Annotated in this window: 52 protein-coding genes and 1 tRNA gene (2 of these 53 running past the window's edge); 24 read left to right on the forward strand and 29 right to left on the reverse strand. The window is 65.2% G+C overall.

The window, feature by feature from the left end; genetic code table 11:
- The 6 genes from DMX06_RS07360 to DMX06_RS07385 all read right to left on the reverse strand — a co-directional run.
- Positions 1-313 carry the 5' portion of an HlyD family efflux transporter periplasmic adaptor subunit gene (locus DMX06_RS07360; RefSeq protein ID WP_110735947.1) on the reverse strand. The gene continues 632 nt to the left of window position 1, outside the view, so 313 of the gene's 945 nt are visible here — the first part of the coding sequence; the start codon lies at positions 311-313; its stop codon lies off the left edge, out of view.
- A 9-nt stretch (positions 314-322) separates the two neighbouring features.
- Complete coding sequence (locus tag DMX06_RS07365; RefSeq protein WP_110735900.1) at positions 323-529, reverse strand: DUF1656 domain-containing protein; 207 nt, start codon at positions 527-529, stop codon at positions 323-325.
- Positions 519-2675 carry an FUSC family protein gene (locus DMX06_RS07370; RefSeq protein ID WP_110735901.1) on the reverse strand — a complete coding sequence of 719 codons (2157 nt, stop codon included), beginning with the start codon at positions 2673-2675 and terminating at the stop codon, positions 519-521. The genes DMX06_RS07365 and DMX06_RS07370 overlap by 11 nt, the downstream gene beginning before the upstream one ends.
- A gap of 60 nt (positions 2676-2735) precedes the next feature.
- On the reverse strand, positions 2736-3356 hold the full coding sequence (gene ycaC, locus DMX06_RS07375; RefSeq protein WP_110735902.1) for an isochorismate family cysteine hydrolase YcaC: 621 nt from the start codon (positions 3354-3356) through the stop codon (positions 2736-2738).
- Between the two features lie 36 nt (positions 3357-3392).
- On the reverse strand, positions 3393-4082 hold the full coding sequence (locus DMX06_RS07380) for a hydrolase (protein WP_110735903.1): 690 nt from the start codon (positions 4080-4082) through the stop codon (positions 3393-3395).
- A gap of 260 nt (positions 4083-4342) precedes the next feature.
- The gene (locus tag DMX06_RS07385; protein ID WP_110735904.1) at positions 4343-5332 is read right to left on the reverse strand and encodes a Fic family protein; all 990 of its coding nucleotides are present in this window, start codon (positions 5330-5332) and stop codon (positions 4343-4345) included.
- A gap of 220 nt (positions 5333-5552) precedes the next feature.
- Here DMX06_RS07385 and DMX06_RS07390 point away from each other — a divergent pair, with 220 nt between their 5' ends.
- From DMX06_RS07390 to DMX06_RS07400, 3 genes are all read left to right on the forward strand, one after another.
- Positions 5553-5942, forward strand: coding sequence for a YybH family protein (locus DMX06_RS07390; RefSeq protein ID WP_110735905.1), 390 nt, complete (start codon positions 5553-5555; stop codon positions 5940-5942).
- Positions 5943-6027: 85 nt separating this feature from the next.
- Positions 6028-7527: a purine-cytosine permease family protein gene (locus tag DMX06_RS07395; RefSeq protein WP_110735906.1), complete on the forward strand. Its 1500-nt coding sequence runs from the start codon at positions 6028-6030 to the stop codon at positions 7525-7527.
- Between the two features lie 13 nt (positions 7528-7540).
- The gene (locus DMX06_RS07400; protein WP_110735907.1) at positions 7541-8971 is read left to right on the forward strand and encodes an aldehyde dehydrogenase family protein; all 1431 of its coding nucleotides are present in this window, start codon (positions 7541-7543) and stop codon (positions 8969-8971) included.
- 519 nt (positions 8972-9490) lie between these two features.
- On the opposite strand, the gene DMX06_RS26280 is transcribed toward DMX06_RS07400, so the two are convergent.
- On the reverse strand, positions 9491-9682 hold the full coding sequence (locus DMX06_RS26280; RefSeq protein WP_181427794.1) for a hypothetical protein: 192 nt from the start codon (positions 9680-9682) through the stop codon (positions 9491-9493).
- Between the two features lie 429 nt (positions 9683-10111).
- Here DMX06_RS26280 and DMX06_RS07410 point away from each other — a divergent pair, with 429 nt between their 5' ends.
- Positions 10112-10369: a hypothetical protein gene (locus DMX06_RS07410; protein ID WP_110735909.1), complete on the forward strand. Its 258-nt coding sequence runs from the start codon at positions 10112-10114 to the stop codon at positions 10367-10369.
- A 256-nt stretch (positions 10370-10625) separates the two neighbouring features.
- Positions 10626-11843: a DUF3422 domain-containing protein gene (locus DMX06_RS07415; RefSeq protein WP_110735910.1), complete on the forward strand. Its 1218-nt coding sequence runs from the start codon at positions 10626-10628 to the stop codon at positions 11841-11843.
- Positions 11844-12018: 175 nt separating this feature from the next.
- On the opposite strand, the gene DMX06_RS07420 is transcribed toward DMX06_RS07415, so the two are convergent.
- From DMX06_RS07420 to DMX06_RS07430, 3 genes are all read right to left on the reverse strand, one after another.
- Positions 12019-14421 (reverse strand): DUF3772 domain-containing protein, encoded by a 2403-nt coding sequence (locus DMX06_RS07420; RefSeq protein ID WP_110735911.1) that lies wholly within the window; start codon positions 14419-14421, stop codon positions 12019-12021.
- Positions 14422-14475: 54 nt separating this feature from the next.
- Positions 14476-15534: a bifunctional DNA-binding transcriptional regulator/O6-methylguanine-DNA methyltransferase Ada gene (gene ada, locus DMX06_RS07425; protein ID WP_110735912.1), complete on the reverse strand. Its 1059-nt coding sequence runs from the start codon at positions 15532-15534 to the stop codon at positions 14476-14478.
- Between the two features lie 113 nt (positions 15535-15647).
- On the reverse strand, positions 15648-16274 hold the full coding sequence (locus tag DMX06_RS07430) for a DNA-3-methyladenine glycosylase family protein (RefSeq protein ID WP_110735948.1): 627 nt from the start codon (positions 16272-16274) through the stop codon (positions 15648-15650).
- Positions 16275-16442: 168 nt separating this feature from the next.
- Between DMX06_RS07430 and DMX06_RS07435 the strand changes: the two genes are divergently transcribed.
- The 3 genes from DMX06_RS07435 to DMX06_RS07445 all read left to right on the forward strand — a co-directional run bounded on the left by DMX06_RS07435 (position 16443) and on the right by DMX06_RS07445 (position 20471).
- Positions 16443-16958, forward strand: coding sequence for a sigma-70 family RNA polymerase sigma factor (locus DMX06_RS07435; protein WP_110735913.1), 516 nt, complete (start codon positions 16443-16445; stop codon positions 16956-16958).
- Positions 16951-17901 (forward strand): FecR domain-containing protein, encoded by a 951-nt coding sequence (locus DMX06_RS07440; protein ID WP_110735914.1) that lies wholly within the window; start codon positions 16951-16953, stop codon positions 17899-17901. Before DMX06_RS07435 ends, DMX06_RS07440 begins: the two co-directional genes overlap by 8 nt.
- 95 nt (positions 17902-17996) lie before the next feature.
- Positions 17997-20471, forward strand: a complete 2475-nt coding sequence (locus tag DMX06_RS07445) for a TonB-dependent siderophore receptor (protein ID WP_110735915.1) — start codon at positions 17997-17999, stop codon at positions 20469-20471.
- Between the two features lie 43 nt (positions 20472-20514).
- On the opposite strand, the gene DMX06_RS07450 is transcribed toward DMX06_RS07445, so the two are convergent.
- The 3 genes from DMX06_RS07450 to DMX06_RS07460 form a co-directional block, all read right to left on the reverse strand.
- A complete protein-coding gene (locus DMX06_RS07450; protein ID WP_110735916.1) occupies positions 20515-21675 on the reverse strand; it encodes an MFS transporter in 1161 nt (386 codons plus the stop codon).
- 544 nt (positions 21676-22219) lie between these two features.
- Positions 22220-23104: an RHS repeat-associated core domain-containing protein gene (locus DMX06_RS07455; RefSeq protein ID WP_110735917.1), complete on the reverse strand. Its 885-nt coding sequence runs from the start codon at positions 23102-23104 to the stop codon at positions 22220-22222.
- A gap of 112 nt (positions 23105-23216) precedes the next feature.
- Entirely contained in the window at positions 23217-24431 is a 1215-nt protein-coding gene (locus tag DMX06_RS07460) for an MFS transporter (protein ID WP_110735918.1), read from the reverse strand.
- A 192-nt stretch (positions 24432-24623) separates the two neighbouring features.
- Here DMX06_RS07460 and DMX06_RS07465 point away from each other — a divergent pair, with 192 nt between their 5' ends.
- Both DMX06_RS07465 and DMX06_RS07470 read left to right on the forward strand, forming a co-directional pair.
- Positions 24624-25556, forward strand: a complete 933-nt coding sequence (locus DMX06_RS07465; protein ID WP_258378812.1) for a FecR family protein — start codon at positions 24624-24626, stop codon at positions 25554-25556.
- Between the two features lie 96 nt (positions 25557-25652).
- Positions 25653-25729: transfer RNA gene (locus tag DMX06_RS07470), tRNA-Met, on the forward strand.
- A gap of 54 nt (positions 25730-25783) precedes the next feature.
- Here the strand turns inward: DMX06_RS07470 and DMX06_RS07475 are convergent.
- Positions 25784-26398, reverse strand: a complete 615-nt coding sequence (locus DMX06_RS07475) for a LysE family translocator (RefSeq protein ID WP_110735920.1) — start codon at positions 26396-26398, stop codon at positions 25784-25786.
- A gap of 219 nt (positions 26399-26617) precedes the next feature.
- Between DMX06_RS07475 and DMX06_RS07480 the strand changes: the two genes are divergently transcribed.
- Positions 26618-27523, forward strand: coding sequence for a LysR substrate-binding domain-containing protein (locus tag DMX06_RS07480; RefSeq protein WP_110735921.1), 906 nt, complete (start codon positions 26618-26620; stop codon positions 27521-27523).
- Here DMX06_RS07480 and DMX06_RS07485 read toward each other — a convergent pair.
- Positions 27463-28047 (reverse strand): D-Ala-D-Ala carboxypeptidase family metallohydrolase, encoded by a 585-nt coding sequence (locus tag DMX06_RS07485; protein ID WP_181427795.1) that lies wholly within the window; start codon positions 28045-28047, stop codon positions 27463-27465. The genes DMX06_RS07480 and DMX06_RS07485 overlap by 61 nt on opposite strands.
- A gap of 65 nt (positions 28048-28112) precedes the next feature.
- On the opposite strand from DMX06_RS07485, the gene DMX06_RS07490 reads away from it, so the two are divergent.
- Both DMX06_RS07490 and DMX06_RS07495 read left to right on the forward strand, forming a co-directional pair.
- Positions 28113-29282, forward strand: coding sequence for a hypothetical protein (locus DMX06_RS07490; protein WP_110735922.1), 1170 nt, complete (start codon positions 28113-28115; stop codon positions 29280-29282).
- 249 nt (positions 29283-29531) lie between these two features.
- The gene (locus DMX06_RS07495; protein ID WP_110735923.1) at positions 29532-29930 is read left to right on the forward strand and encodes a hypothetical protein; all 399 of its coding nucleotides are present in this window, start codon (positions 29532-29534) and stop codon (positions 29928-29930) included.
- A 215-nt stretch (positions 29931-30145) separates the two neighbouring features.
- On the opposite strand, the gene rimI is transcribed toward DMX06_RS07495, so the two are convergent.
- Entirely contained in the window at positions 30146-30601 is a 456-nt protein-coding gene (gene rimI / locus DMX06_RS07500) for a ribosomal protein S18-alanine N-acetyltransferase (protein ID WP_110735924.1), read from the reverse strand.
- A complete protein-coding gene (locus tag DMX06_RS07505; RefSeq protein WP_110735925.1) occupies positions 30598-31389 on the reverse strand; it encodes an energy transducer TonB in 792 nt (263 codons plus the stop codon). Before DMX06_RS07505 ends, rimI begins: the two co-directional genes overlap by 4 nt.
- 231 nt (positions 31390-31620) lie before the next feature.
- On the opposite strand from DMX06_RS07505, the gene mksB reads away from it, so the two are divergent.
- Genes mksB through mksF form a run of 3 tightly spaced genes read left to right on the forward strand, consistent with a single transcriptional unit; the run spans position 31621 to position 36435 of the window.
- On the forward strand, positions 31621-32910 hold the full coding sequence (gene mksB, locus DMX06_RS07510) for an Mks condensin complex protein MksB (RefSeq protein WP_110735926.1): 1290 nt from the start codon (positions 31621-31623) through the stop codon (positions 32908-32910).
- Positions 32900-33607 carry an Mks condensin complex protein MksE gene (gene mksE, locus DMX06_RS07515; RefSeq protein WP_011532174.1) on the forward strand — a complete coding sequence of 236 codons (708 nt, stop codon included), beginning with the start codon at positions 32900-32902 and terminating at the stop codon, positions 33605-33607. The genes mksB and mksE overlap by 11 nt, the downstream gene beginning before the upstream one ends.
- On the forward strand, positions 33604-36435 hold the full coding sequence (gene mksF, locus DMX06_RS07520; RefSeq protein WP_110735927.1) for an Mks condensin complex protein MksF: 2832 nt from the start codon (positions 33604-33606) through the stop codon (positions 36433-36435). Before mksE ends, mksF begins: the two co-directional genes overlap by 4 nt.
- A 129-nt stretch (positions 36436-36564) precedes the next feature.
- Here the strand turns inward: mksF and DMX06_RS07530 are convergent, their stop codons facing one another.
- The 5 genes from DMX06_RS07530 to rplU all read right to left on the reverse strand — a co-directional run bounded on the left by DMX06_RS07530 (position 36565) and on the right by rplU (position 40261).
- Positions 36565-37011 (reverse strand): CreA family protein, encoded by a 447-nt coding sequence (locus tag DMX06_RS07530; RefSeq protein ID WP_110735929.1) that lies wholly within the window; start codon positions 37009-37011, stop codon positions 36565-36567.
- A 23-nt stretch (positions 37012-37034) separates the two neighbouring features.
- Positions 37035-38153 (reverse strand): glutamate 5-kinase, encoded by a 1119-nt coding sequence (gene proB, locus DMX06_RS07535; RefSeq protein ID WP_110735930.1) that lies wholly within the window; start codon positions 38151-38153, stop codon positions 37035-37037.
- Between the two features lie 87 nt (positions 38154-38240).
- Positions 38241-39464, reverse strand: coding sequence for an Obg family GTPase CgtA (gene cgtA / locus DMX06_RS07540; protein ID WP_110735931.1), 1224 nt, complete (start codon positions 39462-39464; stop codon positions 38241-38243).
- A gap of 187 nt (positions 39465-39651) precedes the next feature.
- On the reverse strand, positions 39652-39909 hold the full coding sequence (gene rpmA, locus DMX06_RS07545; protein WP_003247464.1) for a 50S ribosomal protein L27: 258 nt from the start codon (positions 39907-39909) through the stop codon (positions 39652-39654).
- A gap of 37 nt (positions 39910-39946) precedes the next feature.
- Positions 39947-40261 carry a 50S ribosomal protein L21 gene (gene rplU / locus DMX06_RS07550; protein WP_003247466.1) on the reverse strand — a complete coding sequence of 105 codons (315 nt, stop codon included), beginning with the start codon at positions 40259-40261 and terminating at the stop codon, positions 39947-39949.
- 244 nt (positions 40262-40505) lie between these two features.
- Here rplU and DMX06_RS07555 point away from each other — a divergent pair, with 244 nt between their 5' ends.
- From DMX06_RS07555 to DMX06_RS07565, 3 genes are all read left to right on the forward strand, one after another.
- Positions 40506-41474 carry a polyprenyl synthetase family protein gene (locus DMX06_RS07555; protein ID WP_110735932.1) on the forward strand — a complete coding sequence of 323 codons (969 nt, stop codon included), beginning with the start codon at positions 40506-40508 and terminating at the stop codon, positions 41472-41474.
- Positions 41475-41629: 155 nt separating this feature from the next.
- Positions 41630-41971 carry a zinc ribbon domain-containing protein YjdM gene (locus DMX06_RS07560; protein ID WP_028691178.1) on the forward strand — a complete coding sequence of 114 codons (342 nt, stop codon included), beginning with the start codon at positions 41630-41632 and terminating at the stop codon, positions 41969-41971.
- Between the two features lie 151 nt (positions 41972-42122).
- Positions 42123-42368, forward strand: a complete 246-nt coding sequence (locus tag DMX06_RS07565) for a PA4570 family protein (RefSeq protein WP_028691179.1) — start codon at positions 42123-42125, stop codon at positions 42366-42368.
- A 79-nt stretch (positions 42369-42447) separates the two neighbouring features.
- On the opposite strand, the gene DMX06_RS07570 is transcribed toward DMX06_RS07565, so the two are convergent.
- From DMX06_RS07570 to DMX06_RS07590, 5 genes are all read right to left on the reverse strand, one after another.
- On the reverse strand, positions 42448-43065 hold the full coding sequence (locus DMX06_RS07570; protein ID WP_062364710.1) for an FKBP-type peptidyl-prolyl cis-trans isomerase: 618 nt from the start codon (positions 43063-43065) through the stop codon (positions 42448-42450).
- 85 nt (positions 43066-43150) lie between these two features.
- On the reverse strand, positions 43151-43456 hold the full coding sequence (locus DMX06_RS07575) for a DUF6482 family protein (protein ID WP_110735933.1): 306 nt from the start codon (positions 43454-43456) through the stop codon (positions 43151-43153).
- A gap of 166 nt (positions 43457-43622) precedes the next feature.
- On the reverse strand, positions 43623-44111 hold the full coding sequence (locus DMX06_RS07580; RefSeq protein ID WP_023631146.1) for a TIGR00645 family protein: 489 nt from the start codon (positions 44109-44111) through the stop codon (positions 43623-43625).
- Between the two features lie 265 nt (positions 44112-44376).
- Positions 44377-44715: a PA4575 family protein gene (locus DMX06_RS07585; RefSeq protein WP_023631147.1), complete on the reverse strand. Its 339-nt coding sequence runs from the start codon at positions 44713-44715 to the stop codon at positions 44377-44379.
- A gap of 163 nt (positions 44716-44878) precedes the next feature.
- A complete protein-coding gene (locus tag DMX06_RS07590; RefSeq protein WP_110735934.1) occupies positions 44879-47317 on the reverse strand; it encodes a Lon protease family protein in 2439 nt (812 codons plus the stop codon).
- 254 nt (positions 47318-47571) lie between these two features.
- Between DMX06_RS07590 and DMX06_RS07595 the strand changes: the two genes are divergently transcribed.
- From DMX06_RS07595 to DMX06_RS07610, 4 genes are all read left to right on the forward strand, one after another.
- On the forward strand, positions 47572-48060 hold the full coding sequence (locus DMX06_RS07595) for a DUF3015 domain-containing protein (protein ID WP_023630569.1): 489 nt from the start codon (positions 47572-47574) through the stop codon (positions 48058-48060).
- A 78-nt stretch (positions 48061-48138) separates the two neighbouring features.
- Positions 48139-49992, forward strand: a complete 1854-nt coding sequence (locus tag DMX06_RS07600; protein WP_110735935.1) for an Lnb N-terminal periplasmic domain-containing protein — start codon at positions 48139-48141, stop codon at positions 49990-49992.
- Between the two features lie 116 nt (positions 49993-50108).
- Complete coding sequence (locus tag DMX06_RS07605; RefSeq protein WP_110735936.1) at positions 50109-50465, forward strand: hypothetical protein; 357 nt, start codon at positions 50109-50111, stop codon at positions 50463-50465.
- Positions 50466-50534: 69 nt separating this feature from the next.
- A complete protein-coding gene (locus DMX06_RS07610; protein WP_110735937.1) occupies positions 50535-51032 on the forward strand; it encodes a GreA/GreB family elongation factor in 498 nt (165 codons plus the stop codon).
- A gap of 40 nt (positions 51033-51072) precedes the next feature.
- Here the strand turns inward: DMX06_RS07610 and pbpC are convergent, their stop codons facing one another.
- Complete coding sequence (gene pbpC, locus DMX06_RS07615; RefSeq protein ID WP_110735951.1) at positions 51073-53421, reverse strand: peptidoglycan glycosyltransferase PbpC; 2349 nt, start codon at positions 53419-53421, stop codon at positions 51073-51075.
- 68 nt (positions 53422-53489) lie between these two features.
- Here pbpC and DMX06_RS07620 point away from each other — a divergent pair, with 68 nt between their 5' ends.
- On the forward strand, positions 53490-53783 hold the full coding sequence (locus tag DMX06_RS07620) for a hypothetical protein (protein WP_110735938.1): 294 nt from the start codon (positions 53490-53492) through the stop codon (positions 53781-53783).
- 149 nt (positions 53784-53932) lie between these two features.
- Here DMX06_RS07620 and DMX06_RS07625 read toward each other — a convergent pair whose 3' ends face one another.
- Positions 53933-56290, reverse strand: partial view of an alpha-2-macroglobulin family protein gene (locus tag DMX06_RS07625; protein WP_110735939.1) — the final stretch only. Its footprint extends 2547 nt past the window's final position; only the last 2358 of its 4905 coding nucleotides appear in the window; its start codon lies off the right edge, out of view; it ends in the stop codon at positions 53933-53935.

Below are 56290 nucleotides of genomic sequence, written 5' to 3' on the forward strand. Positions count from 1 at the left end.
CGATGTTCGCCTGCGACTGCCCCAAGGCTGCCCGTGCCACCTCGACCGCGCGCCGGGCATGCAGCACGGCCAGTTCATAGCGCGCCGGGTCGATGCGCAACAGCAGGTCGCCCTTGTGCACGAACTGATTGTCCCGCACCGGCAGGGCGACGATCCGGCCGCTGACCTCCGCGGCCAGGGTGACCACATCGGCCCGCACCCGTGCGTCGCGGGTCCAGGGCGCCTGGGTATAGTGCGTCCAGGCCAGCCAGCCCAGCACGATGGCAACGGCCAGCATGACCAGGGTCAGGCTGCGCGACAACAGCGGCTTGATCGACGACATCTACCTGCTCACTCCCATCCACAACAACAAGGCCGCGCAAATCGCGGTGTACAAGGCACCCTGGAACAGCGCCGGATGCCAGACGAATGCCAGCACGCCCACCCGGCGCAACAAGGCATCGACCAGCACAAACAACGGCAGCGCCAGTAGCAGCGCCTGGGCGATGGGCGGCAGGTAGACCCCGCCCACCTCGAAATCAATGGGCATTGGCCACCTCCGAAATCAGCCGTGCGCCTTTAGGCTCCAGCACTCGGCGATAGCGCGTCAGCAACTGCCCAGCCACCGCCAGGGCCACCCGCAGGATGAACAGCCGACGCAAGACATCACGCTCCATTGGCCCTGGCGCGCCATGCAGGGCATCGAGCGCCTGCGTGTGGTCATCCAGCTCACGCAAAAGCGGGTCGAGCTCCACTGCTCCCTGGCCACCGATGAAATCGGCAATGCCCTGCAGGCTTTCCCGCAATCGAGCGCGGGTTGCCGACGGCAATGCCAGGCCACTGTCGCACAGGGTGCGCGCCTGGCCCAGGGCGATGGCCAACGCCGGACACACCAGCGCACACTCGACGCGCTCGCGGGAAGCCATGTCCGGGGCGGCCGGCAGTAGACCGATCAATGCCGACAGGCGATCAAGCAACAGGCTCTCGAAGGCGAACTGCCCTGCCAGCGAACCGCTCCCGAGCACCTGGCGGCGCACATCCTCACGGGTCTGGCGAAACAATCGGGCGATGCGTTTCTGCGCATTGAACGGAAAGACCAGCGCGAACACGGCCATCGCCAGCACCCCGGCCACCAGGTAGCCACCGGCGAACTCGAACCACTGGATGTCGCTGTTGTGATAGGCCCCGATATTCTGCGGCCCGATCATCAGCAGGCTGATCAGACCGATGCCCATGCCGATCCCCGCGGTCATCGGGTTGGCCAGGCCGACGGCCGCCAGGTACAGCAACGGTGCCAGGCACAGGGCAAGCATCTCGAAGTCGGTGAACAGCGGCAGCAGGGCGAACTGATAGAGCGCGGACAAGCCCATGCCCACCAACAGCCCGCGGTTGTAGTTCTGGCTGGCCAGCAGCGGTCGGGGCAAGGTCGCCATCAGCGAACACATCACACCCATCAGGATCACCGCCGAACGCGCACCATCCCAGGCGCTCTCGATCCACAACCCGCCGATCAGCAACAGGGCCAGGCAGGCGCGCACGGCGTTCATCGCCGCCAGCGGCCAGTCCAGGTGCAAGGCGCTGGCGCGCCCCAGTTGCTGGGGACAACTGGCCAGACGGCCCTGCTGGATCGCCTCGTTCAGCTCGATCAGCTCGTCCAGTTGCTGCAGCAGGCGCGCCTGCTCCCAGCGCAAGGCCCAGGCCAGGGCACGCAGGTGCGGGGGCAGCGGCTCGTTGAGAAACTCGGCGCGATCGGCGGCGTCATCGAAGCCCTTGTGCAGGGTGCGCAGGGCCTCGCGGTCCGCTGCCGAGAGCGCCATACCGTCACGTGCCAGCGCATCCAGGCTCGCCAGTTCGGCGTCGCGCAGCAGCTGGATATCCGCGGGCAGCGGCCCCTGCCAGTGCGCCTTGATCAGCTCACGCTGCTGACGCAGCACCAGCAGTCGCGAAACCAGCAGCACCAGCTGGTTGGCGAACAGTTGCACCAGCCCATCGCCGCTGCGCAGGTGCGGGGCATCGAAGTACAGGTGCCGACGCAACCCCTCCAGCGCGCTGACCTCGGCGATCAACCGGGCCTGACGCTGACCGAATGCGGCCTCGTCCTCTTCGGTGCGGATCACCTCGGCGGCATGCTGGGCGATCAGTTTCAGCAGGCTGTCGACTTTGGCGAAATAGCTGTTGGCCACCGCCTGCGGGCGGGCCGTCAGCAGGCTGACCACGGCCACGCAGGCCACCGCCAGCAAGGTCTCGGTAACCCGTGTAACGGCCAGCATGAAGGTGCCCTCGGGCTCGGGTACGGCCAGCATGGCCACCACCACCGCGGTAAAGCCGCTGAGCACGAAGGCATGGGAATCGGTATAGCGCAGCAAGGTGCCACCGGCGGTGCACAGCCCCAGCCACAGCGCCAGGCTGACCAGCAGGGTGTACGGCATCTGCGCGAACAACGCCATCAGCAGCACGGCCACCGCCGCGCCGACCACGGTGCCGAGCACCTGCGCGAGGCTGCGCTTGAGGGTCATGCCGGCCAGCGGCAGGCTGATGATGATCACTGTCATCAGCGCCCATTTCGGTTGTTCCAGGTCGAACACGAACGCCAGGTAGAGACACAGCAGGCCCGCCACCACCGTGCGCAGCGCGAACAGCAGCACATCGCGTCCGGGGCGCAGGGCAAGCCTGAAATAGGCAATCAGTGGAGCCATCCATTACCTCGTAACCGACAAGGCGGGTCCGGGCCCCGGCACCGGGGCCCGGACACACCGTCACTTGGCCAGCTTGCTGTAGCTGGTCATCAGGTTACGGTAGTCGGGAATGTGGTTGGAGAACAACGTGCCCAAGCCTTCGATGTCGTTGCGCCAGTCGCGGTGCAGCTCGCAGGCCACGCCGAACCAGGTCATCAGCTGGGCGCCGGCGGCCTCCATGCGACGCCAGGCCGAGTCGCGGGTCAGCTCGTTGAAGGTGCCGGAGGCGTCGGTCACCACGAACACATCGAAACCCTCCTCCAGCGCCGACAGCGCCGGGAAAGCCACGCACACCTCGGTGACCACGCCGGCGATGATCAGCTGCTTCTTGCCGGTGGCCTTCACCGCCTTGACGAAGTCCTCGTTGTCCCAGGCGTTGATGTTGCCGGGACGGGCGATGTAGGGCGCGTCGGGGAATTGCTCCTTGAGCTCGGGCACTAGCGGGCCGTTGGGACCGGTCTCGAAGCTGGTGGTTAGGATGGTCGGCAGCTTGAAGTATTTGGCCAGGTCGGCCAGCGCCAGCACGTTGTTCTTGAACCGGTCCGGGTCGATATCGCGCACCAGCGACAGCAAACCGGTCTGGTGATCGACCAGCAGGACTGCGGCGTTGTTCTTGTCCAGACGCTTGTATTGGAATGCCATGGTGGATCTCCTTGCTTGGATAGGGAACAGCCAGATTCAGTTGCGTTGCGAGTCTAGTTGCTCATGACCGGTGACGACGGCCTGGGCCTTGGTGTAGCTCTCGATCAGCAGTTGGTAGTGCGGGAACACCGCGCTGTAGGCCTCGGCCCACTGGGCGGCGTCAGGGCGGTTCCAGGTGCGTTGGACCTCGGAGCAGACGGCGGCGGTGTCCATCGGCACCACGCCGGCCTGGACCACCCGCGCCAGGGTCACTTCCTGGGCCATCTTGGAGTAGGTGCCTGACGCATCGATGACAGCGAACACCTGGTAGCCGGCGGCCACCGCGCTGATGCTGGGGAAGGCCATGCAAACGCTGGTGATGGTACCGGCGATGATCAGCTGCTTGCGCCCGGTGGCCTTCACCGCGGCGACGAACTCGGGATTGTCCCAGGCGTTGATCTCACCCTTGCGGGCCACGTATTGCGCATGTGGCGCGGCCTCGTGGATTTCCGGGATCAACGGGCCGTTGGGGCCCTGGGGTACCGAGGCGGTGGTGATGACCGGGATCTTCGCCAGGCTGGCGACCTTGGCCAGGGTGATGGCATTGGCCCGCAGCTCGGTCATGGGCATGTCCTTGACCGTCTGGAACAGGCCGCTCTGGTGGTCGATCAGCAGCATGGTGGCGTTGTCGGGGTCGATGCGTGGCACCTGGCCTTCGAAGTTGGCGGCTTGCGAGAAATTGCTCATCGTTCTCTCCTTCAGGTGTGGAGAACAGGCCATCCTGGCCGCTGCGGTCTGGCCGCGCCCCACACATCCACAGTGGGGACTATGAGAGTAGGCAACGCAGGCTGAACGAAGCGACCGTCAGTCGGCGGGCCGTGGGAGATGCCCGTGCGGCCTGGGGCCAGACGGGCGACAGGGCTAACGGTAGAGAGGAGAGACGCGGGCCGGTAGGCCCATGGGTGAACCCTCAGAGTTCTACCTGAAGAACAGTGAGGCGGGCGCCGCTATCGTGAGGTACGACGATATTGCTGCATCGGACTGCGCGGGGCTGCCGGATCGGTCATCTCGATCAGACCGGCCGCCAGCGCCGGTTTGAGGTAGTTCGCTCTGAAGGTATGCCGATGAGACAGCTCGAGGCGCTCCATCAGTTCATTGGCGCGCAGCGCGACACCCGGTTTCAGAACCTCCAGTAATCGTGCTACTTGGTCGGTTACTTGGTCGGTTACTTGGTCGGTCTCACTCGCCTCGGCCAATGCCTGCCGCAGTGCCTGGAGCATGAACTCGACAAAGGGCGTGGCCTCGCCAGCCTGATCCGCAGCCGCCAAGGCACCGTAGTACGCCTCCTGCTGGGCACAGATCACCGACTCCACCGGCAGGTAGGCGAGTACCGGGCGCCAGTGGCTCAGTATCAGCGTCTGCCACAGACGCCCCATCCGCCCGTTGCCATCGGCGAAAGGATGGATGAACTCGAATTCGTAATGAAAGACGCAGCTGCTGATCAACGGGTGCCAGTCACTGGCGCCCAGCCAACGCAGCAGGTCATGCATCAGCGGCTGCAAGCGACTGGCAGGCGGTGCCATGTGCAACAGGCGCTGGCCGCGATAGATGCCGACACCTCCTTGGCGAAACTGACCGGCGTCATCGATCAACCCCATCATCAGCAGCTTGTGGGCAGCCAGCAGATCAGCCTGACGCTCGGGCAGCCAGCCGCTCATCGCTTCATAGGTGGCAAAGGCATTGCGCACCTCCTGGATTTCACGCGGCAGGCCGAGTACCCGCTTCCCTTCCAGAACCGCAGTGACCTGTTCGACGCTCAGTGTATTGTTTTCGATCGCCAGCGAGGCCTGGATGGTACGAATGCGGTTGCCCCGGCGCAGTTGCGGGGTAAGCGCCACTTCCCGATTAGCCGTAAGTGCACCCACCTGCTCGCTGATATCGGCAACCAGCGCCAGCATGCGCGGTGTCACGGTCAGTGGCGGCAGATACTGGCTCATGGGGAATGTCCATCGGGTCTGAAAGCGTGGGAATGATCGTGAAGCTTGATGACGTCAAGGCTGTCGACACCTTAGCCAGTGGCAACACCCGGGTAAAGCACAGCACCCCATTGGTTCACGATTTCCTGAACTGATTATTTGCCCACAGCGATTTTTCCCCTCGCCCACCGCCACCAGAATCGCTTCACCAACAATCACAATAAACCGTGAGGCCACTCCCGTGGACCAGACACTCCAGGTACGGCAGGCCGCCGCCGACCTCGTTGCCGCCTTCGCCAGCAACGACACCGCCCGCTACTTCGCCTGCTTCAGCGAAGACGCCACCTTTCTTTTCCACACCGTGCCGCAACCGCTGCTGTCACGCCGCGCCTATGAAGAACTCTGGGCCAGCTGGCAGGCAGACGGATTCGCCGTGCTCGGCTGTGAGTCCAGCAACGCGCAGGTGGGCCTGCAGGGCGACGTGGCGATCTTCATGCACGATGTGGCCACGCGCCTGCGCGTGGCCGGCGAAACCCTCGACCTGAACGAGCGCGAGACCATCGTCTTCCGCTTGCACGGGGAACGCTGGCTGGCCTGCCACGAGCACCTGTCGGTCATCTCGCCGGCCTGATTCCCTTAAGCGGCCCTGCCGCACTGCCATCGCACCCACAACAAGGCCGCCCGACGGCCGACAACATTCGCGCTGGAGCACCACCATGAGCCACTCGACCGGTATCGAGACCAATGGCGTCGAACAGATCCCCGACGATCAACGCGACGCCGCCCCGCTGGACCTGTTCCGCCTGATCTTCGGCGGCGCCAACACCTTCGCCACCGCCGTGCTGGGCAGCTTCCCGGTGCTGTTCGGGCTGTCATTCCAGGCCGGGGTCTGGGCGATTTTGCTCGGCGTCGGCGTGGGCGCGCTGATCCTCGCGCCGATGGGCCTGTTCGGCGCGCTCAACGGCACCAACAACGCGGTATCGTCCGGCGCGCACTTCGGCGTGCACGGGCGTATCGTCGGCTCGTTCCTGTCGTTGCTGACCGCCGTGGCGTTCTTCTCGCTGTCGGTGTGGAGCTCGGGCGATGCCCTGGTCGGCGGCGCCAAGCGCCTGGTCGGCCTGCCGGAAACCGACCTGACCCTGGGCCTGGCCTACGGTCTGTTCGCGGTGCTGGTGCTGGTGGTGTGCATCTTTGGTTTTCGCTTCATGCTGTGGGTCAACAAGATCGCGGTGTGGGCCTCGAGCCTGCTGTTCCTGCTGGGTATCTTCGCCTTCGCCGGGCCCTTTGACGCGGGCTACGCCGGCAGCGTCAACCTCGGCCAGGCCGGTTTCTGGGCGGCGTTCGTCGGCGCGGCGATCCTGGCCATGAGCAACCCGGTGTCGTTCGGCGCGTTCCTCGGCGACTGGTCGCGTTATATCCCGCGCGAAACCGCCAAGTCACGCATCATGCTGGCGGTGATCCTGGCCCAGGCCGCCACGCTGATCCCGTTCCTGTTCGGCCTGTGCACCGCCACCCTGGTGGCCAGCCAGGCGCCGGACTACATCGCCGCCAACAACTACGTCGGCGGCCTGCTGGCGATCTCGCCGGGCTGGTTCTTCCTGCCGGTGTGCCTGATCGCGGTGATCGGCGGCATGTCCACCGGCACCACGGCGCTGTATGGCACCGGCCTGGACATGTCCAGCGTGTTCCCGCGCCTGCTCAGCCGCGCCGCCGCCACCCTGCTGATCGGCGTGCTGGCCATCGGCTTCATCTTCGTCGGCCGCTTTACCTTCAACCTGGTGCAGAGCGTGTCGACCTTCGCCGTGCTGATCATCACCTGCACAAGCCCGTGGATGGTGATCATGATCCTCGGCCTGATCACCCGCCGCGGCTTCTACCACGCCGACGACCTGCAGGTGTTCACCCGTGGCCAGCAGGGCGGTCACTACTGGTTCGACCATGGCTGGAACTGGCGCGGCATGGGCGCGTGGGTCCCCAGCGCGGCCATCGGCCTGTGCTTCGTCAACCTGCCCGGGCAGTTCGTCGGCCCGCTGGGCGAACTGGCCGGCGGCATCGACCTGAGCCTGCCGGTGACCCTCGGCATCGCCGCCGTGCTGTACCTGATCCTGCTCAACCTGTTCCCTGAACCCGCTGGCGTGTACGGCCCCCGTGGCCCGCGCTGGGTGCGCTGCAAAAGTACGCCCGTAAAGCCCGTGACCACCGCCGAAATGGCCTGACTGGAATCCGACCATGACCACACCTCACTACATCGACGGCCGCTGGGTCGAAGGCCAGGGCAACGACTGCATCGTTATTCACAACCCGTCCGACGGCCAGCCGTTCGCCGAACTGATGGCCGCCAGCAGCGCCCAGGTCGACCAGGCCGTGGCTGCCGCGCGCCGTGCCCTGGCATCGTGGAAGACAGTCAGCGCCGCCGAGCGCGCCACCTACCTGCGCGGCTTCGCCGAACAGCTGGGTCAGCGCCGCGACGAACTGATCGCCCTGCAGATGCGCAACAACGGCAAGCCGCGCCATGAGGCCGAAATCGACCTGGACGACGCCATCGCCACCTTCGCCTATTACGCAGACCTCGCCGAGCAACTGCCGGCGAAGAACCGCGACGTGCCCCTGGCCGCGCCGGGCTTCACTGCCCGCACCCGTCTGGAACCGGTGGGTGTGGTCGGCCTGATCGTGCCGTGGAACTTCCCGCTGGTGACCAGTGCCTGGAAGCTCGCCCCGGCCCTGGCGGCCGGCTGCACCGTGGTGCTCAAACCTTCCGAGGTCACCCCGCTGATCGAGCAGGCCTACGGCCAGATCGCCGAGGTGCTGGGCCTGCCGGCCGGCGTGCTGAACATCGTGGGCGGCAAGGCCGAGACCGGCGCCGCCCTGAGTGGCCACAACGGCCTGGACAAGCTGTCGTTCACCGGCAGCAACGGCGTTGGCAGCCAGGTGATGCGCGCCGCCGCCGCCCAGTGCCGGCCGGTGACGCTGGAGCTGGGCGGCAAGTCGGCCATCGTGGTGTTCGACGATTGCGATGTCGACCAGGCGGTGGAGTGGATCGTCGCCGGCATCACCTGGAACGCCGGGCAGATGTGCTCGGCCACCTCGCGCCTGCTGGTGCAGGACGGCATCGCCGACGCCCTGCTGCCGCGCTTGCAGGCGGCGCTGGAAGCATTGCGCGTGGGCAACCCGCTGGCGGAAGAAGTGGACATGGGACCGCTGACCAGCCAGGCGCAGTGGCTCAAGGTCGCCGGCTATTTCGCCACCGCCCGCGAAGAGGGCCTGAAGTGCCTGGCCGGCGGCAAGGCGCTGGACCGTGACGGCTGGTTCGTCAGCCCGACGCTGTACGTGGATGTGCCCGAAAGCAGCCGTCTATGGAGTGAGGAAATCTTCGGCCCGGTGCTCTGCGCACGGCGCTTCAGCACCGAGGCCGAGGCCATCGCCCAGGCCAACGACAGCCGCTTCGGGCTAGTGGCCACCGTCTGCTCCGCCGACCTGGAACGCGCCGAGCGCGTCGCCGACGCGCTGGAGGTCGGGCATGTGTGGATCAACTCGGTGCAGGCGGTGTTCGTCGAGACCTCGTGGGGCGGGACCAAGGGCAGCGGCATTGGCCGAGAGCTTGGGCCTTGGGGGCTTTCGGGGTATCAGTCGGTGAAGCATGTGACGCGGTGTTTGGGGTGAGTAGCTGAGCCCTTTCACAGGGCGCGTGAGGCTGGCAGGTGTTCGACGGCAGCCTTGCAGCGCCTGCGAGATCGAGCGCCGCCCGCGCGGCGCATCGTGACGCAAGGCCGCTCCCACATTTGTTGCAACGTACCGAACCTGTCAGGCCATGGTTGCCCGCCTTGGTGCCTGTCTTGAGACAGGTGAGGCGCCAGTGGTGCCTACACTGAAACCGCGTCGTACCAACAAGGCGGACCCGGTAATGGCACAGGATTGACTGGCCCGAAACAGATGTAGGAGCGGCCTTGCGTCGCGATGCGCCGCGCGGGCGGCGCTCGATCTCGTAAGCGCCTCAAAACAAACGTCGTACACCTGGGCGCCGGCACGCGACAGTCTTCAGTATCCTCGAAAGCCCAGCCCTCCATTCCCATCGAGGGTCAAGCCCGCTCCCACGACAACCCGCGCTACTTCTGCCCAGCCTCATTGATCCAGCGGGCAATGGCGCACTTGCGATCTGATCATTTGCATCACCTGCCACACTCAAATCCAACGCTTCGGCCTACTCATAAGGTTTTGAAGGCATTGGTTTTCCTTGAGCGGGTAATATTCGAGGTTGTCGATGAACGCTTCAAATGCCTCATCACCGACCACGAATGGCTGAGACTCCAATTCATCCACCTCCGAGACAGGATTGTTCGGCCTTTCGTCATACGCAAGATTCGTGTCTTTCAAAATCACCTCCTTGGAAGCAATGACCAGAACCACATCGCCAGGCCAATCATTCTGGCCAATCTCAGAGCGATAAAAACCCTGCCTGTGCAAATCAGCCTTGCCTGTCAGAGATTTCCGAACCTGAAACAAAGTGCTTCAAAGCAGAACAGCTTGGGAATTACCCTACGCACGCTGCCGACGCGTCTGAATTGTCGAGGACCATCAGCAGGACTAACTTCCCTAGGTCGTCTTACCGGCGACCAGGGGTGAGAGCCTGCCACCGTCGAAATGAAGTACGCAGCACTGCCATGGCGGCTGTGCGCGGGCAGGCCCAGGCCTGGCCGGCATTTGCTCATTTCGACCGGTCTCTCACCCCGCGTACGGCTGCCACCCTCATCCTGTGAGAGGGATCTGGAGGCGGCACCTTTCCAATCGAAATGAGTGCTTCCCATGAAAAAGATCGTTCCCGATCCACCCCCTGCCAAATCGCTCAACCGCCCCTTCTTCACCATCAACGACGATATGCCCACCACCGAGGCGCTGCTTCACGCCATCCAGCTGATGCGTGGTATCGAAGACACCATCGACGAGTACTGCTGCGCCCTGGCCGGCGAACCCGGACTGGGAATGCTGGTGAACGCCGCGCACAACATGCAGATGGGGCGGGCGTTGGCGGAATATGCGCTGAACCGCTGCTCTTGCGGCTGACGCCAGGAGACCTGCCCTGCGCGATCCCTGTAGGAGCGGCCTCGTGCCGCGAAAGGGGCGCGTAGCGGCCCCAGGGTCTGCGCCACGAGACAGATCGCCGGGGCCGCTTCGCAGCCCTTTCGTGGTACAAGGCCGCTCCTACACAGGCAGGTGTAAATCCCGAACACACGGCCCCGGCACCCCGTGACTTTTGCCCTGCCCTGCGAAGTCACACCTCCTGGTAGCCCCACAATCACAACACCAGGCCAGCCCACCCATGCATCCTCTTCGCACCGCCCTGCACAACGAACTGCACGCCCGCCCGTCGCTGTACTTCGACGACCCGGCGCATGTCTTCCACCTTGCCGTGCTCGGCGACGCCAGCGCCTGCCAGGCCCTGTTGCAACGCTGCTGCCCCGAGGCCCCCGATACCCATGCGGCCCAGGGCATCACCCGGCTGTACGGCCACCCGTTCAAGTGGGAACGCCACACCGAATTCTTCACCCTGACCCTGGTGGTGCCCTGCACGACCCACGACAGCGACTGGCAACCCCTGCCCGCCGTGCTCGCCGAGGCCATCGCCCCGCAGGCGGCGCAGGTGATCAACGCCGTGCAGGTACTGGTTCGCGACGAACAGGACCTCGACCTCGGCCGCTATGGCTTCAAGGACCCCTGCGGGTCCAGCGTCGGCGGCGGCGATGCGGTGGTGTGGAGCGATTTCCGCCTGACCGAGGACGGCACCAACCGCTTCCTGTTCATCAACCGCCGGCTCAACGCCTACCGCCAGGGCCGCATGATCCGCCGCGTGCTGGAGATCGAGACCTACCGCATGATGGCCTCGCTGACCCTGGACACGGCCAAGGCCCTGAGCCAGGAGCTGGACGACTTCGACGCCACCCTGGTGAGCCTTTCCGAGCGCGGCGCCAGCAGCGCGGCACACGACTCCAAGGCCCTGCTCGAAGCCATCGCCCACCTGTCGCGCCAGGTGGTCGACCGCACGGTGCAGACCCGCCATCGTTTCGGCGCCAGTCAGGCCTATGCGCAGCTGGTGTTCGAACGCCTGGGCGAACTGCGTGAGAGCCATGTCGCCGACTGCCAGCGCCTGGGGGTGTTCATCGAGCGACGCTTCAAGCCGACCCTGCGCTACTGCGCGGCCACCGAGCAGCGGCTGGAACAGCTGGCGAAGAACGTCGCCAACCTGGGCGACTTGTTGCAAGCCCGGGTACAGGTAGAGATGGAGGAGCAGAACGCCGAGATCCTGCGCAGCCTCAATGCCCGGGCCGACGCCCAGGTGAAGATCCAGCGGGCGGTGGAAGGCTTGTCGATCATTGCCATCACCTACTACCTGCTGAACCTGTTCAAGCTGCTGTATGGCGGGTTGAATGTGCTGGGGGCGGGATTGACGGCGCGGGAGGCGATGCTGGGGATGGCACCGGTGGCGGGGTTGGTGCTGCTGGTCATCCTGCTGCGGATTCGACGAGCCAAGCAGCATTGAAAACTTCGCGGGGCCAACCCGCGTCATCAAATCTTGCACGATCCCTGTAGGAGCGGCCTTGCGCCGCGAAAGGGCCGCGTAGCGGCCCCAGATTTCAGTGTTGAGCAAAGATCGTCGGGGCCGCTTTGCGGCCCTTTCGCGGCACAAGGCCGCTCCTACAAGAGCCGAGATGGCCTCACGCCGGCTCGTCGGCCGGTCGCCCATTCTCCTGCACCAACACCATGCTCTGCGGCGACGACAGGGCGATGCCCTCGTCGCGCAGGCGCCCGAGAATGGTGAACAGCAGGTCGCTGCGCGTACCCGACACCTGCCGCGGCGAGGCCACGTAACCGCTCACACCGATTACCATGCCGCTACTGGTCAGGTCCTTGAAGGTCACCGACGTGGCCGGCGCATCAAGGATCGACTCATGCTCCTTGTACGCCGCCAGCAACACCTCGCGCACCTTCGCCGGATCAGTCTCCAGTGGCAGCGTCAGGGTGATGCCAACTACGCCCAGGGCATTGGCCATGGTCACGTTGCGCACGTTCTGCGAGATGAACTGCGAGTTAGGCACGATCACCGTCGAGCGGTCGGACATCTGGATCTCGGTGGCGCGCACGTTGATCCGGCGAATGTCGCCCTCGACACCGGCCAGGCTCACCCAGTCGCCCACCTTCACCGGGCGCTCGGTGAGCAGGATCAGGCCGGAGATGAAGTTCTGCACGATCTGCTGCAGGCCGAAACCGATACCCACCGACAGCGCACTGACCACCCAGGTCAGGCTGGTCAGGTTGATGTGCAGAGTGGACATCACCAGCATGGCCAGGAACAGGAAGCCCAGGTAGCCGACCAGGGTCACCAGCGAGGCGCGCATGCCGGCGTCCATGTCGGTTTCCGGCAGCAGGCGCTCGCTCAGCCAGCGCTTGACCACGCGGATGGCGAACCAGCCACCGAGGAAGATCGCCACGGCCAGGAAAATGTCCTGGGGCACGATGTTCAGGTTGCCCAGCACCTTGCCGCCGGTGCCGTCCCAGTCCGCAAGGCTCAACAGCAGCTCGCCCGGGCTGGTGCCCGAAGGCATGAACACCAGCAACGCGGCGGCGAACAGCAGCAGCGTGCGGCCGATGCCCGCCAGCACCGTGCTGGCCTGGGCCTGGTGGCGTTGCTGCAGGCCGAGCGCCGAGGCCAGCGCCAGGCCACCGGGCTGGCGAGGCGACAGCAGGGTTTCGCACAGGTCGCCGAACACCGTGACCAGCAGGTAGGCGCAGACCACCACCACGCTGATCCACAGCAGCTTGGCAGTGAGGAAGTAGGCCAGCGTCAGGTAGCCGGCCAGCAGGGTCAGCAGGATCGCCAGCACCCACACCACGATCACGAACGGGATCAGCCCGGCCAGGCCCTTGGGCCGCTCCAGGTCATGCTGGCGGTGGGCACGGCGATAGCGCAGCAGGGCCACGACGAACAGCAGCGATACCACCAGCGCGGTCAGGCCGTTGGTGGCAAGGGTCAGCGCCAGGCTGGTGCCGATCACGCTGTTGATGCGTTCCTGGGTCAGCAGCACCATCAGCGCCAGGGCCAGGACCTTGGGGAACCAGCCCAGGGCACTGGCTACTTCGTCGGCGATCGGCGGCAGGCGCCAGGACGGGCGCTGCAACATCAGCATGGCGCGGCCCAGGCCCGAAATGAAGGCACTGAAGATCACCAGGGTGAGGATGTGGTTGGTCAGGCTGGCGAGGTCCGCGCCAAGGTCCGCACTGCTCTCCAGGCCCCAGCGCAGCAACGACACCGAGCCGGAAATGGTGCCCAGGGTCGCCAGGCTGACACTCAGCGCCAGGGCGCTGCGGCGCAGGCGGCCTTCGGGCAGCCAGCGGATCATGGCATCGGCCAGCAGTCGCTCCAGTACTCGCCGCACCAGGGTCCAGACCAGCACCGCCGCCACCAGCGCGGTGATGAACAGCCAGCGGTGCTCGGCGCTGAAGGCGCTGGCCATGGCGTCCGACACCTCGCCACGCAGGTCGCGCAGGCGCGCCACGTCGTCGTCGGTGGGGCGGATCAGGCTCGACCAGAATGCCGGGCTCAACGGGCTGGCGGCGCGGCTGGTGATCTGCGAGTTGAACAGGCTGCGGCGCAGGTTGACGATCTGCGTCGACAGGTCACGGGCCGATTGGGTCAGCGTGGTGGCGTCCTTCTGCTCGGCGACCACCTTGTTCTTCTCGTCGTTGAGCTGCTTGCGCTGGCGAGTCAGGCTCTCGGCCTCCTCGGCCATCGGCGGGCCAAGCACGTTGAGCTGGTCGTCCAGGCGCTGCACGTCGGCGGTGCGCTGGGTGACCAGCACATCGGCCTGGCGCTGCACCTGCAAGGCCGACTGGCGCAACTGCGCGAGCAGGTCGTCGTTGGCGTTGCTGGTGACGCCCTGGCGGATCTGGTCGAGCCGTTCGCTCAACTCCTCCAGGCTGGCGTTCTCGTCCAGCACCTGCTGCTCGGCCACGGCCAGGCGCGATACCGGCGTGGCTGGCGCGGCCCAGGCCGGCACGGCCAGGCACAACAGCAGGGCGAAAATCCCCGCATAGAATCGGTCAAGGCTGACACGCCTCATCGAATGTTCCTCTACACAACTCGACAGGGCGTGAATTCTACGCGGTCTGGAGGCTCAGGAGAGTGCCGTCTCTCGGTCCAGCAGCTGACGCTTGCGTTCGATGCCCCAACGGTAGCCGCTGAGGTCGCCGTCGCGGCGCACCACCCGGTGGCAGGGAATGGCCACGGCGATCGCGTTGGCCGCGCAGGCCTGGGCCACCGCCCGCACGGCCTTGGGCGCGCCGATGCGCTCGGCGATGTCGGTGTAGCTGACCGTGGTCCCGGCCGGCACCTCGCGCAGCGCCTGCCAGACCCGCTCCTGGAACGCCGTGCCCTGCACATCCAGGGGTAGCGCCAGCCCCAGGGCAGGGGCCTCGACGAAGCCGATCACCTCGGCCACCAGCCGCTCGAAGGTGGCATCACCACCGATCAGCTGGGCCTTGGGGAACTTGTCCTGCAGGTCCTTGAGCAGGGGCTCGGGCTCGTCACCGAGCAGGATCGCGCAGATGCCCCGTTCGCTCTGGGCCACCAGGATCGCGCCCAGGGCGCACTGGGCCAGGGCGAAGCGGATGGTCGCGCCCTGGCCGCCGGCACGGTATTCCCTCGGCAGCATGCCCAGGCGCTCGCCAGCGCTTTCGTAGAAGCGGCTGTTGGAGTTGTAGCCGGCGTCGAAGATGGCTTCGGTGACGCTGCCGGCGCCGTCCAGATGCTGGCGCAGGCGCTGGGCGCGAAAGGCCGAGGCATAGGCCTTGGGGGTCAGCCCGGTCTCGGCCTTGAACAGGCGGTGCAGGTGAAATGGGCTGACGTTCAGCTCGTTGCCGAGCTGGTCGAGGTTGGGTGCGTTTTCGCTGGCCTCGATCAGCCGACAAGCGCGTGCCACCAGCTCGGTGCGCCGGTTGCCCTGCCCGCCCTTGCAGCGCTTGCAGGGGCGGTAGCCGGCGGCCTCGGCCTGGGCGGCGGTGCCGAAGAACTCGACGTTCTCGCGCTTGGCCAGGCGCGACTTGCAGGCGGGCTGGCAATACACGCCGGTGGTGCGCACGGCGTAGACGAAATGGCCGGTGGCGGCTGTGTCGCGGGCCTGAACGGCGTGCCAGCGTTCGGCGTCGGTGGTGAAGGTGGTCGGGGCGGGCTTCATCAGGGGCCTCTCCTGGGATTCGATACCGTCAGCCTGGCAGGGTGGATGATGCGTGGAACTCCGATTCTTGCGGTGTCTTCACGGGCCCCGCGCCAGGGCCGAGCAGGAAGGCTTCAAGCCCGCCACAGGTACCAGGCCGCCACAGTGCGATAAGGGCTCCACGCCCCGCCCAACCCTCGCATCTGCGCAGGCGTCGGTGCCTTGTCCAGGCCCTTCATGCGCCGATACCCCTCGCGCACGCCAAAATCATCCACCGGCAGGATATCCGATCGCTCCAGGCTGTAGATCAGCAGCATCTCCACGGTCCAGCGCCCTACCCCACGCAGCGTCACCAGACGCTCGACCAGTGCGGCGTCCGGCAGGCTCAGCGCCTCTTCCCGGCTGGGCACCACGCCCTCCAATCGCGCCCGGGCGATCCCGTGAACCGTGGCGATCTTGCTCGCGGAGAACCCACAGGCGCGCATCGCCTCCGGCGTCACTGCCAGCAACTGTTCGGGCGAGGGAAACGCCCCATCCGGGAACAGCGCCAGCAATCGCCCGAGGATCGCCTCGGCCGCCCGCGCATGCAACTGCTGGTAGGCGATGGCCCGCACCAGTGCCTCGTACGGCTCGCGCCCGGGCGTGGCACGGTGCAGGCAAGGCCCCACGGCGGCAATATGCCGCGCCCAGTCCGGGTCCTGCCCGGCCAGCCAGGCGGCGGCATCGTCAAAGGCCTGCGGGGAAAGGTCTGCAAGGATCATCAAGGGCATTCGCTCACGTCACGATCCTCCAGCCTAGCGCAACCGTTCATCGGTGAAACGCTCAATCTTGCGCATCGAGTCAGTAGCCGGCCATTGATCCAATCGCAGCGCCCCGCATAGAATTGAGAACTATTAACAATCACATTATCCGGGCAGGCTCTCCAGACGATGCAGATCGAAGACACGCTGAAACCGGCCGAGGTCGATCTGCTCTATCAGGCGCACCACCGCTGGCTGCGCGGCTGGCTCGGTGCCCGGGTCGGCTGCCGTGAGCACGCCGCGGACCTGGCCCAGGACACCTTCGTGCGCCTGCTCAAGGCGCGCCAGGTTTCGCCGCTCAAGGAGCCACGGGCCTACCTGAGCAGCATCGCCCGCGGCCTGATGATCGACCAGTTCCGCCGCCGCGCCCTGGAAAAAGCCTACCTCGAGAGCCTGGCCAGCCTGCCCGAGCAAGAAGCCCCCAGCGAGGAACAGCGCCTGCTGATCCTCGATACCCTCGAGCGTCTCGACCGCGCCCTGCAACGCCTCAAGCCACGAGTGCGCCAGGCGTTCCTGCTGGCCCAGCTCGACGGCCTCACCCTCACCCAGGTCGCGCAACGCCTGAACGTCTCCCGGGCCACGGTCGAGCGCGACCTGGCCAAGGCCCTGGGTGTCTGCTACCGGATCCGCTACGCCGATGCCTGACCAGAACCCGACCCAGGCCCAGGTCGACGAGGCCATCGAATGGCTGGTGAAACTGCGCTACGACAGCCCCGGCCCACGCAGCGAACAGCAGTTCCAGCGCTGGCTGGCCAGCCACCCGCAGCATGCCCAGGCCTGGCAGCGGGTCAGCAGCCTCGGCGACGAACTGGCCAGCCTGCCCGCCGAGCTAAGCCGTCAGACCCTGGCCGGCAGCGAACGCCGCCGAATGAGCCGGCGCGACCACCTCAAGCTGCTCTCGCTGCTGGCGCTCGGCGCCAGCGTCGGCTGGGCCGCGCGCGAGCCCCTGGGCCTGCCTGCATTGATGGCCGACAGCCGCACCGCCACCGGCGAGCGCCATGAGCTGCTGGCCAGCGACGGCAGCCTGATCCGCCTGAACACCGCCAGCGCCATCGACCTGCGCTACAGCGCCGAGCAGCGCCGGCTGACCCTGCTGCGCGGCGAGGTCAGCCTGGACGGCAACGCCAACGACAACCGTCCGTTCAGCATCGACACTCGCGTCGGTGCCCTGAGCACCCAGGGCGGCCAGCTGCTGCTGCGGGAAAACGCCCAGGGCCTGCTACTGGCCGTACGCCGGGGCGAGGTGACGCTGTTCCCCACCTCTGCCGCTGCGCATCGGGTCAAGCCCGGTGAGGTGTTGCAGGTGTTCGCCCAGGGCGACTACCAGCCCGCGACCCTGCACAACGACCCCTGGGGCTGGACCGATGGCGTGCTCAGCGTTCAGCAGATGCCCCTGGGCGAGTTCATCGACGAACTGTCGCGCTACCGCCCCGGCCTGCTGCGCTGCGCGCCTGAAGTCGCCGGGCTGAAGGTTTCCGGTACCTTCCAGCTGGCCGACACCGACCAGATCCTGCTGCTGGTCGCCCGCAGCCTGCCGGTGCGCGTCGATTACCGCACGCGCTTCTGGGTGAACATCGGCGCCGCCTGAAAACATCAAAAAAATAAATGAGGTGGAATCTCATTCTCGTCCGGCCTGAAGGAAACAAGCCCGAACAGTGGTCTGCCAACCTTCAGGAGCGCTTCATGATCCGCCCGTGTTCCCCCCGCAACGCCACCCTGCGCCATGCCATCCGCGCCGCCGCCCTGGGCCTGGGCGTGGCCTGCACCAGCGTGCTGCCGACCCTCGCCCTTGCCGCGCCCGCCAGCCAGAGCCTGCAACGCGACTGGAACATCCCGGCCGGCCCGCTGGCCGCCGCGCTGGACCAGATGGCGCGCCAGGGTGGGCTGAACCTGTCGTTCGACGCCGACAGCCTGCGGGGCAAGACCACCCAGGGCGTGCAAGGCCGGCATGACAGCGCCCAGGCCCTGCAGATCCTGCTGCGGGGCAGCGACGTGCAGGTCCAGCAGGAAAGCGACAAGAGCTTCCTGCTGCTCCCGGCCCTGGACGTCGGCGACGCCCTGCAACTGGGCGCCACCAGCATCTCCAGCAACCGCCTGGGCGAGACCACCGAGCACAGCGGCTCCTACACCACCGGGGCGGTGACCATCGGCAAGACCCCGCAGAGCATCCGCCACACTCCGCAGTCGGTGACCGTGGTCACCCGCCAGCGGATCGATGACCAGAACATCACCAACCTCACCAACCTGCTCGAACAGACCCCCGGCGTGGTAGTCAACCTCACCGACAGCGAGCGGGTGCAGTACTACTCGCGCGGCTACCAGATCGACGCCATCCAGTACGACGGCGCCACGGTGGTACAGAGCAGCGGCGGCGGCTCGTTCATCCAGAGTGATTCGGCGATCCTCGACCGCGCCGAGGTCCTGCGCGGCGCCACCGGCATGCTGCGCGGCGCCGGCAACCCCTCGGGCACCGTCAACCTGGTGCGCAAGCGCCCCACCTACGAATTCCAGGGCGAAGGCAGCGTCACCCTCGGCACCTGGGACGCCCAGCGCTACGTCGCCGACCTCTCCGGCCCCTTGACCGAGACCGGCAACGTGCGTGGCCGGGTGATCGCGGTGCACGACGAGAAGGACCACTTCCAGCAATCACGCCAGGAGCGCAAGGACGTGCTGTACGGGGTGATGGCCTTCGATCTCGACGACAGCACCACCCTGACCACTGGCCTTGAGTGGACCCAGCTCGACGCCACCGGGGCCTGGGGCAACCTGCCGGCCGACTACGACGGCTCGCCACTGCCGTTCGGCCGCAGCACCTACCTGGGTGCCGACTGGAACCGCTGGAACCGCAGCAACCTGCAGACCTTCGCCGAGCTCGAACACCGTTTCGACAACGACTGGACGCTCAAGCTGATGGCCCAGCGCACCCACTTCGAGCTGGACGACAACGGCTTCAAGCAGACCTACTTCACCCGCGCCACCGGCACCGCCAACCCGACCCGCAACCCTTACCTGATGAGCTACCAGGTGACCGAAGGCGACGGTGGCGAGAGCCTGCAGAACAACCTCAGCGCCACCCTCAACGGCCCGTTCGACCTGCTTGGCCGCACCCACGAGCTGATGCTGGGCGTCGAGCGCATCCGCAACGACTCCTACGCCTCGGCCACCAACAATGTGCAGTCGGGCGTGTTCGACATCCGCACCTGGGACCCGAAGACCAGCCTGGCCAACCCGAACATCAATATCACCGCCCACCCGGTGCGCACCCGCACCACCCAGGAAGGCGCCTACGCCACCTGGCGCATCTCCCTGGCCGACCCGCTGACCGCGATCATCGGCGCCCGCGCCAACTGGTACGACTACGAGCAGGAGAACAACACCAAGGCCAGCGGCAAGTTCAGCGTCGACAACGAAATCGTGCCCTACGCCGCGCTGATCTACGACCTCAACGAGAACTTCAGCACCTACGCCAGCTACACCGAGATCTTCAACCCGCAGACCAACACCGATGCCGCCGGCTCCGTGCTCGAGCCGGTCACCGGCGAAGCGTACGAGACCGGGATCAAGGGCGAGTTCTACGAGGGCCGGCTGAACACCTCGCTGGCGTTCTTCCGCATCTATCAGGTCGGCAACGCACTGGACGACCTCAGCGGACCGAACCCATGCCTGCCCAACTACACCAGCGGCTATTGCAAGGTCGCCGCGGGCAAGAACCGCAGCCAGGGCTTCGAGCTGGAGATTTCCGGTGAAGTGCTGCCGGGCTGGAACGTGACCGGTGGCTACACCTACAACACCACCGAGTACCTCAAGGACACCACCGGCAACAACGGCAATCCGATCCGCACCACCGACCCCAAGCGCATGCTGCGCTTGTTCACCAGCTACCGCCTGCCGGGCGAGCTGCAGGCCTGGACCGTGGGTGGCGGCGTGCAGGCGCAGAGCGACATCTACAACCGCAGCGGCAGTGCCGAAGCCTCGCAGTCGGGTTACGCGGTGTACAACGCGATGGTGAATTACCGCTTCAACGACAACTACTCGCTGCAGTTGAACGCCAACAACCTGTTCGACAAGAAATACTACCGCCAGGTGGCGCCGACGCCGACCGGCTACTACTGGGGCGACCCGCGCAATGTGTCGGTGACCTTGCGCGGAACGTTCTGACCTGACCATGGCCATCGCGGGGCAAGCCCGCGATGGCTGGGGATCAGTCCGCCACCACCTCAAGCTTGCCCGCCCGGCGATAGGCCTGGCGTGCGAAGCACACGAACAGCCCCGCCATCAGCGCCAGCGCCATGGGCAGGCCATGGGGCGCCACATCCATCGCCGCACCGCTGACCAGCGGCCCGACCAGGCTGCCGACACCCCACAGCAGGCCGACACTGGCGTTGGCGGTCACCAGGTCCTGGCCCCTGAAGCGCTGCCCGATCAACACCAGCGCCAGTGTGTAGATGCCACCCGCCACTGCCCCGAGCACCACCAGCAACGGCCACAGCAGCCAGGTCATCTGCAGCAGCCAGGGCAAGGCGATACCGATGCTCATCGCCACCAGCCCGCACACCAGGTGCAGCCCGGTGCGCTCGACCCGGTCGGCCAGCCAGCCCAGCGGCAGCTGGAAGATCATGTCGCCGGCGAACACCACGGTCACCATCAGCGCCGCCACGCCCACGGCAAAGCCATGGCTGCTGGCATACACCGGCAGCAGCGACAGCACCACGGCATCGAAGAACGAGAAGAACAGCACCGCCACGCACAGCGCCGGGGCAACGCGGAAGAAGCCGGCCAGGCCGAAGCTCTTCTCGCCTTCATCACCATGCTCGACGTGGTCATTGGGCACGGTGAAGAGGATGCACAGCAGCGCCAGGCCATAGCAGGCGGTGACCACGCCGGTCAGCCACGGGCTGTCGGCGCCAAGCAGCGCCAGCAAAGCCGGGCCGAGCACCTGGAAACCGGTGAAGCTGGTGGCGTACAGGGCCATGATCTTGCCGCGGTTGTGCTCCGGGCACAGCTCGTTGACCCACGACTCGCCGAGGATGATCGCGACGCCCATGCCGATGCCCAGGCCCAGGCGCAGCAGCGCAAGCCACAGCATCGAGTCGAAGGCCCACTCCAGCAGGGCAATGCTCACCGTGCACAGGCTGAAGCTGAGCAGGTAGATGACGCGCCGGGTCAGGTGCCGGCAGCAGGCGTCGACCATGAACGCCGAAAGCATCATGCCCGCCGCCGGGATCGCCGAGATGATGCCGATCTCCAGTGTCCCTGCCCCGGCCTCGTGCAGGCGCAACGACACCAGCGGCAGGCTCGCCCCGAGGCTGAAACCGACCACCGACACGGCGAACAACAGGCCCGCCAGCAAACGCATGTTCATGTACCACTCCTTGCAAGCCGACGCGCAGGGGCTCTGGCCCTGGCCGGCTGGAAAATCCGCTGAAAGATGTTCGAACGCAGGCGCCCGCGATCACGCCGGGAAGGCGCGCTACGCAAGGGCGCGGATCAGTTCAGGGCAAGGTGTGGCGAGAAAGTGAAGGCGAACAGCACGCTGCGCCGACGCTTGAGCACCGTGTCGCTCGGCCACGCGCTGCGCGCTGTCGGGGCGACAGGCTGGCGGTGTGAGCGGAGACTACGGGTACGGCGCATTGCATCGACTACGCAGGTGGAGAGGAGGCGGCACTCTAGGCCAGGGAGCCCTGAAGCGTCAATCTGCTAATCACAACAGCGGCGCTCAAGCCAATGGTCGAGCGACCAAGGATCAGTTTAGAGCCCTACCATTGCGCAGGCTTGTAACAGCTATCTGATACTTCTGACAGTTATCACCAACTTCAGAAACCCCAAAATTCAAGCTCTCATAAGCTCTCTCAGGCAGAAACTCCGCTTCGTCGCCTATTTCCGTCTTGCTTTATCGCTGTAAAAACCTAAAACCACGCTCGCCCACCATAGGGCTCGTCAGATGGGTTTTGCGCATAGGTAGCGTCGAAAACCATTGGGAATCTTATGTCTCTTGACATTTTAACCGCATAATACGCCCTTTCATGAATGACCATCACTTGACTGTGAAGACGGGTAAAATGCTTGCCCTCAACCCAGCGCGAAAAGTCCTCGACGTAAACGCCCAATATAGAGCCAGAGCCATCATAGCCTGTAAAATTATTTGCCAACTCGGCATATTGCGTAATATATAAACCGCGACCAGCCAGCCCGCCTTTTGAAAAGCCGATATCCAAACCTGATTCTAGGGACTCAACATGCTGACTCTTTGTCCCATGAAACCCAATGAGTTGATACCCCTCTGGTATGCCGCGAGGCTGATCTGCGATATTCATGGGGAATTTATCTGTTGTGTAAGTCCTGGTATAGGTATAAGTGGTAGCAACTGTTTCGGCTTTTACACTGGCAGCCAAATTTCTCTGTCTAGGCGAGTTTTTGGAAAAGCGCCGAATCGACTGCCTTAAAGAATTCAAAACAGGGACATGCCCGCTAGGGTCCCGACGATTTACCGGATCGCCTAAGCAATATGCATATGAATTTACTCCACCCGCAGCAAACGGACTCATGCTGTCCGGACTGCTTAACCGCATAAAAAACGGATTAAATACTCGATAACCTTTTCCCAAAAAATAGTTACCGACTGGGAACTCTAGCCGACCACCATTAAATCCGACAGTATTACCTAGTGCGGAAAGGAAGCCGTAAGGTGAATAGGAAAGGCTTCGCGATGAATTGGCTTCATTGGCTTCAAAAAAAATAGATCGCTGTTGATCCGAAGCCAACAAAACATTAGCTCTCCTTCGACTGTTCATGACGTCCCTCAATCACTAGCGGGTTTTTTATTATCCACTATCGCGCCTAGAACAGCCTACTAGCAAAAATGATAGGCCTCTCCGTAGAGAGGCCTATCTGAGCCATAACTCGTCATCGCTTGCCAGTAGACGGCAAGAACACCGCCAGCAACCCAAACAACGGCAGGAACGAGCAAACCCCATATACATACTCGATCCCACGTAGATCAGCCACATACCCCAGCAGCGCCGCGCCGATGCCGCCGAAGCCGAACATCAGCCCGAAGAAGATCCCGGCGATCATCCCGACATTGCCCGGCACCAGCTCCTGGGCATACACCACGATGGCCGAGAACGCCGACGCCAGGACGAAGCCGATCACCACGCTGAGCACGGTGGTCCAGAACAGGTCGGCATACGGCAGCGCCAGGGTGAACGGCGCCACGCCAAGGATCGAGAACCAGATCACCGCCTTGCGCCCGATGCGATCACCGATCGGTCCGCCGAAGAACGTGCCCGCCGCCACCGCGCCGAGGAACAGGAACAGGTGCAACTGGGAACTCGCCACCGACAGCTGGAACTTCTCGATCAGGTAGAAGGTGAAGTAGCTGGTGAAGCTGGACATATAGAAGTACTTGGAAAACACCAGCAGGCCCAGTACCACCAACGCCAGGATCACCCGCTGGCGCGAAATGCCGTGGGTGGCCTGCACCGCCTTGCGCGCCTTGGCCTGGTTGAGGTGCTCCTTGTACCAGCGGCGCAGCATCAGGGTCACGGCGAAGAAGAACAGCCCGGCCACGCCGAACCAGGCGACATGGGTCTGGCCGAAGGGAATGACGATCGCCGCCGCCAGCAGTGGCCCGAGGGCGGAGCCGGCGTTGCCGCCGACCTGGAAGCTCGACTGGGCCAGGCCGAAGCGCCCGCCGGAGGCCAGCCGGGCGATGCGCGAGGTCTCGGGGTGGAAGGTCGAGGAGCCGATGCCCACCAGCGCCGAGGCCAGCAGGATCATCGGGAAGCTGCCAACGAAAGCCAGCATCACTATCCCCGCCAGGGTGCACAGCGTGCCCAGCGGCAACAGGTTCGGCGTGGGCCGCTTGTCGGTGATGAAGCCCACCCACGGCTGCAGCAGCGAGGCGGTGATCTGGAAAGTCAGGGTGATCAGGCCGATCTGGGCGAAGCTCAGGTCGTAGTTGGCCTTGAGCATCGGGTAGATCGCCGGCAGTACCGACTGGATCAGGTCGTTGATCAGGTGCGCCAGGGCGCAGAAACCGATGATGCGCATCACCAGCGGCGAGGCCTGGTTTGCCGGGCTGCTGGCGCTGGAAGTCGTGGTACTGCTGATGGCCATGGGCTGGATGTCCGTCCGCGGGTTGGGATCCGATTATCGTGAAACAAATAGATACGAAGCTACCTTTTTATTTCGGCGAGCCTTCCATCTGACACGTACTTGTAAATAATTCTCAATATATTTAGCATTCTTTCTCCTCTACCCTGTAAATGCGGGGCGAAACCGCCCTCCCCCTGCGAGCAGACCAATCCCATGAGCCCCATGCCCGCCTTGCAGCCCACGCCCGACCCCGAGCAGGAAGCCCTGGACTGGTTCTCACGCCTGCGCCAGCCCGGCTGCGACGAGGCCCTGCGCCAGGCATTCGCCAACTGGTGCCAGGACCCGCTCAACGCAAGGGCCTATGCCCAGCTCGAAGCCTACTGGCAGCAACTGCAGGTTCCGGCCGCGCGCCCGCGACCACGCATCACCAAGGTCCGCCGCAGCCGGGCCGGACTGTGCCTGGGACTACTGTTTCTAATGCTGGTGGGCGCACTGTCCTGGCTCTACTGGCCAGTGATGCAGCGCCTGGGCAGCGAACTGCACACCGACAGCGGCGAGCGTCGCAGCGTGCGCCTGGCCGATGGCTCGACCCTGCACCTGGACAGCGCCAGCGCGATGAATGTCGACCTGCGTGGCCGCACCCGCCAGCTGCACCTGGTGCAGGGGCAGGTCTACCTGGAGGTGATGCTCGATGGCCGGGCCATGGAGGTGCAGGTCGATGACACCCGGATCCAGGTGTTCGGCACCCGCCTGCAGATCGCCCGCCATGCCGACCATGACGAACTGGTGGTGTTCGGCGGCAAGGCCGCGGTCCTGCAAGGCGGCGACCAGCGCCTGGTCAATGCCGGCGAGCGGGTGACGTTCAGCGCAAGCCGCATCAATCCGGTCGAGAAGATCGACGCCAAATTGGCCGATGCCTGGCGCAACGGCCAGTTGAAGGCCAGGAACCTGCCGTTGAGCGAGGTGCTGGAACGCCTGGCCGATTACCAAGGCCAGCGTGTCTTGATGCTGAACGAGCAGGCCGCCTACCAGCGGGTCAGCGGTGATTACGACCTCGACCACCCGGCGCAGAGCCTCGAGCGCCTGGCCACCGATCAGCAACTGCGCCTGCACAACCTGCTCGGCCACTGGCTGATCGTGCGCTGAGGCGCCCTTTCCGGCTAAGCTTTTGAAAGGTTGGAAAAAATTTTTGAAAACGTTGTTGACAGGATCGCGATTCGAGCTAATAATGCGCGCCAAGTTGGCTACATAGCTCAGTTGGTTAGAGCATAGCATTCATAATGCTGGGGTCCGGGGTTCAAGTCCCTGTGTAGCCACCACCTTTTAAAAGGGCTTATCGAAAGATAAGCCCTTTTTCTTTGCCTGCGAAAAATCTACTTCACACCCGCCACCACCACGGCTAGCCCCAGCCCGATCAACGCCACGCCGATGACCCGATCGACCACCACTTGCCGCTCGATCATCGCCCGGCGCAACCCGCTGCTGGAGAAAAACACCGCCACCAGGCTGAACCACACCCAGTGGGCGAACGACATGAATGCGCCATAGGCGAAATCGAGCGTCAGCGGGCTGCCGGGCTGCACCACCTGGGTGTAGGCACTGACCACGAAGAGCATGGTCTTGGGGTTCAACGCATTGGTCAGAAAGCCCGTGCGCAACGCGCTCGCCACGCTGGCCTCGCTGTGCGCCAAGCCGTCGAGGCTGATGCGCGTGGTGTTGGTCAGCGACTTGTAGCCCAGATACACCAGGTAGCCCGCCCCCACCACCTTCATGGCCAGGAACAGTGCCGGGCTCTGGCTGATGATCACGGCGATGCCGAACACGGTGTACAGCACATGCACCTGCACGCCCAGGGCAATGCCAACCGCCGCGGCGAGGCCGGCCTTGCGGCCCTGTGCGTAACTACTGCGGGTGACCATGGCGAAGTCGGCGCCGGGGCTGATGACGGCCAGGACGGTGAACAGGGCGACGGCGATGAGTTCGTTCACGAACAGGTATCCTCGATGAAAATTCACGGAAGATGGGATTATCCTGTTGCTTTGAACGAGTAAAAATCGATTTATAGTGAGGCTAATCTGCTAGTTTTCCTGACAGATCATCATGAATTCTACCGGCGCCGTCGCGGGGCAAGCCCGCTCCCACGAGCGCTTCACGCCGCACTTGTGGGAGCGGGCTTGCCCCGCGATAGCACCGGAACAGGCCAGCACATGAAACTGCCTCCCCTCACTGCCTTTCGCTACTTCGACATTGCCGCCCGCAGCGAAAGCTTCGTGCGCGCCGCCGAGCACCTGCACGTCACCCACGGCGCTGTCAGCCGCCAGGTGCGCCTGCTCGAGGAAAGCCTCGGCGTGGAACTGTTCGAGCGGCGCAACCGGGCGATCTTCCTCACCCGCGCCGGGCGCGACCTGCACGCCACCACCCAGGCGATCTTCGAGCAGTTGGAAGGCGCCGTGCAGCGCCTGCACCAGCAAGCCCACGACAACGTGCTGGTGGTGTCCTGCGAGCCGACCATCGCCATGCGCTGGCTGATCCCGCGCCTGCCGCGCTTCCACGCCCGGCACCCCGACCTGCAACTGCACCTGGTGGCGGCCGGCGGTCCGGTGGACTTCGCCCGCGGCGGCATCGACCTGGCCCTGCGCCGCGATGACTTTCATTGGGACCGCCAACTGCACAGCCTGAAGATCTGCGATGAGTGGATCGGCCCGGTCGCAACGCCAGACCTCAAGGGCCAGCGCCTGCTGCACAGCGCCACCCGTCCCGATGCCTGGGCCACCTGGCTGCGCCTGAGCGGCCAGGGCATTCGGCAAACGGAACGCAGCGACTTCGAACACTTCTACCTGTCGATCCAGGCTGCCAGCGCGGGCATGGGGCTGGCCATCGCCTCCGCGCTGATGGTCCGCGACGAACTGGATAATGGCCAGCTACAAGCGCCCTTCGGCTTCCTGCGCGATGGCTCCGGCTACCACCTGCTCAGCCCGCAACCACTGGATGACGGCAGCAAGCGCCAGCGTTTCGCGCAGTGGGTCAGCAATGAGTGCCAGGCCTGCCTGGCTCACCTGGGCTTGCTGCAGAACGACGAACCGGCCCCGCCGTCACCGCCCCAGGTGCGATAGCCGGCCGTGTCGATATGGATGCGCCCCGAGGGGTAACGGCCAAGCCCCATGTTCCAGGCCTGGCCGTGCTGCTGCCAGAAGCGGCACAGCGGGTTCGGGTCGGCCCAGGGCGGTAGCAGCAGATCGACGGCGAAGGCGCGCATGTGCGCGCTGCTCGGCGCACCGCCGGCACAGGCATTGAGCCGAGGATCGCGGTAGGCCGATACCACTTCGAACTGACGCAGGACACCCTGCTGGCCCAGGGTCTGGATCAAGGCCAGCGTCGAGCGCACTGCCGGCCAATGGCTCGCCGGCGGCACAGCGAAGGGCGAGGCCTGGCACAGGCGCCAGTCCGAGGCCGAGCGCAGCAACTGATGAATCGGCACTACGCCATACAACCGGGCCTCTACCAGCATTTCACGGAACCGGCGGTTCTCGTGATCCCCGGCCCACTGGGCAAACATCCACACATCGCGCTGATCGGCCTGGACCGCACCCAGCCCGATCAGCGCGCTAGCCAATAGCCATATCCTGGCGCTTTTCATTCCCCCACCTCTTCATCCACCATGGGCGGTCCGCCGTCCTGGCGGCCACTGACAAGGAGTTAAGCATGCACAAGATTGCTATATCGGGCCTGGCCGCCCTCGCCTTCAGCGGCCTGGCCATGGCCGACGCGCAGATCGACCTGGGCGATGCCCAACGGGTCACCCGCTTGTTCGCCTACCCCAACAACTGCAACGTTATCTGCTACCGCGACTGGACCCTCGAGAAGACCGTCGAGCACTACCTCACCCAGAGCGTGCAGCGCGATGGCTACGCCAACGCCAAGGTCACGGTGAACCGCGACAACGACAAGCTGCATGCCAGCATCACCGGCGTGCCGGCCAGCTATACCGAACCCTTGCGCAAGCTGCTCGACAGCGGCGAGCTGGCCTACCAGGGCGCCACCCGCCTCAACCAGAAAGGCGGCTGGGATTACAGCTGGTACCTGTTCCTGCCCCTGGGAATGGCCTTGGAGAACCGCCGCAGTATCGAGCTGCTGCACTTCCCGCCGGACTACTCGTTGACCCGCTACCAGGACTACCTGAAGTCCAACACCACCGACCGCTGGGCCGCGCTTCTGACCTTCAACGGTGTCGAGGACACCCAGACCCCGGCCTACCAGACCATCGTCGACATCGCCCCGATCGCCGCGCCCGCCAGCGCGGGCAAGGACCTGGAGGGGGTCTACAGCTACTTCAACGACTATCAGGTGCGCATGGTCAAGGAAGTCGCCCTCACCCATGACGGCAAGGGTGCCCTGCCGATGGTCGCCTTCGGCGCACCGGTGCGCAGCTGGATCCAGCAGCAGTACGGGCCGAAGGTCAACGTGCTGGGGCTGGTCAGCATCACGCCCGAGCCGGGCGGCGCCAAGGTACCCGTGCTCGGCGCCAACCACCCGAGCGCGATCTGGTACGCGGCCGATCCAAAAAGCTACGACGGCGACCAGGACAAGGCCGACGCCGCAGGCCTGAAGATGATGGGCCAGGACCTCTCCGCCGCCTGCTGGCAGGCCGGCATGGGGCGCAACCCGCAGGCCGATGCCAAGCTCACCTTGGACGCCTGCACCACCAAGTGGCAGGTAACCCAGAAGAAGCAGACCTGCGAGCTGTTCTACCGCACCATCCGCGAGATGACCCCGGAGCAGGCGGCGGCCAAGTGCAATACCGGGACGGCGACGCGCAGCCTGCGGGATCTGCGTAAACCTTTGGAAACGAATGACTCGGATCAAGCGCTTTGATGAGCATTTTGCGCACGGCATAATCTGTCCACCGCTCAGCCCCGAAACGATGACTCGGTCCATTGGCTATCAGGGTGAAGAAACCGGCCTCGCGCCGGTTTTTTCGTTTTTGGACACGACAGGAAGTCGGCCATGCGCAAGAACCCTACCCAGCTTGGCGACGAAAGCCTTGCCGAGGCATTCAGCAGATTGCTGCACCAGGCAATCGCCCTGCAGTAGGCAGGCGAGTCGCCACATCATGCGCAACAGATGGCCGAGTTCAGCTACCTCCTGACGCCGAAGCAACTCGAACGCATTCGTCGTATCTGCAAGCAAATGAACTGGCCCGTACCACAGTGCCGGGGCATTCGAATCGACCTCCAGGCCATCCTTCATCCTTTGCACGCCAGGGAGACAAAGGATCGATGCACGCCGCAGGAGACACTGCAGATTCTGGTCAACGCTTACAGCGCCTACAGCCAGGTCGGCCTGAACAAACCCAAGCACGCACAAGGCATCCTGTTCAACACCGGCCGCAAGGTCAGGATCGGCAAAGGGAGCTATTACGCCGTGGCTGTCGTGAGAATCTGTAGCGCGGGAGGCAAAACGTACTTGGCCCCCGTCACGGCGTATCACGCAACGGAGGCCAAGATTCGGAATATTTCATGAGTACGGAGGAAGGACGGCCTCGAAGGCAAGTCTCCCGCACTGAAGCGGAACAACCCATGCGCCTGCGAATTCCCTTCATATGACCCAGGTTACCCAGGGCCTGTGCAGCACCGCCGACAAATTTTCTGCTGTCTACGTAGCCGGAGTTCATCCTAGAAGGAGGAGGCCGGATTTGCAAACCCGTCTGGCAGAACGCGAAGCCCCCAAGGCCCCGATCAGTCTTCCAGCAACGTACAGGCCATCACCAGCGCATCTTCCCGCCCACCCGCCAGCGGGTAGTAGTCACGGCGCCGGCCGATCTCGTTGAACCCATAGCGCTCATACAGGCGATAGGCCGACTGGTTGCTGGCACGCACTTCGAGGAAACACTCGCGCCCATTGAGCTCATAGGCCCGCGCCATGAGGCGTTCGAGCAGGCGCAGGCCCAGCCCGCAGCCCTGGTTCTCCGGCTTGACGGTGATGTTGAGCAGGTGCGCCTCGTCGATGATCACGTTGATCACGCCATGGCCGACCTGCTGCTGGCCGTCGAACATCAACCACACTTCGTAGGATTTCAGCGCATCCTGGAAGATGCCGCGGGTCCAGGGGTGGCTGAAGGCGGCATATTCGATCTTAAGCAGGGCATCCAGATCCGCCTCGGTTGCCGGGCGGAAACTGATCGAGTCACTCATTCAACGCTCTTCCAGCGCGCCATCAGCTGGCGCATGGCTTTCCAGACGTCCGCCTTGCGTTGCGGCTCGTCCATCAACAGTTCAAGGCCGGGCAAGGCCCAGGCGTTGCCGAGCAGGTCGACCTCGAGTTCTTGGTAATAGGCTTCGGCATCGGCCTGGCCGGCGAAACGGATGGCCGGCAGGCCGAGCAGCCACAGGCAGGTGCACGGCGCTTCTTCCAGGCGCGCGGCGATGAACCCCTGGACGAAGTCGCGGGCGGCGTCCGGGCCCTGGTCCATGTTGCCGCGCATCAGCAGCGGCCAGCGCACCGGCTCGCCGATGATCTGCGGGGCATCCGGCAGGCCGGCGGCGCGCAGCATGTCCTTGAGCAGCAGGTACGACGGGTCGCGGCTCTGGAACGGCTGGCCGGTGGCCAGCTCGACCAGCAGCAGGCAACTGCCGGCGCGCAGCAACTGCAGGGCGAAGCGTGGTGGCGGCACCGGCGCCGGGCGTGGCGCGGGCGCCTCCTGCTCGGTCTCGACCGGCTTGGCGGCAGGTTTTGGCGCGCTGCCCGGACGCGGGATCTCGATCTTCGGCCGCTCGGCACGCGCCTGAGGGGCTGCCGGGGTGGCGCTCGGCGCAGGCGCGGCAGCGGCCGGACGCACCTCGAAGTCGACGTCCTCGACCGGCACCACCGGCAACAGCAACTCCGGCCGCGACGGGGCGGCGAACGGCAGTTCGGCGCGCGGCAGCCAGTGCACCACTTGCATGGCGGACAGGTAGGCGCGGCGGCGGGACTCGATCAGCAAGGCGCGGGTATCCGGTGGACGAAATCAGACGGGCATTCTAACGCCGTTGCCCCGGATGCGCCGCAACAGATTGTCAGCCATCGCGGGGCAAGCCCGCTCCCACGCCTCCTGATGGGCCGGTGAATCCCCCTTGTGCCTCAGGGTTATCCCCATAACAGACCAAGGGGTGAAAACCTCCCCCCCGGATGCAGTACAATCGCCCCTTTTATTTGGCAACGAGTCGACCCGCCAATGATCGAACCCAAGCGCGTCCTGCGCGCCCTAGCCGAACACTGGGCCCTGATCGAGCCGCTGTGCGAGCGCTTCGACCAGGGCACCCTGAGCCTGGTCGAGCTGCGCCAGCAGCTGGCCCGCCAGCAGGTGGAAAGCACCCCGCAGGACATCACCCAGCTGCTCGACGTGTGGATCCGCCTGGACATCCTGGTCCCGGTGGCCAAGAGCCCGAACCGTTTCGAGCTCAACGCGCAGATCCACGACTTCCTCGCCTACCTGCGCCGCGAACACCGGCTGGGCCTGTGCCTGGAGATCGAGGCGTATCTACGCCACCTGGAACGCCTGGCCGGGCACATCCAGGACGCCTTCGACAACCGCGACAGCGACGACCTGGCGCGCCAGCTGCGCCTGCTCGACATGCGTGTGCGCGATGTGCTGAAGAAGCTCGACAACGACGAGCAGGCGCTGGTGGCCGTGGCCGAGCGAGCCAAGACCAGCAACCGGCAGATCCCCCTGCGCCAGCGCTATGCCGAAGTACTGGCGACCTGGGACGAGTACGTCGAGCCGATGATCCAGCTGGTCAACGCCGACGGCGCCTTCGAGCAGGGCGTGCGCAAGGTCGAGACCGTGCTGCTGCGCCTTTTGGGCGAGCAGGCGCGCCTGGGCCACCTGGTCGACGACGACATGCTGCTGCGCACCCATGCGCGCATCCTCGAAATGCAGACCAGCGCCCAGCTTACGCTGCGTCACGCCCGCGAACTGCTGCTGCCGCTGCGCGAAGAAGCGCGCCGGCACAATGCCGTGACCCGTGGCGCCGCCCTGGCCTTGTCGGTGATCCGCAAAAAGGGCATCGACGCCGTACCGCAGGCCGCCATGCCGCTGTTCACCCGGCCGCAGAGCACCTTCCTCGGCAGCGCCAGCCAGGTCGAGGCCTACGTCTATGCCCTGGCCCGCTTCGAGCCCAAGCCTGCGCGCTTCCCCAAGGCGCACAAGACGCAAAAGGGCCCGCTGCCCCGCGCCCCGCGCACGGTCAAGGAAATGCTCGAGCGCTGCGAGGACGCCCTGCCGCTGCCGGACCTGATGGTCTGGCTGCTGGAGCAGGAGCCCGAGGGTGCCACCGACGAACTGCTGTACTGGTTCTCGCGCCTGTCGCGTGAAAAGCGCTTCAGCCGCGAGCGCCTGGATCGCCAGCAATACCTTACCCGCGAACACCTGGTCAGCCTGCGCTCCTTCGCCCTGACCTCCAGCCGCGACAACAAGCCGGCGACCACGACCGAATCCACCGCGAGCCCCGTCCATGCATCTTGATCTTTCCGAACTGTCCCAGCTCGCGCCGATCTTCCGCGAGCTGTTCAAGGGCTTCCACATCAGCCGCCGCGATCCTGAGCTGTACGCCCAGCTGTCGAACTTCCAGGACCAGTACCGCACCCTGTTCAAAGCCCTGGGCTTCGAGCTGGTCTGCGACACCCGCGGCTTCTACTACTTCGTCCCCGAGCAGGCCGCCGCGCAGGTCAACAAGACCGCCCAGCGCCTGTCGCTGTTCACCTTCATCCTGGTCGAGCACCTGGCCGACCAGGGCCGCGACCCGATGGCCGTGCTCGACGGTGGCAGCATCGGTCGCGACGAGTTGCCATCGCTGCTGGACAAGTACCGCGACCTGTTCCTGCAGGCCGAAGTGCAGACCGTCGACGAGCTCGAAGAAAAGATCATGCGCCGCATGACCCAGCTGGGTTTCGCCTTCGAGGAAGGCGGCATCTATCGCTTCATGCCGCCGATGCACCGCTTCCTCGATGTCTGCCTGTCGGTCCAGCAGGACCGCGATCTGGCCGCCACCCTGCATAGCGACCTGCCGCTGCCGGTACCCGTGCTGGTGGTGGAAGAGACGCCCGAAGAACTCAACCGCACCGACGACCCGCTCGACCTCACGCCGTTCGATGGCGAGGAAAGCGAAGAGGATGCCCTGGCCCGGGCGATCCGCGAAGAGCAACAGGAGATTGACGCATGAGCCAGGAACGCTACGGCATCCGCCGCTTCGCACTGCTCAACACCGCCGGCTACAGCCTCGGCCTGTTCCCCCTGGAGCACCCGCTGTCGGTCTATGGCGCCAACAACCTGGGTAAATCGGCGTCGATCAACGCCCTGCAGTTCCCGATTCTGGCACGCATGTCCGACATGAGCTTCGGCAAGTACAGCCTGGAGCAGTCGCGCCGCTTCTACTTCGCCAGCGACACCAGCTACATCCTCACCGAACTGAACCTGCCCCACGGCCCGCACGTGATCGGCGTGGTCGGCCGCGGCCCGGGGGGCGGCTTCGGCCACCAGTTCTTCGCCTACCAGGGCGAACTGGACCTGGCCCACTACCAGAAAGACGACACCTGCCTGCGCCAGAAGGAGCTGTTCACCAACCTCGAGCGCCATGGTCTGAAAGCCTACGAGCTCAAGCCGGACGAACTGCGCCGGTTGCTGGTCGGCGGCCACACCTCGGTGCCGCTGGACCTGACCCTGATCCCGCTGCGCTCGACCAGCGAGCAAAGCCTGAAGACCTTCCGCGCGCTGTTCATCAACCTGCTGCACATGCGCGAGATCACTGCCGCCAAGCTCAAGCAGCTGTTCCTCGACGCCTTCGAGCACAGCCTGCGCTCCGGTAGCGTCGACTACATCGCCGCCTGTGAAGAAGCCTTCCGCGACGTGCGCCGCATGGAGGGCGACTACAACGCCCTGGTGGCCGCAGGCCCCCTGGTCGAGGCCCTGGCCGGCGGCGTGGCCCAGCGCGACATCCTGCGCGGCAAGCTGCACCGCATCTCGCCCTTGCTCGACAACCTGCTGGGCACCTGGCAGGAATACGCCATGGCGCGCAAGGAAGAGCTGGTGATCCAGTCCGAGCACTACCGTGGCGAGCAGGACCGCCTGCAGAACGACCAGCGCGGCGGCACCCAGGAGCTGATGCGCCTGGAGCGCGAGATCACCGGTATCCAGCGTTGGCTGGGTGAGCTGTCGGTGCTCAAGCACCGCTTCGCCCTGGTCAGCGACGTCAAGGTGCTGGAACAGCAGCTGCTGGCCGCCAAGGACGCCCACGACGAACTGGCCGGCGCCCTGGCCCAGTCGCGACAGTTCTCCGCCGAGGACCTCGACGAGCGCGTGCGCGACCTGGAAAAACGCGTCAAGGCGGTCAAGCAGCAGCTCGACCACGCCGACAACAACAGCTACGCCCGCCTGCGCGAGGAGTTCTCGCAGCAGGATGTCGACCGCCTGATGCGCCTGTTCAACGGCGCGCTGTTCAGCCTGCCGCTGGGCGACCGTGGCATCGAGCTGGACGAAAGCGACGTCTGGGTGAAAACCCTCGAAGGCGTGCTCGACCGCTTCAAGGGCGAACGCTTCGAAGTGCCGGGCCTGTCCATCGACATCTCGCACATCGACCCGCCCGCGCTGCAGGCCCTGGCCGACCGCGCCGCCCTGCGCGACCAGAAGGAGCGCCTGGAAAAAGAGCTCAAGCAGCTCAAGACCCAGCAGGCCGTGGCCCTCGACCGCGCCGCCAGCAAGGCGCAGACCGAGGCCCTGTACCAGCAGGTGCTCGATGCGCAGAAGGCCCTGGAGGACTTCCGCCGCACCGAGACCCTGGCCGCCGAAGAGCCGGAAAAAATGGAGCAGTTGGGCCAGCTGGAAGCCGCCCAGGACGAGCTCAAGCGCTCCAGCGACGCCTTCACCGAACGCGTCCAGCAACTGTCGGCCAAGCTGCAGCTAGTGGGCCGGCAGATCGCCGACCTGGAAGCCAAGCAGCGCACCCTGGAAGACGCCCTGCGCCGTCGCCAGCTGCTGCCGGCCGACCTGCCGTTCGGCACGCCGTTCATGGAGGCGATCGACGACTCCATGGACAACCTGCTGCCGCTGCTCAACGACTACCAGGACAGCTGGCAGGCGCTGCAGCGCGTGGACAACCAGATCGAGGCGCTGTACGCCCAGGTACGCCTCAAGGGCGTGGCCAAGTTCGACAGCGAAGACGACATGGAGCGCCGCCTGCAGCTGTTGATCAACGCCTACTCGCACCGCACCGAGGAAGCGCTGACCCTGGCCAAGGCCCGCCGCGCCGCGGTCACCGACATCGCCCGGACCCTGCGCAACATCCGCAGCGACTACGACAGCCTCGAGCACCAGCTGGCGCTGTTCAACCGCGAGATCAACAAGCGCCAGGTGTCCAACCTGGAGAGCTTCCGCGTGGTGCTGGCACCGAACAAGGAAGCGCTCCGGCACATCGACCAGATCATCCACAGCGCCGGCCAGTACGAGGAAGGCGAAACGCTGTCGGTGTTCGACCTGACGCAAAGCGCCGAACAGGATCACAAGAACGAAGAGGCCAAGGAGTATCTGGCGCGGCTGGTGGCGGCCAACCACAACCAGCTGGGCCTGAAGGACCTGTTCGAACTGGCCTTCGAGATCACCAAGATCAACAGCCAGCCGGTGATCCACGCCGACATCGACGGCGCCGCGTCCAACGGCACCACCATGACCATCAAGGCGCTGACCAACATGTACCTGTTGCTGCACCTGATGGACCGCGACCTGGCCGGGCGCATTCGCCTGCCGTACTACCTCGACGAGGCGGCGGACATCGACGAACGCAACCAGGCGGCGTTGCTGGAGACCAGCCAGCAGCTGGGCTTCGTGCCGATCCTGGCGAGCGTGAAGCCGCAGGTGTCGGCGCGCGTGGCGATCGACCTGGAAGGCGGCAGCGGGCCGAACGGCATCTACATCGACGAGGCGGACTGGAAGTACATCAGCCGTCGCGACGAAGTGAAGGCGATCGTGCGCGAGGATGAGGCCGAGGAACTGGCCTGATTCGGTGTATTGGGGCCGCTTTGCGGCCCTTTCGCGGCACAAGGCCGCTCCTACAGGGATTTGCGTTTCCCTGTAGGAGCGGCCTTGTGTCGCGATAGGAGGCCGAAGGCCTCCCCACTATCTATCGGGTTATTGCTGCGCCCAAGGCACAATCGGAATCGCCGTCACCGCATTCTGCGGGCTGCCTTCGATCAGGCGATCGCTGTACACCAGGTACACCAGCGTATTGCGCTTCTTGTCGAGAAAACGCACCACCTGCATGGTCTTGAACACCAGCGAGGTGCGCTCCTTGAACACCTCCTCGCCATCCTTCAAGTCACCCTTGAAGTGGATCGGCCCCACCTGACGGCAGGCGATCGACGCCTCGGCACGGTCCTCGGCCAACCCCAAACCACCTTTCAGGCCTCCGGTCTTGGCCCGCGACAGGTAGCAGGTCACGCCGTCGACCTTCGGGTCGTCAAACGCCTCGACCACGATGCGGTCGTTCGGCCCGACAAACTTGAACACGGTGGACACCTGGCCGATTTCCTCGGCCCCGGCCAGCATCGGCAGCAGCAGCGCCGCCACGGCAAACATCCTTTTCAGCACGGTGATCTCCCTCAGACCAGGACCAGGTTGTCGCGGTGCACCAGCTCAGGCTCGGCGCTGTAGCCCAGCAGGCTCTCGATGGCGTCGGACGACTGGCCGATGATCTTCTGCGCCTCCAGGGCGCTGTAGTTGGCCAGGCCACGGGCCACTTCCAGGCCGTCGGGGCCGACGCAGACCACCATCTCGCCACGGCGGAAGCTACCCTGCACGGTCTTCACGCCCACCGGCAGCAGGCTCTTGTTCGATTCGCGCAGGGCCTTCACCGCACCGTCGTCGAGCACCAGGGTGCCACGGGTCTGCAGGTGGCCGGCCAGCCACTGCTTGCGCGCGGCGAGCATGCCGCGCTCGGGCGACAGCAGGGTGCCCAGGCGCTCGCCGGCCTTCAGGCGATCCAGCACACGCTCGATACGGCCACCGATGATGATGGTATGGGCACCGGAACGGGCGGCCAGGCGAGCGGCACGCAGCTTGGTCTGCATGCCGCCGCGGCCCAGGGCGCCGCCGGTGCCGCCGGCCACGGCGTCCAGCGACGGGTCGTCGGCACGCGCTTCGTAGATCAGCTGGGCTTCGGGGTTGTTGCGCGGGTCGGCGTCGAACATGCCGTCGCGGTCGGTGAGGATCACCAGCAGGTCGGCTTCCACCAGGTTGGCCACCAGGGCGGCCAAAGTGTCGTTGTCGCCGAAGCGGATCTCGTCGGTAACCACGGTGTCGTTCTCGTTGATCACCGGCACCACGCCCAGGTCGACCAGGGTGCGCAGGGTACTGCGGGCGTTGAGGTAACGCTTGCGGTCGGAGAGGTCGTCGTGGGTCAGCAAGATCTGCGCGGTGTGCTTGCCGTGCTCGCCGAAGCTCGACTCCCAGGCCTGCACCAGACGCATCTGGCCGATCGAGGCGGCGGCCTGCAGCTCGTTCATCGCGCTCGGTCGCGAGGTCCAGCCCAGCTGGCTCATGCCGGCGGCCACGGCCCCGGAGGAGACCAGAACCAGTTCCACGCCTGCTTCGCGCAGGGCCACCATCTGCTCGACCCACACCGCCATGGCGCCGCGGTCGAGGCCCTTGCCATCGGCGGTCAGCAGCGCGCTGCCGATCTTCACGACCCAGCGCTGGGCGCCAGTCACCTTGCTTCGCATCTTCTCTTCCAACCTATGTCGAATCTGTAGATACCGTGGATACAAAAACGCCGCTCCAGAGAGCGGCGTTTAGTGTACTGCAACCGATCAGTCGCGCACGTAAATGATTTCCGGGCCGTCTTCGTCGTCCTCGAAATCATCCCAGTCGTCATCATCGCCGATGTCGTGCACGCTCTTGACGCCGGTGCGACGCAGGGTGCGGGCGTCGTCCAGGGCCTGCAGCTGGGCGCGGGCCTCGTCCTCGATGCGCTGGTCGAGCTCGGCCAGTTCTTCGGCGTAGGCCGGGTCGTTGGCCAGGCGGTCGGCGCGGTCTTCGAGGTAGCGCATCAGGTCGTGGCTGAGCTTCTCGGTGCCCTGCTTGGCGATGGCCGAGATGACATAGACCGGGCCATCCCAGTTCAGGCGCTCGACCACTTCCTTGACGCGCTCATCCTTCTCGTCGTCCATGATCATGTCGGCCTTGTTCAGCACCAGCCAGCGCTCACGGTCGACCAGCGCCGGGCTGAACTGCGCCAGCTCGTTGATGATGATCTCGGCGGCATCGGCCGGGCTGCTGCCGTCCAGCGGCGCCAGGTCGACCAAGTGCAGCAGCACGCGGGTACGGGCCAGGTGCTTGAGGAAGCGGATACCCAGGCCGGCACCTTCGGAGGCGCCTTCGATCAGGCCGGGGATGTCGGCGATGACGAAGCTCTTCCAGCGGTCGACACTGACCACGCCCAGGTTCGGCACCAGGGTGGTGAACGGGTAGTCGGCGACTTTCGGCTTGGCGGCCGAGACCGAACGGATGAAGGTGCTCTTGCCGGCGTTCGGCAGGCCCAGCAGGCCGACGTCGGCCAGGACCTTCATTTCCATCTTCAGGTCGCGCTGATCGCCGGGCTTGCCCGGAGTGGTCTGGCGCGGCGCACGGTTGGTGCTGGACTTGAAGCGGGTGTTGCCCAGGCCGTGCCAGCCGCCCTGGGCGACCATCAGCTTCTGGCCCGGGGTGATCAGGTCACCGATGACTTCCTGGGTGGCTGCGTCGATCACGGTGGTGCCCACCGGCACGCGCAGGAACAGGTCGTCGCCCTTCTTGCCGGTGCAGTCGGTGCTGCCGCCGTTGGAGCCGCGCTGGGCTTCGTGGTGACGGGTGTAGCGGTAGTCGACGAGGGTGTTGAGGTTCTCGTCGGCCACCATGTACACCGAACCGCCGTCGCCACCGTCACCGCCGTTGGGGCCACCGTTCTCGATGAATTTCTCGCGACGGAAGCTCATGCAACCGTTGCCGCCGTCACCGGCCTTAACCCGGATCGATACTTCGTCTACAAACTTCATTCAAAACCGCCTCTCGTCGGACGACGAGTCGAAAACCAGAAAACCATGAGGCTCTTGCAAAAATGAGCGCGGCGGCCCCGTACCATCAGAAACCAACGCCGGCAGCCCAGACAAACAGCTTTGCAAGAGGCTCACCACAAACGAAAAAGCCCCGTCGCATGACGGGGCTTCTGGAGCGACGTCGCGATTAAGCGGCGACGATGCTCACGTAACGGCGCATGAACTCGCCTTTCTTCTCGAACTTGATCACGCCTTCGATCTTGGCGAACAGGGTGTGATCCTTGCCCATGCCAACGCCGTAGCCAGCGTGGAATTCGGTGCCGCGCTGACGGACGATGATGTTGCCCGGCTTGATCACCTGGCCGCCATACATCTTCACGCCAAGGCGTTTAGATTCTGAGTCGCGACCGTTACGAGTACTACCACCAGCCTTCTTGTGAGCCATGGTTCAATTCTCCAATAAATTCAGGGGATCGGGGCGATTAAGCCTGGATACCGGTGATTTTGATTTCGGTGAACCACTGGCGGTGGCCCATGCGCTTCATGTGGTGCTTACGACGACGGAACTTGATGATGCGAACCTTGTCGTGGCGGCCTTGCGAAACGACTTCGGCCACTACTTTAGCACCAGCAACAACTGGAGCGCCGATGGTGACTTCTTCACCGTTGGCGACCAGCAGGACGCGATCGAAGGTCACGGATTCGCCAGTGGCGACTTCCAGTTTTTCGATCTTGAGGAATTCACCTTCAGCGACTTTGTACTGCTTGCCGCCGGTAACGATTACTGCGTAAGACATGGTATTTCTCCGATAATCCTGCTCACCCAGCGCTTTATATGATGAGTATTGGCTGGCATGGCTGCACAAGGCTGGAACGGCCCGGTGCAATTGCGTAAGGCAGGTGCTGCCCAGGAAGTTAGGGTGCGCGATTGTACGCAACCCCATAAATGCTTGCAAGTACCGGCCTGGGGCCACGGCCACCGCGCCTTGACACACCGATACCCGCGACCTAGCATGCCGCGCAACCTCAATGGAGCAGCCGATGCAACCCCAATCCTTCTACCGCGCGGTAGCTGATGATTTCAGCGCCGTCGACGAGATCATCAAGAAGCAGCTGACCTCGCGCGTCCCGCTGGTATCGAAGATCGGCGACTATATCACTTCCGCCGGCGGCAAACGCCTGCGCCCGCTGCTGGTGCTGCTGTGCGGCAAGGCCCTGGGCCGCGAAGGCGACGACCTGCGCCTGCTGGCGGCGACCATCGAGTTCCTGCACACCGCCACCTTGCTGCACGACGACGTGGTCGACATGTCCGGCATGCGCCGTGGCCGCTCCACCGCCAACGCCCTGTGGGGCAACGCGCCGAGCGTGCTGGTGGGCGACTTCCTCTATTCGCGCTCGTTCGAGATGATGGTCGAGCTGGGCTCGATGCCGGTCATGCAGATCCTCTCCAAGGCCACCCGGGTGATCGCCGAGGGCGAAGTGCTGCAGCTGTCGCGCGTGCGTGACGCCAGCACCACCGAAGAGGTGTACATGGACGTCATCCGCGGCAAGACCGCGATGCTGTTCGAGGCCTCGACCCACAGCGCCGCCGCGCTGGCCGGCGCCACCGACGAACAGCGCGAAGCCCTGCGTACCTTCGGCGACCACCTGGGCGTGGCCTTCCAGCTGGTCGACGACCTGCTCGACTACAAGGGCGACTCCGAGACCCTGGGCAAGAACGTCGGCGACGACCTGGCCGAAGGCAAGCCGACCCTGCCGCTGATCTACACCATGCGCGAAGGCTCCCCGGAGCAGGCCGCACTGGTGCGCCAGGCGATCCAGAAAGGTGGCCTGGAAGACCTGGAGCAGATCCGCATCGCCGTCGAGGCGTCCGGCGCCCTGGACTACACCGCGCAGATGGCCCGCGACTACGTCGCCCGCGCCATCGCCTGCCTGGAAGTGCTGCCGGCCAGCGAGTACCGGGATGCCCTGGTCGAGCTGAGCGAGTTCGCGGTCGCGCGCACCCACTGATTCATCGCGTCATCTTCATCGCGGGGCAAGCCCGCTCCCACGCCAGCACACATCATGGCGTGGGAGCGAGCTTGCCCCGCGATGCTTTTGTGCATACAGGCGCAAAACCTTATACAATGTGCGCCTTTACCCGCCTGTACTTGAAAGGAAAAGCCGTGAGCACTCTGCCACCCTGCCCCCAATGCAACTCCGAATACACCTATGAGGATGGCACCCAACTGATCTGCCCCGAATGCGCCCACGAGTGGTCGGCCAGCGGCGAAGCCGAAGCCGCCAGCGACGATGTGGTGAAGAAGGATTCGGTGGGCAATGTCCTGCAGGATGGCGACACCGTCACCGTGATCAAGGACCTCAAGGTCAAGGGTTCGTCCCTGGTGGTCAAGGTCGGCACCAAGGTCAAGAACATCCGCCTGTGCGACGGCGACCATGACATCGACTGCAAGATCGACGGCATCGGCGCGATGAAGCTCAAGTCCGAGTTCGTGCGCAAGGTCTGATCTCCTGCCCCTCGGGGCTGCCCAGCGGGCGGCCCTGACAGATCCTGCAACAGGATCGCCTGCACCATTCGGAAGATTTCTTCCAATAGTCCCTTGCTATTTTGATAATAAGAATTATTCTCATTGGAAACGCTATCCAAGGAGAATAGCCATGACCTATCTGATCGACGCCTGGCTCGACCGCCCCCACCCCTACCTGCGCATCCTGCATCGCGAGACTGGCGAAGTGTGCGCCGTGCTCGAGGAAGACGCGCTCGACGAACTGCGTGACCAGGGTGACCTGGACCTCACGGGGCTGAATTCGAGTGAACCCGGGGTGCTCAAGGAGCTGGTGAGGAATCTGTTTCTGTTCTGCTATGCGCGGGCATTGCGCCCGGGGGGAACGGATTGGAACTGAAAAAGATCGCGGGGCAAGCGCGCTCCCACGCAATATTTGTGGGAGCGGGCTTGCCCCGCGATTGTGTAAGGCGCAGGTCTTACAGAACGTCGAGCAGCTCGACGTCGAACACCAGGGTGCTGTGCGGCGGGATGCTACCAACGCCCTGGGCGCCGTAGGCCAGCTCGCTCGGCACGTACAGGCGCCATTTGCTGCCGGCGTTCATCAGCTGCAGGGCCTCGGTCCAGCCGGCGATCACGCCACCGACCGGGAATTCGGCCGGCTGGCCGCGATCGTAGGAGCTGTCGAACACGGTGCCGTCGATCAGGGTGCCGTGGTAGTGGGTGCGCACGTTGTCTTCGCGGGACGGCTTGGCGCCCTCGCCTGCGGTCAGCACTTCGTACTGCAGGCCCGAGGCCAGGGTCACGATGCCTTCACGCTTGGCGTTTTCAGCCAGGAATTCCTTGCCGGCGGCAGCGGCGGCTTCGGCCTTGGCTGCGGCTTCGGCCTGCATCACTTCGCGGATGACCTTGAAGGCGGCCGACAGGTCTTCTTCGCTGACGCGGCTGTCAGCGCCGTTGAAGGCGTCGGTCAGGCCGGCAACGATGGCGTTCAGGTTGACGCCTGGTGGCGGGTTGTCACGCAGCTGGCCGCCCAGCTGGCGGCCGATGCCGTAGCTGACGCGGGATTCGTCGGTAGACAGGTTGAGTTCGGACATTGGCTTGCTCCGCTTGAGGGCGCACTGCATCCGCGCCCTGATGAAAAGGGCGAGCAGCCTAGCACACTGGTGCCGCGCGAAGCAGCTACCAGGCCGAACGCTGGGAAATCGGGACCTTGAGGTCTTCTTCCGGATGCAGCCCCATGCCGCACATCTCGTCCTGCACGGACCAGTGCACCAGGTTCAGTGACAGCAGGGGAATCGATTGCAGGAGCAGGCGGGCGTCCTCGACCGAGTGCACGCGCAGGCGCTGGCCGCGGGAGTCGTCCAGGGGATGGGCACGGCCCTTGACCCGGGCCTCGAGCAGGTAGTCACCACCTTCGATGGCGATCAGGTTGAGTTCGTCGACATGGCCAGCCCTGGCCTCGGTATTGAGCTGATGCAGGTTCATGGGCGTACCTCGCTGCGGGAACCACGCATGAGTGCTCATTTTTTGTACGGCAACGCCGAAAGCACAAGCCGCCGTCGGTCAGAAAGACCGCGGGGCAAGCCCGCCCCCACGCAACCTTCAAGGCCTGCGTGGGAGCGGGCTTGCCCCGCGATAGCGCACAAACGAATCAGTGCTTGGTAATACGATCCAGGTAACCCATGACGAACGCCGAGATGACGAAGGTCATGTGAATGATCACGTACCACATCAGGTAGTCGGTGGAGATGTTCTGGGCATCCATGAACACCCGCAGCAGGTGGATCGAGGAGATGGCGACGATGGACGCGGCGACTTTCATCTTCAGCGACGAGGAGTCCATCTTGCCCAGCCAGTTGAGCTTTTCCTTGCTCTCGTCGATATCCAGCTGCGAGACGAAGTTCTCGTAGCCGGAGATCATCACCATGACCAGCAGACCACCGACCAGCGACATGTCGATCAGCGACAGGATCACCAGGATCAGGTCGGCCTCGGCGAGGGTGAAGACGTTGGGCAGGACATGGATGATTTCCTGGAAGAACTTCAGGGCCAGTGCCAGCAGGCCAAGCGAGAGGCCGAAGTAGATCGGGGCGAGCAGCCAGCGTGAGGCATACATCGCGTTTTCGAGGATACGTTCCATGGACAGTAGGGGACTCGTGAAGTGACTGGAAAAGCGAGCGCGAGTATAGCCAGCCACCTGTGACAGCAAAAGCCTGCGGCTGGTTTGTAGGAGCGGCCTTGTGCCGCGAAAGGGGCGCGCAGCGGCCCCAGATTCCGAGCCACCATCGAAATTGCAGGGGGCTGCTACGCAGCCCTTTCGCGACGCAAGGCCGCTCCCACAGGGGACAATTCCCAACGCGACAATGCAGCCCGAAGGGCTGGGCGATCTTCTACAGGGAAGACGCTCAGGTTTCCGGGTGGAACTGATAATCCCCGAGATTGCGGCAACGCTCACCGTTGATCCGGCGCAACTGCGCCTGCAGGTGCAGGCACCAGATCTGCGGATCTTCCGCGACCTGATAACCGTGAAGTGTGAGGCTGTCGACGATGGCGTTCATCACCGATTCGGCCACCATCGGCCCATGGAACGGGCCCTGGGCCTTGATCGCCGAGGGTTGTTCGCCGGCCATGCCGGCGGCGAACAGCAAGGTCCACATGCCGTTGTCCCCGGCCAGCGGACGGATGCTGCATTCGATGCGGGTCACCAGGCCCAGGCACTGGCGGGTGAGGCTGAGGTTGCGCATGGCGGCGTCCCCTCTGTAAAGCCCTGTTCAGCCTGAAACCCTCAGGCTGTTTCCATCCTGAACCCTGATAACGTCCTTAAGTTCCACTTTAGCCGAGCTGAGGAAAAAGTTGGAAAACCGGCGCTGAACGGTAGCACATGGCCGCCAGCGCCGGTTTATTGACTTATGCAGGCTTGGCCTGGGCGATGACCTCCTCCAGGCGCTCCTTCTCGGCCTCCTTGATCTCTTCCTCGCTGATCATCTCGGCGATCACTCGCAGGCGCTCGACCACCCGGGCGTTGACGCTGCCCTCGGCGAATTCGCCCTTGTCATCGACCGCGCCAGCTTCCTCGCCGACCAGCAGGCTCAGGGCCTCGTCGGCCTGGCTGACGGCGTAGACGTGGAAGCGCCCGGCCTCGACCGCCTGCACCACCCGCTCGTCGAGCATCAGCGTGGCAACGTTGGCCCGCGGGATGATCACGCCCTGTTCGCCGGTCAGGCCACGGGCCTCGCAGAGGCGGAAGAAGCCTTCGATCTTCTCGTTGACCCCGCCGACCGCCTGCACCTCGCCGAACTGGTTGATCGAGCCGGTGATGGCGAAGCACTGCTTGAGCGGCGTGCGCGACAGCGCCGAGATCAATGTGCAGGCCTCGCCCAGCGAGGCACTGTCGCCATCGACGTAGCCGTAGGACTGCTCCAGGGCAATGCTCGCCGATATCGCCAGGGGGAACTCCTGGGCGTAGCGGCTGCCCAGGTAGCCGGTGAGGATCATCACCCCCTTGGAATGGATCGGCTGCCCGAGGTTGACCTCGCGCTCGATGTCGACGATGCCGCTGCCGCCCGGGTAGACGGTGGCGGAAATCCGCGCCGGCATGCCGAACGCCGAATCACCGACCTCGAGCACGGTCAGGCCGTTGCACTTGCCGATCGCCGCGCCTTCGGTGTCGATCAGGATGATCCCGGCGAGCATGTCGTCGAGCACCCGCTGCGACACCCGCCCGGTACGCTGGGCCTTGGCCTTGAGCGCACGCTCGATATGGCCGGCGTCGGTCATGGCCTCGTTGGCCAGCTGGCGAATGAAGTCTGCCTCGCTGACCAGCTGGAACAGGTCGCCGATCCGCGCCGACAGCCGCGACTGGTTCTCGGCCAGGCGCGCGCTGTAGGTGGCCAGGCGCGCCACCGCATCGCTGGTCAAAGGCGCCATGCCCTCTTCGTTGGTGCGGGTGCGCAACAGCTGGGCGAACTGCTCCAGGTTCTCGTCGACCATGGGCATGTCTTCGTCGAAATCCACCAGCACCCGGAACATCTCCTGGAAGTCCGAGTCGTGGTCCTGCAACGCGTAGTACAGCTGGCGCGAGCCGATGATCACCAGCTTGACGCTGAGCGGGATCATCTGCGGTGTCAGGCTGACGGTGGCGACACGGCCCAGTTCGCCCAGCGGCGACTCCATCTTCAGCTTGCGCGATTGCAGGGCGCGCTTGAGGGCGTCCCACACGAACGGCTCGCCAAGCATCTTCTCCGCTTCCAGGATCAGGAAGCCGCCGTTGGCGCGGTGCAGCGCACCTGCGCGCAGCTGGCGGTAGGAGGTGTACAGCGCGCCCTGGTCGGTGCTGTATTCGATGCGGCCGAACAGGTTGTCGTAGGTCGGGTGCGGCTCGAACACCACCGGCGCACCGCCCTTGCCGGGATGCCCAACCACCAGGTTGGGCGCGTACTGCTCCTCGAGCATCTTGCGCGCCACGGCGTCGGTCTTGCTGTCGTCGACCAACTGCTCGACCACGGTGCGCAGCAGGTTCAACTGCACCGATTGCAGGTAGGCGCACACTGCGGCGTTTTCCGCGTACTTCTCCGACAGCGGCGCCAGCAGCGGCTGCAGGGCGAGGGTGATGGTCTCTTCGTTGAGCTGGCGCAACTGGTTGTTCGATTCGCGCTTCCACTGCGGCAGGCTGGAAAGCTCCTCGTTCAGGCGTTCCTCCAGCTCGGCGATGTCCTCGTGGAAGCGCTCGCGCAACGCCTCCGGCAGTTGGGCGAATTCAGCCTCGTCCAACGCCTTGCCATCGGCCATGGGGGTGAAGGCGACATTGCTGCTGTCGCGGTACAGGGCCACGTCCTTCTCCAGCGAGGCCCGTTCGATCACATCCAGCGCCCGGTCGTAACGCTGGTTGAAGGCACGGTCGATGGCGCTCTTCTTCTGCTGGTACGACGGGTGTTCGAACACTGCCGGGAAGGTCGCCAGCAGGTTGTCGATCAGCCCGTTCATGTCGTTGATGAACTCATGGGCGCTGCCGGACGGCAGCTCGAGGGCACGGGGCTCGCGGGAGTCCTCGAAGTTGTTGACGTACAGCCAGTCGGCCGGGGTGTGCTGGCGCTTGCCTTCGGCCTTGAGGTAACGCTTGACGAAGGAGAAGCGGCCTGTGCCGGGCTCGCCCATCACATATACGTTGTAACCCGGGCGCGGCATGGCCACGCCGAACTGCAGGGCCTCGACGGCACGTTCCTGGCCCAGGACGCCACGAAACGGCTCCAGGTCGTCGGTATTGGAGAAAGCGAACTGTTCAGCGGAGAAACGCCGGGTCAGGGCTTCGGGCGCGAGACGCAGGCGCGAGGCGACAGTATCGGGCATTGGGTTTCCTTACTTCGGCGGGGCGGATGAAAGGCATTCTGGCGCTGCCGGCGCGCAGCGGCAAGGCTCCGTGGGACTTTATGTCACAGCCCAACCTGGGCGATCGCGCAAGCAATTTTTCGCAATAAACAACGCAACCTTTGGATCGTGCCTAAACTCCAAGCTGCGCAGGGGGATGGAAATCCTCCCGCCCTGGCAACCGCGTTGCCAGAACCCTGACCATTGGTACGTCACTTGAGAAAGAGAACAACGCTATGAAACGGATTCTTCTGGGTACTCTGTTCGCCGCTGTCTCGATCAACGCCATGGCCGAAGCGCCGGGCGGCCCGAACTGCGGCTGGGGCAACCTGCTGTTCGAGGGCCAGCGCGGCACACCGGCCCACTTCCTGGCCTCCACCACCAACGGCACGTCCGGCAACGCAACCTTCGGCATGACCTCGGGCACCAACGGCTGCTCGACCAAGGCCGCGCTCACCTATGGCGGCAAATCCTGGTTTGCCATGAACGGCATGATGAACGAGCTCTCCGAAGACATGGCCCAGGGCCAGGGCGAAGCCCTGACTACCTACGCCGTGGTCCTCGGCGTGGCACCTGAAGACCGCGCGCACTTCGCCGCCGTCACTCACGAGCACTTCCAGCAGATCTTCAGCAGCGCCGACGTGACTGCCGAGACTGTCCACTCCAACACCCTGGCCGTGCTCAAGAGCGACCCGCAACTGGCCAAGTACGCCACCGAGGCTTGAGTTCCACGCCTCCCGCCCCGGTTGCGGGGCGGGTTTGGCGCTTCACCTTCCGGCATCATCAGGATGTAGTTGCCCGACATGCTCAAACGCCTCGTTTCCCTGGCGCTGATCGTCAGCGCACCGATTCATGCCGCACCCCAGCTCGACCCGGCCCGCGTTCAGCAGTTGGCGGCCACGCCCTACTGGATCGCCCTCGGGCACTACGAGACCGCCAAGCTCGGCGGCTGGCGCAGCTATGTGGACGATCGACGCTTCTTCCTCGCCGAGGATGGCGCCCACCATCCCGACCAGGAGCTGCAGGCCACGGTTGCAGCCCTGTACGCCCCGGCCAGCCTGGGCGATCAGCATGCCCAGTGCGTGTTCCCAGCACGCACCCGCTGGCTGCGCGAGCAACTGGACCTCACCGGCCTGCCGAGCCCGGACTGCCAGGAATTCAAGACCTGGTACACATCCATCGACCCGCACAGCGCGACGCTGATCTTCCCGGCGGCCTACCTCAACAGCCCGTCGTCGATGTTCGGCCACACGCTGCTGCGCATCGACCAGTCCAACACCCGCCGCGACGACACCACGCTGCTGAGTTACGCGATCAACTTCGGCGCCTACATCGAAGGCAGCGACAACAGCATCCTCTACGCCTGGAAGGGCCTGATGGGTGGCTATCCCGGCCTGTTCGCGATGATGCCCTACCAGGAGAAGCTCTCCGAGTACCGCAGCCTGGAAAACCGCGACCTCTGGGAATACCAGCTCGACCTGACGCCACAAGAAACCGGACGCATGGTCGAGCACGTGTGGGAGCTCAAGCAGATCAAGTTCGACTATTTCTTCTTCGACGAGAACTGCTCCTACCGCCTGCTGGAGCTGCTGCAGGTGGCGCGCCCGAGCCTTGACCTGACCTCGCAGTTCCCGCTGACCGCCATTCCCACCGACACGGTCAAGGCGGTCAAGCAATCAGGGCTGGTCTCGGACGTGCGCTACCGCCCCTCGCGTGAACGCGAGCTGCTTGCCCGCGCCGAGCCGCTGGACCATGAGGAAAAACAGCAGGTATTGGCCATCAGCGCCAACACCGCCCAGTTGCAGAGCCCTGACTTCACCGCCCTGCCCCGCGAGCGCCAGGCCTTGGTGCAAGATGCCGCCTACCGCCTGGAGCGCTACCGGGCCAACGGCCAGGAACGCGACCCGGCCCAGGCCGCGCGCAGTTTCGAGCTGCTCAGAGCGATCAACCGCAACCCGCCACCACCGCTGGCGATCGAACGCCCGGGCCTGCCCGAGGACGGCCATCAGTCGCGCACCTGGCAACTGGGGGTCGGCAGCCGCGAGGACCGTGCCTATGCCGAGTACGGCCTGCGCATGGCCTATCACGACCTCAACGACAACCTGTACGGCTTCCCCCTGGGCGCGCAGATCGAGATCCTCCAGCTCAAGCTGCGCCAGTACGAGGGTAACGACTGGCAGGTGCAGCGCCTGGACCTGGCCACCATCCGCTCGCTGACCCCGCGCAATGAGTTGCTCAAGCCCTGGTCGTGGCAGGTCGCCGGCGGCCTGGAGCGGGTGCCGGGCAAGCACGACGACGAGGTACTGGTCAGCCATGTCAACGGCGGCGCCGGTGGCACCTGGCAACTGGGTGACGACCTGCTGGGCTTTGCCCTGGGCACGGTGCGGGTCGAGCACCACAACGACTTCGCCGAATTCATCTCGCCGGCGGCCGGGTTCAATGGCGGGCTGCTGTGGCGCAATCCGCTGGGCAACCTGACGCTGGAGGCCAAGGGCGATTACTTCACCAATGGCGAGGTGCGACGCAGTATCAGCCTGAACCAGCAGTGGGAGATCAGCCGCGACCTGGGGCTGCGCTTGAGCGCCTCACGTCAGTTCAGCCATCTGGCCACGGCGCAGAACGAGGTGATGCTGGAACTGAAGTGGTACCAGTACTGAAACCGTGGGGCTGCTGTGCAGCCCCAGCGCCAGAGCAATCCTTCGACAGCGTTTTGACATCGCACCGACAATTCCCCACCTAGACTTCGCGCTATCACTCCGAGGGTCTGTTGGTCATGTCGCGGTACTGGATGGGCTTGTGCGTCGTATTGCTGCTGGCCGGGTGCGAGACCACCCATGAACAGATGGTCAATCAAGGCTACCCCCCCGCCTATGCCGACGGCTTCCAGGACGGCTGCAGCAGCGGTCGCCAGGCCGCCGGGCTGATGGCCGGCGACTTTCGCAAGGATGTCCCGCGCTACCTGCGTGATCGCCAGTACGAAAGCGGCTGGGACGACGGCTTTCGCCAGTGCCAGGCGATGCAATCCAGCGAGGACCTGCGCGAGTACCGCGAACGCTACTGGGACGAGCGCGACCGCGACTGGCAACAGGAAAAGGATCAGGGCGCTGGTCGCGCCTATCGCCGCAAATAACGTCGCAATCGGACAATCATTGAAACCTGCGACCTGCCACCATGGTCTCCAGCACAAAGGAGGCCACCCATGAGCCGAGCATTCGTCAATGAAGACCAGGCCGCCGCACAGGCCAGCCAGCCGGTGGAGCGACGGGTCAGCGATCAACCCAACTACGTCACTGCCACCGGCCTTGCCCAGTTGCAGCAGCGGCTGGTCATGCTCAATGCCCTGCGCAGCGAGCTGCAGGCCCAGGGCGAGCGCGCCGACCGGCAGCAGCTGGCCGATACCGAGCGTGACCTGCGCTACTTCAGCGTCCGCGTGCAGAGTGCGCAGGTGGTGCCGACCGCCACGTCCACGGAAAAAGTGCAGATCGGCAGCCGAGTGCGGTTCGTCGATGAGGACAACCAGGAGCATCAGGTGCAACTGGTGGGCGAGGACCAGGCCGATGCGGTACGCGGGCTGGTCAACTGGGGCTCGCCGCTGGGACGGGCGCTGCTGGGCGCCGGACCTGGGGATGAGGTACTGTGGCGCAGGCCGGCGGGGGATCAGATGATCGAGGTGGTGGCCATTCTAGGTGAGGCCTGAGATCATCGATTGGCGTTGTAGCCCTTTCGCCCCAACAGATTCATTCGCTGACCTGAAACGCCACCCGCGCCGTCTCGCCACTCTCATCCAACGCACTCAACTCGATGCTGCCCGTCTGTTCGAAACGCACCGGCAGGCTGTCCTGCCCCTGGGTCTCGCCCAGCGGCTGGCCATTGAGGAACCACCAGCGCCGCCCCGCGCCGCCCAGGGCCGACACCCGCAGTTGCAAAGGCTCGTGACTGGTGGCTGGGCGGCGCAGGTTGTCGCCGGCGCGCACGCCGACAATCGACAGCGGCGGTGCACTGGCCACCAGCTGTGGCGGGCAGGCCGGGTCCACGCCAGGCAACCGCGCCGCACGGCGCTCGACCCGGGGCAGCCAGGGTTCCAGCGGGGCCGGCCACAGGGCGACATCGTGGGCCTTGGCCCTGGGGCAAGCGGCATCGACGCGCAGCCCCTGGTCGTTGAGCCACACCGTCTGGCGCAAACCCAGCCCCAGCGGCTGGTCTGCCGCCAGCAAGGTCGGCGGGGTGGTGCCGTCGAGGGTCCAGGCGAAACGCTGGCGGCGGCAGTTGGGGTCCTGGCGGTTCATCGGCTGGCCCAGGGGCCAACAGATCGCCGCCACCCCCACCGACGCCGGAACCGGCTCGACCGGCACCTCGATACCGCGCTGGCTGTCACGATTGCTCAGCAGGTCGTGCACCTGCAGCATCAGCGGCGCCGCGGAGGCCAGGCCGAACTGGCCCGGCACCGGGGTGCCGTCGGGGCGGCCGATCCATACGCCGATCAGGTAGCGCGGGCCCACGCCCACCGACCAGGCATCGCGAAAGCCGTAGCTGGTGCCGGTCTTCCACGCCAGTTGCGGGCGCTGCACCAGTTCGGCATGGGGGTCGCGGTCCGGCCGGGCCAGGCCGCTGAGGATACGCCGGGTGACCCAGGCCGAACCCGGTGACAGCAGGCGGCGCTCCACTAGCGGGTCCTGGGGTTGCAGGCGAATCTTCGCGCTGTTGCCGCCACGGCCGAACGCGGCATAGCCACCCACCAGGTCCTCCAGCCGGCTGCCCGCGCCACCAAGAATCAACGACAGGTTCGGCTCGGCCAGCGGCGGCAGCACCATCGGCATGCCGCCCATGCGCATCTGCGCGGCGAAACGTTTCGGGCCGTAGGCCTCTAGCAGTTGCACCGCCGGCAGGTTGAGCGACAGCGCCAGCGCCGAGCTGGCCGACACCGGGCCGCTGAAGCCCATGGAGAAGTTGCCGGGGCGGTAATCGCCATAGCGCCGGGGAACATCCTGCAGCAGCGATTCGGAATGGATCAGGCCATCGTCCATGGCCATGGCATAGAGGAATGGCTTGAGGGTCGAGCCGGGCGAACGCAGGGCGTGGATCATGTCCACATGGCCGAAGCGGCGCTCGTCGCTCAGGTCGATGGAGCCGAGATAGGCGCGTACCGCCATGCTCTGGGTCTCCACCACCAGCAGCGCCGCCGAGGTGCGCTCGGGCAGGCGCGCACGCCAGCCCATCAGCAGGTCTTCGAGGCGGCGCTGCAGGGCGGCGTCGAGGGTGGTGCGGATCAGCGGCGGGCTGTCCGGCGTGTTCAGCCGCCGGGCGAGCAAGGGCGCCAGCGCCGGTTCCTGGCGTGGCGCCAGCAACAGCGGCTCTTCGCGGGCCTCGTCAATGCGCTGGGCCGGCCATACCTGGTACTCGGCCAGGCGCTGCAGCACCTTGTCCCGGGCGCGCTGTGCACGCTCGGGATGACGGTCCGGGCGCAGGCGACTCGGCGCTTGGGGCAGCACGGCAAGCAGCGCGGCCTCGGCCGGGGTCAGGTGCTTGGGCGACTTGCCCAGGTAGGCCCAGCTGGCCGCGGCCACGCCCTGCAAGGTGCCGCCGAACGGCGCCCGGTTGAGGTACAACTGGAGGATCTCGGCCTTGGACAGGTGCCACTCCAGCTGCGCCGTGCGCCACAGCTGGCGCAGCTTGCCGGCCAAGGTACGGTCGTGCGGATCGAGCAGGCGCGCCACCTGCATCGACAGGGTACTGCCGCCGGACACCACCCGCCCGCCGCGCAGGTTGAGCCAGGCCGCCCGGGCCAGGGCCATGGGGTTGACCCCCGGGTGGTGGTAGAACCAGCGGTCCTCGTAGGCCAGCAAGGCTTCAAGGTACAGCGGCGAGACCTCGTCCGGGCCGACCGGGTAGCGCCACACGCCGTCGGCATCGGCGAAGCGCCATAGCGGCGTACCGTCCTCGGCCAGCACTACCCGCGCCAGGTCGTCGCCCGGCATGGGCAAGGGCCAGATGCGGTCGGCCAGCCACAGCAGGGCCATGGTCGCCAGCAGGGTGATGGCGACACGCCACAGCAGCTTGAGCAGACGCGGGCGCGCTAAGCTTGGCATCGGGAACCGACCGGGCCAGGTGATGGCCAAAGGCTGGGAATCGCCGATTCGTTGATCAGGAAGCGACTATGCATGTAGAAGGTTTTTTCGAGTGGCTGGGCCAGGTACTGGGTTCGGTGATCCGTTTCATCGTCGACGGCCTGAGCGGGTTGTTCAACCTGCTGGCCAACGCCGGCGGCAATTTCATCGACGGCCTGGCACGCACGTTGGGCATGGACACCTCGCTGGTCAGCATCCTGGCACTGATCGTCGGCCTGATGCTGCTGTACTCGGCGGTGCGCGCGTTCATGCGGGCGTCGATCATCCTCGGGATCATCTGGGCGTTGCTGGGGTTGTGGGTGTTGAGTTGGGTGGTGCACTGAAAGCCCTGCATCGCCCGGTGTAGGAGCGGCCTTGTGTCGCGAAAGGGCCGCAAAGCTGCCCCCCGATCTCGGCGTCAATGCGAGAATCGCCGGGGCTGCTACGCAGCCCTTTCGCGACACAAGGCCGCTCCTACAGGGGGCGCGTGAACTCAGCGGGCGCGTACCACCATTTCGCCCTGGCTGTCGCCGATTGCCTGCAGGTTCGGCCGGTACATCGACTCCACCTGCGGCGGCGGGATGCGGTAGCTGCCTGGGGTCACCGCACGGGCCAGGTACAGCAGGTGGGTGGTGCCGTAGCTGTCGAGCTTGAGCGCGGCCACGTAGCGATCGTCACGGTACTCCTGGTGCACCACACTGGCGTTCTGCATCGACTCGCGCCACTGCTTCACCGCGCTGCTGGCGTTGTCCAGGCTGGCGGCGCTCTGCGCCAGGTTCTGGTTTTCCAGTTCCAGGCCCGCCGGCAGCAGGTCGACCACCAGGGCGTCCGGCACCTGTTCCTGGGCCTTGAGCGCCAGGTGTACCAACACCAGGTCGCCGCTGCGCAGGTTGCGTACATCCAGCGCCTGGCCGTTCATGCCCAGGTACTCGCGGCGAATCTCCATGCCGTTGCCGCTGGCGGCCGGGGCCTGGCGCGGGTAGCCGGACAGGGTCAGCTGCTGGTACAGGGTGTCGCCGCTTTGGTTCTGAAGGGTCAGCGGCGAGGCCAAGAGCGGGCCTTCAAGCTTCATGCCCGAATCGTTGTTGTCGAATTCACGCACTTCGCCGGCGCTGTCCAGGCGGGCTTTCCAACTGCCTTCCGGCTTGCCCAGCAAACCACGGCCGGCAAGGAACAACGCGTTGCGCTCCTGGGTGGACAGCCAGCGGTTGGCGGCCAGCTCGTCGGACAGGCCGAACAGGCGCTGGTCGACCTGGTTGCCGGCGAGGTTGTTCTCCTGCAGCAGGGCGAGGATCAGCGCCTGGTCACGCAGGGCGCTGCCGTAGTCGGCCATCCAGCCTTTGCTGCGGGTCACGGCCAGACCTGCCTGCAATGCCTGTTGCGAGCGCTGCTTGTCGCCCATCTTGTCCAGCGCCACTGCCAGTTGCACCAGCGGCAGGCCTGAGCGGGCGTCGGTGCGACGTTCGAACAGACTGCGCAGGGCCCCCAGCGGCGCCTGTTGGCTGCGCGCCAGTACCAGGCCGGCGTAGGCCTGCACGGCGAAGCGGGTGTGGTCGGCGTTCTGGCTGTAGTCGACTTCGATCAGGTTGCGCTCCTGCACATAACGCAGCAGGCGCTCGCTAGCCTTCTTCAGCACTTCGGCCGGTACGCCGTAGCCTTGCTCGCGGGCGCGCAGCAGGAAGTCGGTGACGTAGGCGGTCAGCCAGTATTCTTCCTCACTGTCCGAGCTCCACAGGCCGAAGCTGCCGTTGTAGCGCTGCATGCCCAGCAGGTGCTCGATGCCCATCTCGATCTTGCGCTTGCGCACATCGGCCGGTTCGCCCTTGATGCCCAGGCGCTTGAGGCTGTCGGCATCGGCGTACAGCGACGGGTACAGGCCACTGGTGGTCTGCTCCAGGCAGCCGTAGGGGTAGGCTTCCAGGGCGCGGATCTGCTCGGCCAGGTTCAGCGGTGGGCGGCTCGAGAGCGCCAGGCTCGCTTCCAGGCCCGCTGGCTCGAACTCGGCCAGGTCGCTGTCCGGCAGGCTCCAGGGCTGGTCCTTGAGGGCCACGCGGTAGTGCTTGAGCATCGCCGGATAAGCCGGCCGCACACCGAGGGTCCACTCGCGCTCGAAGGCAGTGGCCGGCTCGCCCGGCAGTTGCAGGCCATTGACCTGCACACGCACCTTGCCCTGGCCCAGGCCACCCTCGGCCTGCACCGGGATCATCAGGGTGGTGCGCTGGCCTTCGGCCAGGGTGAAGTTCTGCTGGGCACCGCCGACCAGGCTCAGCTGGCCTTCGGCAGCCAGTTGCACGGTCAGTTGCTGGGCACGGCCGGACAGGTTGGCCAGGTCCAGCGCCAGCCGGGTGCGGTCACCGCCGGCCAGGAAACGCGGCGCGGACAGCTCGGCGATCAGCGGCGCGGCGACCACGGTCTTGCCTTCGGCCATGCCGAAGTGTTCCTCGGTCCAGGCCTGGGCCATCAGGCGCAGTTCACCGTTGAAGTCAGGGATATCGACGGTGGCCTGGCCTTCGCCTTTCTCGTCGAGTGTCACCGGCAGGCTCTGCTGGGCAACGATGGTCACTGTGGTGTTCGGGCGCTTGCCGCCCTTGGCCATGGCGGCGTCACCACCGAAGGCGAGGCTGGCCAGGCGGCCCTGGCCGGCCTCGATCAGTTGGCCGTAGATGTCCAACTGGTCGGCGCCATAGGCCTTGCGGCCGAACAGGCTGGCGAACGGGTCGGGGGTCTTGAAATCGGTGATGTTGAGGATGCCCACGTCCACCGCGGACAGCAGCACATGCACCTGCTTCGGCACGCTGCCGTCGGCATTGACCGCCTTGAACTTCACGGTCAGCGGTTGCTTGGGTCGCAT

The sequence above is a fragment of the Pseudomonas mosselii genome (genome assembly GCF_003205295.1).
Lineage (GTDB): Bacteria > Pseudomonadota > Gammaproteobacteria > Pseudomonadales > Pseudomonadaceae > Aquipseudomonas > Aquipseudomonas mosselii_B.

What these genes read in the sequence shown, in the direction of transcription:
- DMX06_RS07365 (WP_110735900.1), bottom strand. Translation starts at nt 529, where the DNA reads ATGCCCATTGATTTCGAGGTGGGCGGGGTCTACCTGCCGCCCATCGCC.
- DMX06_RS07370 (WP_110735901.1), bottom strand. Translation starts at nt 2,675, where the DNA reads ATGGCTCCACTGATTGCCTATTTCAGGCTTGCCCTGCGCCCCGGACGC.
- ycaC (WP_110735902.1), bottom strand. Translation starts at nt 3,356, where the DNA reads ATGGCATTCCAATACAAGCGTCTGGACAAGAACAACGCCGCAGTCCTG.
- DMX06_RS07380 (WP_110735903.1), bottom strand. Translation starts at nt 4,082, where the DNA reads ATGAGCAATTTCTCGCAAGCCGCCAACTTCGAAGGCCAGGTGCCACGC.
- DMX06_RS07385 (WP_110735904.1), bottom strand. Translation starts at nt 5,332, where the DNA reads ATGAGCCAGTATCTGCCGCCACTGACCGTGACACCGCGCATGCTGGCG.
- DMX06_RS07395 (WP_110735906.1), top strand. Translation starts at nt 6,028, where the DNA reads ATGAGCCACTCGACCGGTATCGAGACCAATGGCGTCGAACAGATCCCC.
- DMX06_RS07400 (WP_110735907.1), top strand. Translation starts at nt 7,541, where the DNA reads ATGACCACACCTCACTACATCGACGGCCGCTGGGTCGAAGGCCAGGGC.
- DMX06_RS07410 (WP_110735909.1), top strand. Translation starts at nt 10,112, where the DNA reads ATGAAAAAGATCGTTCCCGATCCACCCCCTGCCAAATCGCTCAACCGC.
- DMX06_RS07415 (WP_110735910.1), top strand. Translation starts at nt 10,626, where the DNA reads ATGCATCCTCTTCGCACCGCCCTGCACAACGAACTGCACGCCCGCCCG.
- DMX06_RS07420 (WP_110735911.1), bottom strand. Translation starts at nt 14,421, where the DNA reads ATGAGGCGTGTCAGCCTTGACCGATTCTATGCGGGGATTTTCGCCCTG.
- ada (WP_110735912.1), bottom strand. Translation starts at nt 15,534, where the DNA reads ATGAAGCCCGCCCCGACCACCTTCACCACCGACGCCGAACGCTGGCAC.
- DMX06_RS07430 (WP_110735948.1), bottom strand. Translation starts at nt 16,274, where the DNA reads ATGATCCTTGCAGACCTTTCCCCGCAGGCCTTTGACGATGCCGCCGCC.
- DMX06_RS07435 (WP_110735913.1), top strand. Translation starts at nt 16,443, where the DNA reads ATGCAGATCGAAGACACGCTGAAACCGGCCGAGGTCGATCTGCTCTAT.
- DMX06_RS07440 (WP_110735914.1), top strand. Translation starts at nt 16,951, where the DNA reads ATGCCTGACCAGAACCCGACCCAGGCCCAGGTCGACGAGGCCATCGAA.
- DMX06_RS07445 (WP_110735915.1), top strand. Translation starts at nt 17,997, where the DNA reads ATGATCCGCCCGTGTTCCCCCCGCAACGCCACCCTGCGCCATGCCATC.
- DMX06_RS07450 (WP_110735916.1), bottom strand. Translation starts at nt 21,675, where the DNA reads ATGAACATGCGTTTGCTGGCGGGCCTGTTGTTCGCCGTGTCGGTGGTC.
- DMX06_RS07455 (WP_110735917.1), bottom strand. Translation starts at nt 23,104, where the DNA reads ATGAACAGTCGAAGGAGAGCTAATGTTTTGTTGGCTTCGGATCAACAG.
- DMX06_RS07460 (WP_110735918.1), bottom strand. Translation starts at nt 24,431, where the DNA reads ATGGCCATCAGCAGTACCACGACTTCCAGCGCCAGCAGCCCGGCAAAC.
- DMX06_RS07465 (WP_258378812.1), top strand. Translation starts at nt 24,624, where the DNA reads ATGAGCCCCATGCCCGCCTTGCAGCCCACGCCCGACCCCGAGCAGGAA.
- DMX06_RS07480 (WP_110735921.1), top strand. Translation starts at nt 26,618, where the DNA reads ATGAAACTGCCTCCCCTCACTGCCTTTCGCTACTTCGACATTGCCGCC.
- DMX06_RS07485 (WP_181427795.1), bottom strand. Translation starts at nt 28,047, where the DNA reads ATGAAAAGCGCCAGGATATGGCTATTGGCTAGCGCGCTGATCGGGCTG.
- DMX06_RS07490 (WP_110735922.1), top strand. Translation starts at nt 28,113, where the DNA reads ATGCACAAGATTGCTATATCGGGCCTGGCCGCCCTCGCCTTCAGCGGC.
- DMX06_RS07495 (WP_110735923.1), top strand. Translation starts at nt 29,532, where the DNA reads ATGGCCGAGTTCAGCTACCTCCTGACGCCGAAGCAACTCGAACGCATT.
- rimI (WP_110735924.1), bottom strand. Translation starts at nt 30,601, where the DNA reads ATGAGTGACTCGATCAGTTTCCGCCCGGCAACCGAGGCGGATCTGGAT.
- mksB (WP_110735926.1), top strand. Translation starts at nt 31,621, where the DNA reads ATGATCGAACCCAAGCGCGTCCTGCGCGCCCTAGCCGAACACTGGGCC.
- mksE (WP_011532174.1), top strand. Translation starts at nt 32,900, where the DNA reads ATGCATCTTGATCTTTCCGAACTGTCCCAGCTCGCGCCGATCTTCCGC.
- mksF (WP_110735927.1), top strand. Translation starts at nt 33,604, where the DNA reads ATGAGCCAGGAACGCTACGGCATCCGCCGCTTCGCACTGCTCAACACC.
- DMX06_RS07530 (WP_110735929.1), bottom strand. Translation starts at nt 37,011, where the DNA reads ATGTTTGCCGTGGCGGCGCTGCTGCTGCCGATGCTGGCCGGGGCCGAG.
- proB (WP_110735930.1), bottom strand. Translation starts at nt 38,153, where the DNA reads ATGCGAAGCAAGGTGACTGGCGCCCAGCGCTGGGTCGTGAAGATCGGC.
- cgtA (WP_110735931.1), bottom strand. Translation starts at nt 39,464, where the DNA reads ATGAAGTTTGTAGACGAAGTATCGATCCGGGTTAAGGCCGGTGACGGC.
- rpmA (WP_003247464.1), bottom strand. Translation starts at nt 39,909, where the DNA reads ATGGCTCACAAGAAGGCTGGTGGTAGTACTCGTAACGGTCGCGACTCA.
- rplU (WP_003247466.1), bottom strand. Translation starts at nt 40,261, where the DNA reads ATGTCTTACGCAGTAATCGTTACCGGCGGCAAGCAGTACAAAGTCGCT.
- DMX06_RS07555 (WP_110735932.1), top strand. Translation starts at nt 40,506, where the DNA reads ATGCAACCCCAATCCTTCTACCGCGCGGTAGCTGATGATTTCAGCGCC.
- DMX06_RS07565 (WP_028691179.1), top strand. Translation starts at nt 42,123, where the DNA reads ATGACCTATCTGATCGACGCCTGGCTCGACCGCCCCCACCCCTACCTG.
- DMX06_RS07570 (WP_062364710.1), bottom strand. Translation starts at nt 43,065, where the DNA reads ATGTCCGAACTCAACCTGTCTACCGACGAATCCCGCGTCAGCTACGGC.
- DMX06_RS07575 (WP_110735933.1), bottom strand. Translation starts at nt 43,456, where the DNA reads ATGAACCTGCATCAGCTCAATACCGAGGCCAGGGCTGGCCATGTCGAC.
- DMX06_RS07580 (WP_023631146.1), bottom strand. Translation starts at nt 44,111, where the DNA reads ATGGAACGTATCCTCGAAAACGCGATGTATGCCTCACGCTGGCTGCTC.
- DMX06_RS07585 (WP_023631147.1), bottom strand. Translation starts at nt 44,715, where the DNA reads ATGCGCAACCTCAGCCTCACCCGCCAGTGCCTGGGCCTGGTGACCCGC.
- DMX06_RS07590 (WP_110735934.1), bottom strand. Translation starts at nt 47,317, where the DNA reads ATGCCCGATACTGTCGCCTCGCGCCTGCGTCTCGCGCCCGAAGCCCTG.
- DMX06_RS07595 (WP_023630569.1), top strand. Translation starts at nt 47,572, where the DNA reads ATGAAACGGATTCTTCTGGGTACTCTGTTCGCCGCTGTCTCGATCAAC.
- DMX06_RS07600 (WP_110735935.1), top strand. Translation starts at nt 48,139, where the DNA reads ATGCTCAAACGCCTCGTTTCCCTGGCGCTGATCGTCAGCGCACCGATT.
- DMX06_RS07605 (WP_110735936.1), top strand. Translation starts at nt 50,109, where the DNA reads ATGTCGCGGTACTGGATGGGCTTGTGCGTCGTATTGCTGCTGGCCGGG.
- DMX06_RS07610 (WP_110735937.1), top strand. Translation starts at nt 50,535, where the DNA reads ATGAGCCGAGCATTCGTCAATGAAGACCAGGCCGCCGCACAGGCCAGC.
- pbpC (WP_110735951.1), bottom strand. Translation starts at nt 53,421, where the DNA reads ATGCCAAGCTTAGCGCGCCCGCGTCTGCTCAAGCTGCTGTGGCGTGTC.
- DMX06_RS07620 (WP_110735938.1), top strand. Translation starts at nt 53,490, where the DNA reads ATGCATGTAGAAGGTTTTTTCGAGTGGCTGGGCCAGGTACTGGGTTCG.